Here is a 57,671-nt window from a genome sequence, read left to right on the forward strand (position 1 = left end):
AAGTGCCAGCTTCCACCATTTTTTCTAGACGTTTATTCGTGGCAGCAATAATTTGAACATTTATTTTTGTAGGTATCGTGCTTCCAATTGGAATTACTTCTTGCTCTTGCAGGACTCTAAGTAATTTCACTTGTAAATGTAATGGCATTTCTCCAATCTCATCCAAAAATAAAATTCCTTGATCTGCCCGCTTAAAGTATCCTTCTTTTCCGTTTTTATCAGCACCAGTAAAAGCGCCTTTCGTATAGCCGAACAGCTCACTTTCTAACAGTGTCTCTGGAATCGCACCACAATTTAATTTTAAGAATGGATTTGAAGATCTGTTTCCAAGTTGATGAATTGCTTGTGCAATCACTTCCTTTCCAACGCCCGATTCTCCAGAAATCAAAACATTGGAAGAAAAGTCAGCTATTTTTTTTGCTTGATTAATAATTTGTTCCATTTTTGGACTACAATAAATGAGCTTCTTAAGAAAACGATCTTTATTTTTAAAGCTATCCAACTCTTTCTTATATTGTTCAGAGATTTTTTTTATCTCATGCAGTTCCGTCTTTAATCTTGTTGCCTCTGTAATATCTCTTGAGGCAATAATAATACGATGAATCTCTCCACTTTCATTAAATACAGGATTTCCAACTGCTAATATCTTTCTACCACTTTTTGTTTCTTGTACAATGGATACCTTTTTTTGTTGTTCTAGCACTAATCTTGTAACAGATGGACTAAATAATCCTTTCTTTTCTAAGTCTAAAAGGTTTTTTCCTAAAAGATCTTTCAAATCTCTTCCCCAAAAATCATTGATAACGGTTTCACTATAACGGATTAATTCCCCTTTATGATTAACAACTAATATTTCATCATAAATACTAGATAAGATTGCATGTAAATCTTTATTTAAATCCTTTATATATTCAATTTCCATAGCCATATCCTCAACCATCGGTAAATCTTGTACAATAATGACCATTCCCTCGATTCTTTGATCAAAGTTTGGAATAGGACTGTAGTCAACTAATACCCCCATCTCATTTGTTATTTGTAGTTGGTTTAAAATCGTTTTTCCCGTTGTAAATACAGTATTAATATGTTCTCCATTAAAAATCTGTTCTGCTGCTACATTCATAACTTTTTCAGGAGTAGATTTAATCATCTTCAAACCAGATTCATTACAATTTACAATTTTCTTCTCACGGTCTACTACAAAAATCCCCATTGGAATAGACGTTAAAATGATTTTTAGTATATCTACACTTTTATTTTCTTGTTTAAATAGTTCTGCAAAAACATCCTCTCTTCGTATGTATCCCGTTAATTCTCCTATTTCATTTTTCACTATGGCAATGGGTGCCCCAATAATTTGAAAGAGCGCTGTTAAGGAAATATTTTTGCTAAGGTGACAGATTGTATCTAGTGAAACAGCATTTGAAAGCAATGCTTGGCGAGTTAATTCCTTACTGTTTGATAGCAGATCCTTAACATGAACGTATGCAAATAATCGATCTTCTCTTTTTAAAAACAGAAAAGATTCTTTCATATTTTTAACATCTATATTCCATTCCTTTTCAGATTGATCGATAGCTAGAGAGACAATAGGTCTAATTTTTTTATGAGCAATGGAAAACATTCTGCTATTCCTCCTTTAAACTGCTTAACTTGTATTGTATCATTAAAATCGGATTTTTTTAATTAATCTGACAATATACATTTTTTACTTACTTTAATAAAAAAAGGAAGATGAATAGTTCCATCTCCCTTCCTAAAAATCAATCACTCCCACTAACTAGAATATCTTCTTGAATATAAGCTAATACCATACCTGGAATGACTTTATCTCCTGCTTCTACCTCTAAAGATTGTACCTCTCCGCTACATCCCATTTTGATTACTTCTAACTTACCATCCATATTTTTAATAGCAAACAATGGTTCCCATTCATAAATGCGAGAGTCTTTATCAATAGACACCTTTTCAACTGTTCCATAGCATGGACTTGTAACAATCTCATAATACAAAATAAATCATTCCCTTCTTTTATTCTATTAATATTGTTCTGCCAACATTTGTGACTGAAGAATCATATGAAAAAAACTTTGAAAATCTTCTATATCTTCTACTTCAATCCCTAACTTAGGTGCCCAATATTGATCCTGTTCAATATCTTCTTGACTTAATAAAATCATTCTTCCATTTTGAATAGAGGTAACCATTGCTTTTCCAAAAAATTGCTGCGAATAAGCAACTGCTAGATCATATCGATGATGATTCGATACAATACAGTAATAACCAATGGGTTGTTTTTCAATTTGTTCTAGTAAAATATCTAGTTTCATATGTTCCCTCCCTTTATACTAAAAATGCAACCAACCTCGAAGACGTGATGCTTCTACAATCTTACGAACTCCTGCTATATATGCCGCAATTTTCATATTTACCCCAAAACGTTTTGAAGTGTTGAACACATCGAAAAAGCTAGATGTAATTTTCTCTTTTAAACATTGATCAACATATTGCTCTGTCCAATAATACCCTTGGTTATTTTGGCACCATTCAAAATAAGAAACAATAACTCCTCCAGAATTCGCCAAAATATCTGGTACAACTAAAATGTCTTTTTCTTCTAGCATTGTTATTGCTTCTTTTGTTGTCGGACCATTTGCAGCTTCAATTACAATCTTACATCCAAGCTTTTTCGCATTATGTTTCGTAATCACTCCTCCAATTGCTGCTGGAATGAGTACATCACATTCCTTTTCTAACAGCTCTTGGTTTGAGATTGTTTTACTAAAAAGGTTCGATACGACACCAAAAGAATCTCGATTTTCAAGTAAATAAGGAACATCTAAACCGTCTGGATTATAAATGCCACCTAAAGCATCAGATACGCCTACTACTTTTACACCAATATCATATAAATATTTTGCCAAATAACTTCCAACATTTCCAAACCCTTGAATGATTACTCGCATATTTTGAAGCGGAATATTCTTTAACTCACTAACTAATTGAAGGGTGTAAAATACTCCTTTAGACGTAGCTGTTTCCCGTCCTTGTGATCCTCCTAGCATTAATGGCTTTCCAGTAATAAAACCTGGGGAATCAAACTCTCTAATATGATCATATTCATCCAGCATCCAAGCCATAATTTGCGCATTTGTATACATATCGGGTGCCGGAATATCTTTAGTAGGTCCAACGATTTGACTGACTGCTCTTACATAACCACGGCTCAGTAACTCTAGTTCTCTAAAACTCATTTCCTGCGGATTACAAATAATCCCGCCCTTTGCACCTCCATAAGGAAGTCCCGTCACGCCACATTTCAAACTCATCCAACCAGCAAGCGCCTTTACTTCCTCTGGTGTAACATCTGGATGAAACCGAATGCCACCTTTTGTCGGTCCTGCTGCATCATTATGCTGGGCACGATACCCTTGAAATACCTTTGTTCTTCCATCATCCATTCGAACAGGAATACTTACTTCTAAAAAACGCATCGGTTTTTTAAGAAAATCGAATACTTCCTCTGGATAACGCAAAGCCTGTAGCGCTTCTTTTAGTATGGCCTGAAACTCCTCTAAAGGATTTTCTTCCTCAACTTTTTCTTGAATAGATTGTGTTACAACTTCTTTTTCTGATTGCATTGCCACGATAACACCTCATTTATTTATTTTTTACTAGTATTAGAAAGCAATAATCGTGCCAAGTAGTAAAATTAAGTTAATCATATCGCTTCAGCCTTCTCACTTACATTTTTTCTTCTCCCTCCTTATGAACAGTTGAATGATTTATGCAAACATGCATGAATTTACAATCTCCAAAATAAAAAACACCGGATATATCCCGATGTTTTTGTCATTTTACATTTCCTGCACTTCTTCAAAATGCATTTGCGGGGGAGCTGAACGAAACATGTTCGTAATATATAGAAGATAGCCAATTCCAAGAACAGCCCAGCTAAGTCCAAGAATAAGTGAGTGAATATTGAGGTTAAACCATAGTACAGCTACTGTACCAGCTCCCAAAATAGGCATAACTAAGAAATGAAAAAAGTCTTTTACTGTTTTATATCGTTTTTGCTTAATCACATAGTAAGAAATGACTGATAAATTAACAAATGTAAATGCAATAAGCGCTCCGAAGTTAATCAGAGAGGCCGCTGTTTCTAAATCTATGAACATAGCGGAGAGCGCAATAATGCCTACAAAAATAATGTTATATACTGGCGTTCGCCAGCGAGGATGAATGTATCCAAATATTTTTTGTGGAATTACATTATCTCTTCCCATTACATATAATAACCGCGATACACTTGTATGAGAAGCTAAGCCGGATGCCATTGTCCCCATAAAAGTTCCGACTAAAAAGAAGGTTTGAAATAATTTCCCGCCAACGTATAGTGCAATTTCTGGAGCTGCTGATTCTTGATCTTTAAATACAGATGCATCCGGAAAAAAGGATTGTGTAAAATACGTCGTAACGATGAACAAAATACCGCCAATTAAAGCGGTAAGAAAAATAGCTCGAGGAATTGTTTTCTTTGCGTTTGGTGTTTCTTCTGCAAATGTCGTTACCGCATCAAAACCTAAAAATGAAAAACAAAGAATTGTCGCTCCTGCAACTAACGGTGATATTTGTATATCTGACTCAAAAAACGGCTGAATGGAAAAGACTTCTCCAGTTCCTTCTCCTGCTATCAATCCCTTTATAACAAGAACTACAAATACAATCATTACTAACACTTGGAATGTTACTAAGAACGTGTTGAAATTAGCAGTAACATTCACACTAATAATATTTATAAGTGTAATCAGTAGAACGAAACCAACGACCCACGCCCAATCTGGAACACTTGGAAAAAGTGCTGACATATAAATCCTCGTTAATAGTGCGTTCACCATTGGTAGGAACAAATAATCCAATAATGCTGACCATCCAACAAAAAATCCAAGTCTTGCACTAATTGTCTTCTGTGTATACGTATAAGCAGATCCTGCAGTCGGAAAAACCTTTACCATTTTGCCGTAGCTTGCTGCTGTAAATAACATTCCCGCTAATGCAATAAGATAAGCCCCAGGAACATGCCCGCCCGTTTTTTCAGAAACGATTCCAAATGTATCAAACCCCACCATCGGCGTCATATACCCGACACCTAGCATAACAATTGACCAAAGCCCTAATGACCGTTTTAAACCAACTACTTTTCCCACCTATCATTCCTCCTACTTTCTCTATCTAATTTCCATATAAAGATTGATAACTAACCAGAAAACGCTTTCAACGAACTGCAAATGTTTTACTGCACATTATAAACTCTCCCCCTTTATTTTTTAAATATTCATGCAATTTTCGAGCCAAAATTTCTTGAATGAAAAAATTTATTAAATAGCCCTATTTATTCACGCTCCAATGAAACGATAGGTGGGATTATTTTTCTAATCGTTCCTTTCATTTTCTATTCATTTCGACATAACTTATTCAACTTCTCATACTACTAACTTTCATAGATCAAGGAAGAAAAACTTATTAAGAAATAATAACATTATGTAAACTATTCACACACAAAAAAGCTGCCTTCACATGAGAGACAGCTTTTTTCAATCTTATTTATTAAAAATCAAATACGAAATCATCATCTGATAACTTTTCAACATTTGTTGCTTTTACATACCCGTTTCCTTTTACAGAGAAGAAATCATGATTTTTCGTATCTGTACGTAAACCATTTAATACGATTGGGTTAATTTCTTCCTCTTCAAAGCGTGGTTCTAATCCTAAGTTCATAAGTCCCTTATTCGCATTGTAACGAACAAAGCGGTTTACATCTTCAACAAGACCAATGGATGTATAAATTTCTTCTGTGTATGCCATTTCAATTTCATACAATTCCATTAATAGTTCTTGTGTTTCTTTTTGTACTTCTTGTTGCTCTTCTGCAGAAAGTTCTGCAAAGATTTGTTGTGCTAAAATACCGACGAATACGCCGTGAATGCTTTCGTCGCGAATTATTAAGTTAATAATTTCACCACTTGCAGTCAATTTTCCTTGTCCTGCTAAGTATAGCGGATAGAAGAATCCACTATAGAACAAGTAACTTTCTAAGAACACACTCGCTACCATAGCCATATATAATTCTTTTTTCGTTACTTGTGGCTTTAATAAACGGCGATAGTAACCTGTAATAATACCTGCTTTTTTCTCAAGCAATGGATGGTTATCTACCCAATCAAAGATTTCATCAATTTCTTCTTCTGTTGCGAGTGTCGTGAAGATATGACTATAGCTCTTCGCATGTACTTCTTCCATAGCACCCATGAAAGCCAGTACACTTTTCGCTTGTAAATTCTCAAGATGAACAAGTACAAGAGGCATCCCTTCGCCGCCTTGTTTTGTATCTAGAAGTGTTAATCCTCCTAGTACTCGCTTATAAGCAATTTGCTCTTCTTTTGATAATTGCACCCAAGTATTTTTGTCAGAAGATACAGCGATCTCTTCTTCTGTCCAAAACTGAGCGATGTTTTGCTTCCAAAACATTAAACTAAAATCATCTTCTTTTTTGTTCCAGTTTACCGCGCGCATTGAATCGCCCCTTCTCTATCAATAAGCTCTTCTAACATGCGGTAAAGCTTTCACTTAGTAATGAAAACTTAACCGCATGTTAGACGTCTTAAATTTTATAACTAAGCATGAGCAGGGTCAGAAAAACCCTGCTCATGCTGTCTTACTCTATCAGTCAATTAGAATTTGCATCAAACTGTACAAGCAACACACTCTTCGACGCTTAACTTACGAGTTCTTGTATAATACAAGCTCTTCAAGCCTTTTTTATGTGCATAGATATAATAACGTGCTAATTCACGAGTAGAAATATCACTATTTACATACAGAATTGTACTAATTCCTTGGTCAATATGCTCTTGAATTTCTGCAATTAAATCAATTAATTTAAACTGATTCATATCATAAGACGATTTATAATACCAGAATGTATCTTTTGATAAATATGGCATCGGATAATATGTTGTCGCATTTGCATACGTTCTTGATTCAATTTGACTTACGATTGGCATTACACTTGAAGTCGCATTTTGCACGTAACTGATTGATTGTGTCGGAGCGATGGCTAATCTATACGAGTTATATAAACCGTGCTTCTGCACTTCTTCTTTTAGACTTGTCCAATCTTCTTTTGTTGGAATATGGATTCCTTCAAATAACTGCTGTACTTTCTCAGTTACCGGACTATAATCTGTTGTCTCATACTTTTCAAAGTATGTTCCATTTGCATAATCCGACTTATCGAAGTCTTTAAATGTTTCGCCTTTTTCTTTCGCAATACCCATACTCTTTTCAATCGAGTAATAGTTTAACATCATAAAGAATGTGCGAACAAATTCTTTCGCTTCTGCACTTTCATAAGCAATTTTATTTTTTGCTAAATACCCATGTAAGTTCATTGCACCAAGTCCAACTGAATGAAGCTCGTCATTTGCTTTTTTCACAGTTGGTGCGTTCGGAATAACAGTCATATCAGAAACAGCTGTTAAAGCTTCCATTCCTGCATGAACTGCTTCACGAATTTCTTTATTCTCCATTACGTTTACAATGTTTAATGATCCTAAGTTACAGTTAATATCACGACGGATAATATCATCTGTACCGTAGTCGTTAATTTCAGATGTTTCTTGCAGTTGGAAAATTTCTGTGCAGAGATTCGACATCTTCACAGTTCCAATATCCTTTAACGGATGCTGCTTATTCGCATTTGATTTAAACATTAAGTATGGATAACCAGACTCAAGTTGAATCATCGCAATTTTAATGAGCATATCACGTGCACTAATATCAAGTGGCTTCTTCTTCACCTTTGGATTGCTCATTAATTCATCGTACATTTCATCGATATCTATATCATCTAAATGTTTTCCGTACTCTTTATACACTGTATATGGTGCGAAAACATGGAATGGTTCGTTTTTCTCAGCAAGCTCAAAGAACTTAGTTGGAACGATAATACCGATTGATAGAGACTGAATACGGCTCTTCTCGTCGGCATTTATTTTTTTGGTATCAAGGAATTCAATAATATCCCAATGGAAGATATTTAAATACACTGCCCCGGCACCTTTTCTTTGCATATTGTTACTCCATACCCTTAAAACGTATGGGGGATAGTCATTTCTGCTATCCTCTCTATATCGCTATAGAGTTCAGACCATATCTTCTTCTCACCTACAACCTTGATTTGAGAAGCCAGGTTCGAACTATATAGTCACCTACATAGCCACTTGGTCGTTGAACCTTCTCCCTATCTAATAGACTTAGGAGCTCGGCTGCTGATTTCCTGCAATCTTGGATTTTTAGGGGGCGCTACGTAATTTCTTCGTAGTATCCTACCTCGATATACTCAGGCGTTCCAGCAATTGACCCGGTTTTATAGTTGAGCCATAAGTTAACCCAACTGATTCGCATACGAAAACGAATCTTCAAGCAATTTCATAACTGGTACAACACCGCTTGCTGCGTTATCGATGCCTTTAATTTGCTCACCGCGTGCGCGTAATTTACTCAAGTTGAGCGCCACGCCTCCACCAATTTTCGATAGCTGCATCGCCGTATTAATATTAAATCCGATTGAATTTAAGCTATCATCCATCTCTAACAAGAAACAAGACACCATTTCTCCTCTTCTGCTTCTTCCCGCATTCAAAAAGGTTGGTGTCGCTGGTTGGTAGTTTTGTTTTACGATCATACTTGCAAATTGTTTTGCTTTGTTAACATCACCGCGTCCTAAATATAATGACACAATTGATACACGATCTTCGTAGCTTTCTAAGTATTGTTTTTGATCATTCGTTTTTAACGCATAATCTTTGTAAAACTTAGATGCCGCCATATAAGATTGGAATTCGAAGTTTTCACTATATGCAACGTTGTATACTTCCTCTACCTCCTCCAACTTATACTCGTCCAGAACGTTGTAATAGTAATCGTGTTCATTCATATACTCAATTCGCTCTGCCACGCTATCAAAATGAACGGTATTCGCTCTTGCTTCTTCCATAAAGACTTCTAATGCTTCTTTATCTTTATGAAGCTGATAGAAACCGTCTTGCATTTGCGTGATTTCATTATTCAGTTCAATGTGTCGCAATCTCCCGCACCCTTTCTTTAAAATATTCTACATCTTTATTTGTTCCAGATAACTCGAATTTTGATACAATAGGTACTTCGTATCTGGTTGAGATTTTATCTGCACTTGCTCCGAACATATCTCCCCAGTTGCGATTGCCACTCGCAGATACGCCTTTTAAATTTGCATTATTGCGCTCTAAAAATTCTAAAACACGTTCCGGCACATTTCCAAAACCTGTTGTATACGTAATAAGAACAAAATCTTCGTCTAATACTAGATCTTCATTAATTTGAACGGCCGGCATATTTAATTTGTGGATGAAACGCTTCACGTTTCCTGTCATAGAATCATATGCAACCAACATTTCCGACCCTCCTCTTCTTTCTTTAATATCTAGATGCCGTTTCATGATTTCCCTATATATTGTATTACGTTTCAAAACAAGACACAAGATATATGTATAAATTCTTTCTTTTTTTAACTTTTACTTTTCGACATAGCATGTCGTTTTTTTCAATACAAAGACTATGAAACAACATTCTAAAACTCATGTCAATAAAGTGCTTTTCAAAAAAGTTGTCAACGAATTTAACCATTTTCACGAAATTGTTAGCAATATTTTTTGTAAAAAAACGATAAATGCTGGAGAATTTTATTTCTCCAGCATCACACAAAAAAGAACAGACTTTAAGTTGTAATCTGTTCGAAACCGGTTACACATTATTTAGATCATACAAGTAAGACATTCTCTCTTATGGATGAAACATTTATTACATCATAATACATATACTTTCTTTTTTGTTACACAATAACAAATATCATTATAATGAAAAGGACGCTTATGATGGCACACCACTTTATTCGTTAGTGTGATGAGAAATTTAAAAAGACTGTAAACTCATTCGCAATGTTCAATACGTAAAATATCTTTTATAAATAAATGATGGAAATTCTCATCTTTATCTTGCATTGTAAACACTGGCGCTTCTTCATCAAAATATACAACCATTCCCTCTACATATTGATTCATATGTTGAAATTTCACAGTTGCTCGAATTAGGGTTTCCTGCTCATATGCTACTTTTAATTTTTGTATCACTTCTTTCGTACGTTTCCGTTTCTCGGGAAACATAACCATTCCTACAAGTCGATTTCCTGCCTCATCTTTCCACATGTAGTCCCAATGCGGTAAAATACCTTGTTTAAATTCTCCCATCATTCTCCTCTCCTTTTCCTTCTATTAAGAACGCGGTGTTTCTGTATATGTATAAATAATTTCCCCGCCACGTTGTGCATTCCCACTGAAATGTTTAAAATCTTCTCGATTTACTAGAACCTCACGAAACGTATAAAATACATCCTTAGTTACAACATACTCTTTTATCTCTCCATTTTTCAGTTGATCTAAAATTGTATTTGCTAATTGTTTATCCATGTATTTCACCTCTCTGCAATATTTTATCCTATCTTTCACAAGTCGACAATGTTTAATTTCTTACATTCACAGCAAATATCGTATACTAACATAGCTGTTTATCTATACTAAATCAATTCGAGATTCAAGTTTCTCTTATAAAATTGAAGAAATTAATGAATCACTGATTGAGGCTTTATTTTATGTTACAATAAGAATGCAACTAGGAGGGATAATATGATTCGGAAAGCAAAAAAAACAGATGCGAAGGCAATAGCTCCTTTATTGTATAACGCTCTGCATGAAATTGCTGAAAAAATCACAGGTGGAAAAACCGAAACAGAAGTCTTGACAGGGCTTGAAACTTGGTTTTCAAAAAAAGGAAATCGACTTAGCTTTGAGAACTGTTTCGTTGAAGAACAAGATGGACAAGCAGTTGGAATCATCGTCGCCTATCATGGCAGTCACGCAAAACAACTAGATACTCCCATTGTAAAACACTTACGAAAAATCCATCAAGATTCATCTATTACGCTAGAAAAAGAAGCTGAACTCGATGAATACTATATTGACACATTATCCGTTTCAAGCGCTTATGGCGGACGAGGGATCGGCTCAAAATTGATTCAAGTAGCAGAAAATAACGCCTATGAAAAAGGCTATGAGAAAATTGCATTACTTGTAAATTTAGAAAATAAGCGAGCTTTCTCTTTATATAAAAAACTTGGCTACCAAGAGGATAAAACGGTTATGCTTGTCGGAGAGCCCTATGCTCATTTAGCGAAACCACTCTATAAAAAAGCTTTCGTTTCCTAAAAAAAGCACACGATTCTTCATTGTAATCGTGTGCTTTTATGTTAAATTGGTATTCAGTATATTTCCATTCATCGCTTCATGAAACGTGTATTCTGTACACCCCCATGGCTTTCTATGAAAGATAGGAGGTCCAGACCAACCCCTTGCACGTAACTCTGCTCCAATCATCGTATTAAAATAACTATCACCTACGAGTGCAATGCGCCCATGTACAAGAGCATAACCAATTAACGTATCAGCTGCTTGCTTTGCTCTTTCCCCTGCTTCTCGGTAGGACTCAACATCTTTAGAATATCCAATCGTCCATAATACGCGCCCGATAAACATCCATACTTCTGGTTTACACTTCACCCATTTTGGGACAAGAAAGCAAGATGGCACTTGCGCCTCTCGAAATAGAGCACTTTGAACAAAAGAAAGAGAACCTGTTAATTCTGCTGCTGACTGTACTGCACGTTTTTGATCACTCGTTACAATAAGCTTCGCCGATTCAATCGCTTCAATTGTTTCGATTGGTATGTCCTTACTTTTTTCCATACCTTCTAAATCGTATCGTTCCATCCATTCGCGAAACGATGATGCTGTCATTGATTCTGTAACATTGTTTAAGCGACCGTGACGAATAAAAGAAATTCGCATCTTCTCCACTCTCCATTCATCGCTCATCACCTATATTATTATGCACTGTTTCTTATTGCCATCATACCATGGAGAAAGGGAAAGTCATACTTCCTTACATATCCGCACTACTCTCATGAGTGACAGAAGCATGCACACCATCCACTCCATCAAAATATGTCCCTGTTTCATGGCTACGAATTATTTTTAATTGTTTATATGAAAATAAGAATAAAAGAATCACTATACAGCTTCCAATAATCTCAAATAACATTTTTACCGCCCCCATTTTATTATACCCCTATATACTGATATAAACACTTTTTTATCTATTCCCTCTTCAAAAATAGAAAAATATCTAATACATATCTTACAAAAAAATGACTATTTTTTGAATTTTTCTCATGGAAACATTTACAAACAGGGGAATATAGTTCAAAATAAAGGGAAATAAAAAAGAACGAACTTGTTCTTTTTTGGCAAAACTGTAACAAGGAGAGTTGCTTATGAAAATCGCAGAAACTGGAGATATTATCGAATTTAAAGGTGGAATGCAAGGTCGTGTTCAAAAAGTAAATAAAAACTCCGTTATTGTCGATATAACAATTATGGAGAATTTTAGAGAACTAGATATGGAACCTCTTACAGTTGTAAATCACAAAAACTATACCGTTATTAATCAACATGCATAATATAATAGAGAAAAAGGATCTGTATCCTACATACAGATCCTTTTTTCATTAACGATTATCAATTGTTTCAGGATATAGATCGTGATTCATCATACGATATTCAGCCATCTGCTCATATTTCGTGCCAGGGCGACCATAGTTACAATATGGATCAATTGAGATACCACCACGTGGTGTAAATTTCCCCCACACTTCAATATAACGTGGGTCCATTAATTTAATTAAGTCGTTCATAATCACATTCATACAATCTTCATGAAAATCTCCATGATTACGGAAACTAAATAAATATAACTTTAATGATTTACTCTCGACCATTTTTTGCTCTGGAATATAACTAATATAAATCGTTGCAAAATCTGGTTGTCCTGTTTTTGGACATAAACTTGTAAATTCAGGACAGTTGAATTTTACAAAATAATCACGGTTTGGATGATTATTATCAAATGTCTCTAAAATTCCCGGACTATATTCAAATAAATATTTTGTATTTTGATTTCCAAGTAACGTTACATCTTTTAAATCTTCGTCTAATCTTCCTGCCATTCTGTATACATCCCTTCCATTCGATTCTTCAGAGTTTATTCTTATACGCCTCGTTTGTTTCCCCACACTAACGCATGGAGCTGAGGTAATACTTTTGCATCATTCATCTCTTTGCACTGAACAGCTTTTTCAATAAGCCATTCATATTTTTGTAATAAATTCCTAATAAGCATTGCATCATCCACTGTTTTTGTATCATCATTTCCAACTTGTAAGAAAAATGGTACGTGCGGGTAACGCTCATGCACCTTTATCGCATATTCAAAATCGTGATCATCAAACACGACAACTTTTAAACTAAAATCTTTTCCTGCCAATCTTTCAATAACAGAATCTAACATGATAAAATCTGTTTTCATCTGTGAGCTTGGTGGCTTCGGTGAGATAGTTATTTCATCAATACGAAGTAACCATTCCTGCCACTTGCTCCCTTGCGTTTCAATAGCGGTGCGAATTTTCTTTTCTTGTAATAAAGACAGAAAACCTTCTAAATTTTTCAATAGTACTGGGTTCCCACCTGAAATTGTTACATGTGAAAAATTTTCTCCACCAATTTCAACAAGTTCACTCCAAATTTCTTCTGGAGTCATTTGCCGAATTTGTTCTTTCGCCGACCCATCCCATGTAAAGGACGAATCACACCATGCGCAACTATAGTCACAACCTGCTGTACGAATGAACATCGTCTTTTGCCCAACAACCATTCCTTCTCCTTGAATGGTCGGTCCGAAAATTTCCAAAACAGGAATTTTACTCACCGATCATCCACTCCCGTCTTACTTCCGCATAACTTGTTGGTGTTTCAAATAGACGAACAAATTCAACACGTGCTCCTTTATATTCATGAACGCGATTCTCTTTTGTAAGTGCTTCAGCCATCTTTTCGTAAATCCAAACGACCATGTTTTCAGCCGTCGTATTCATTGCTGGCAACGTTTCATTTAAATAACGATGATCTAAATAAATTTCAATTTCATTTTTCCAAATTTCTTTTATATCGCCAAAGTCAATTGCAAGTCCAATCTCATTTACATATCCACTAATACCAAAAACAACTTTGTATGTGTGACCATGTAAATTTTTACATTTCCCTTCGTAACAATGCAAATGATGCGCTGCATCAAATGTAAATTCCTTACTTACCATCACTCGTTTATTATGATATTTCAGTTGTTCACGTTGAATATCCTTGTCCACTTTTTGTAAATTTTCTACAATGCGAAATCCAAAAAAATTCTGTTCCATTATGCGTTCGCTCCTTCGCGTTCTTGTAAATACGTATCTAAACCTGCTTTACGAAGTTTACAAGCTGGACATTCACCGCAACCATCACCGATTATTCCGTTATAGCATGTTAATGTTTTTTCTCTAACAAACTCGAATGCACCAAGTTCATCTGATAACTTCCATGTTTCTGCTTTATCGATCCACATAAGTGGTGTATGAATAACAAATGGATAATCCATAGATAAATTTAACGTAACGTTTAACGATTTCACAAATACATCACGGCAATCAGGATAACCGCTAAAATCTGTTTCACATACGCCCGTTACAATATGACGTGCTCCAACTTGTTTTGCTAGCACAGCTGCAAATGATAAGAACAGTAAATTTCGTCCATCTACAAATGTCGATGGCAGTTCACCTTCTTCATGTGTAATCTCCATATCCGTTCTTGTTAACGCATTTGGAGCAAGTTGATTTAATAAGCTCATATCAAGTACTGTATGTTTAATTCCTAGCTCTTTCGCAATATCAGCTGCACAATCGATTTCTAACTTATGACGTTGATTATAATTAAACGTCACTGCTTCCACCTCTGCAAACTGCTGCATCGCCCAAAATAAACATGTTGTACTATCTTGTCCACCACTAAAAACGACAACTGCTTTTTCTTTTTTCATCTCACTCATTCTCCTTCTCTACTACGAATAAGAAGAAAGAACGTTCTTGAACTGTCACAATAAAAAAACAAAACAATACCTAAGGATATTGTTGTTTCCATAGTTTTTTATAGAGGGAGTTCGCGAACCTCTCCCATGTTATACATGGAATTTCTTCTTTCATTGACAACACATATTGTAACATACTGTTTCTCCCTCAGGGAAACTTCTGATTTTTCTTTTTTTTAACGAAATTCAGATTCATTTTCTTGTATTTTAATAGTATGATTGTACTTAATTAATACTATACATGTGAGAATAGCAAGGGGGCATAAAACTGAAACTCTTTATCATTCACCTCTTTTTAAACATATTATTGATTCTCGTTATAATGCTAGTGTATCACCTATTTTGGAATCAAAAAGGCAAGCATTCACCTAAACTAAATTCAACTATATTTATATTACTTTGTAGTATTACCACAATGCTTTGCATTTTTTTTGCAGCAAAAACAGATACTGGGTTTCAATTTGATATGCGTCATATTGTATTAATTGTTGGCACATTAACAGGAGGGCCTATTGCCGGTGGATCTATTTTAGTTGTATTAAACGTATACCGTTTCTTATTAGGAGGAGTAGGAATCATTCCATCCGCTATTGGCTCGATTCTCTTATATATCGTTTTACTTTCTACATACAAATTTTTCAATAAAGGGTCCAATCATATAAAACTTATACTTGCCATTTTATATAGTCTTACATACGGACTCGTTTGGGTTCCTGTTTTCCTTATCAAAGTGCCTAATTCTGAAGACTATCTTCTTCATATTATTGCGTATCAACTATGCACAATAATAGGTACAATTCTTATTCTTTATTTATTAAACATACTTCGATTGCAAATTCGTTTACAGGAAGAACTTATTAACGCTGAGAAATTTCATCTTATTGGAGAAATGGCCGCTTCCATTTCCCATGAAATTCGTAATCCTTTGACTTCAACAAAAGGTTTTTTACAACTTTTACAATCTGAAAAATGCTCTGAAAAAGATCGAAAATTATACACAGAAATAGCTATACATGGGATTGAACAAGCAAATCACGTTCTCACAGATTATTTAACATTTGCAAAACCAAGTATTGAGAAAGAACAAATGTTACAACTAGAAGATGAATTACTTCATGCACTATCTCTTATTACGCCATTAGCGAATTTATCAAATGTTCGCATACATTACATAAAACAAAGTAGCTCTTTTTTTATTACTGGCGAAAAGCAAAAATTTAATCAATGTTTGTTAAATATTCTAAAAAACTGTATTGAAGCCATGCCTAAAGGTGGCGATCTTATCCTCACACTAGTTCCCGACCATAAACATATTCAATTGTATATAAAAGACAATGGAATCGGTATGGACACAGAACAGATAAAGCGCCTTGGCTCTCCATTCTATTCTACAAAAGAGAAAGGAACTGGGCTTGGGATGATGGTCGTATTCAGCGTCATCAAAGCAATGGATGGAAAAATCGATATTACAAGTGAAAAAGATATTGGTACAACCTTCCTATTAACCTTTCCACTCATACAAAAAACGTGATGAAGATTTCATCACGTTTTTTCTGTTTCATCAACAAGTTCAGCAAAAGTCTTTACTTTCCCATGCGGTTTTTGATTTTCTTTTCGTGCTTTCCAACTACGCTCTTGCTCTTTTTTCTTATGTGACATGCTTTCAACTCCTTCATATGCTCTCTATGTATTATTCCAAAATAAGAGATAAAAATATGCATCCATCCAAGTGAAACTTCCATTACCTAGCTCTCTTAGTTTTCTCTGAATATTAAAGTAGGGCTTACTTCCCACGAATAGCTGGATAAAATAAAAGAAGCGAGATAACTACTAATTCGCTTCTTCTATTTATTACATATAGTTCCCATAGAAATGAGAATTTTTCTTTATCTTTGCAAAATCGCATATTTTGCTTCTTTTAACTGTGTAAGGTGGCGCTGTTCATGTAAATCAAGGAATTGAACCCATTGATATAAATTAAGTTCATGAAACATAGGATGTTTTAATGAATTTTCAAATAATTCACTTTCATCTATAATACTATGCAGCGTATGCAATAATTCTGCTCGTGAATGTTCGAGTAATTGAATTCCTTGTTGTTTTTTCATTAATGTTTCTGTTGGTTGCATTTGTTGAGGAGCTTCTCGTTTGTATGTTCGATCAAGAGTAAGTTGGAGATCTTTGAGCGGGACTACTTTTCTTTCTTTTTTCTGCAAAGCATACACAAGAGCTGATGTAACAGATTGTTCAACTAGGTGTAGGTGATGCAAAATTTGAATGATACTCCATTTATCACGGCGCGGTTTTACATTTACTTCCGTATCATTTAACATCTCAATTTCTGATAATAATGTATTTCTTGTAGATTGTAACGATTGCAGCAAAGTTTCCAAACTAACATTCATATTAGATTGAAGCATAATTCTCCCCCCTCTTTTTTGGTAAAAAAAGGCGCTTCTAATTTAGAAACACCCTTTAAATAAATCTGAATTTTCTTATATTATCTCATTATTTTGCAAATGTGTCGATTGTAAAATGTGAAAAAAACAAGGTTGATTTTTACAATTTTGTGTCATCCACTGCACGTAACCATGCTTGAATCTCATTGATTACACCTTGCACACAACCATTAGCAAACGGTGATGTTAAATTTGCTACCTCTACTAAATCTAGGAAAGATTTGCTTCCTCCTTGCTGACAAAGATTCACATAGTCTTCCCAAGCTTCTTGTCTATTGTCTCTTGCTCGCTTCCAAAATTGCAGTGCACAAATTTGCGCCAATGTATAATCAATATAATAGAAAGGAGAGCTGTAAATATGGCCTTGACGTTGCCAGAAAGCACCACGTTCTAAATAATCATTGTCTTCATAATCTCGGTGCGGCAAGTACTTTCTTTCAATATTACGCCATGCTGCTTTCCGTTCGTCTGGAGATGCCTCTGGATTTTCATATACATAGTGTTGATACTCATCAACAGATACACCGTACGGCAAAAATAGAAGTGCTGAACTTAAATGAGAGAAATAATATTTATCCGCATCTTCCTCAAAGAATAATTTCATCCATGGCCATGTGAAAAATTCCATACTCATGGAATGAATTTCACAGGCTTCATACGTTGGCCAATTATACTCTGGAATTTCAAACTTGCGGCTTTCATATACTTGAAATGCATGACCTGCTTCGTGCGTCAACACATCAATATCACCCGATGTTCCATTAAAGTTCGAGAAAATAAACGGAGCCTTATAATTTTCAATGTATGTACAATAACCGCCGCCAGCTTTTCCTTTTTTCGCAACTAGATCTAATAATTCATTATCTAGCATAAAGTTAAAGAACTCATCTGTTTCTTTTGATAATTCTTTATACATCGTCTTTCCATGATTAATAATCCACTCTGCATCTCCTTTTGGAGTCGGATTACCTGTTGCATATTCAAAGCTCTCATCATAGTAAGCTAATTTTTCTACACCGATGCGCGCCTTTTGTCTATTTCGTAATTCTGTTGCAACTGGAACAATGTAATCTAATACTTGTTTACGATAATTTGCCACCATTTCCGCATTATAATCTGTGCGGTACATTCTTGCATATCCAAGTTCAACAAAGTTTTGAAAACCAAGTGTTGTAGCAATTTTCGTTCTTACTTTTACAAGGTCATCGTAAATACGGTCTAACTCTTCTTCATGCTCTGCTAAAAATCCGTAATAAGCTTCACTTGCTCTTTTTCGCATATCTCTATCCTTATGTTGCATAAAAGGTCCAAGCTGTGATAATGTTCTTTCTTCACCTTCAAAGTCAATTTTGGCAGCCGCTAAAAGTTGTGTATATTGGGAAGATAATTTATTTTCCAATTGCAAATCTTTTACAATTTCATCTGAATATGTTTTTAAATCACATTCCGCTAAAGCAAATAACTGTTTCCCATAATAAGCTTCTAGCTCCTCACGAAATGGAGAATTCATCAATGCTTTATAATATTTCGTTGTATAGCCTTGTACAATAGGAGAATATTCATCAAAGAAATCTTGTTCTTCCTTGTAAAATACATCTGTTGTATCAACAGAATGGCGAATGTAACAAATATTTCCCATCGTGCCAAAATCATTGCGAATTTCATTAATTACACCAATGACTTGCTTTTGCTCTTCTATCGTCTTCGCATTCTCAAATTGTTCTAAAGCTGCAGTAAATTTTCCTTGTAACTCCTCTGTATTCGGACGTTTATATTCATAGTTCTGAAATGACATGAATGTGCCTCCTCTCAATTATATGTACCATTACTATAATTCCATTTCCTTTTCTGAATTTCCTTTTATTCTTCAGCAAAATTCGTCAGAAGCTGTAACATTCCTTTACCTATATTCCTTCTTTTAATGAATTTTGGAGTAAGGGTGCCACTTCCGCAAATAGCAGGATAAACAAAAAAGCCTTTGGTTATTTTACATCGAAAGCTTTTTACACATGTTATATAAATTCATTTTGATTTTTTAGCACATAATTTCCTACTACGCATGGCCGGACGCTCTCTCCCATCAAAAAAGAAAGTTTTTTCAATTTCTATTTATGTATATATCATTTTTCATACTTTCCGACTTTTTTAAGTAAAGATAACAATTCATTTTTCTCATCTTTTGTTAACATTTCAAAGGAATCATGTATAATTTTTTCATGATTTGGAAAAATAGAAGCGATGAAGGTCTCTCCTTCTCCTGTTAACTGTGCATATATAACACGACGATCATTTGGACATGGAATTCGTTTTACAAGCCCTTTTTTTTCTAACTTATCAACAACATACGTAATACTTCCACTTGCAATTAAAATACGCTCTCCAATTTGTTGAAGCGGCTGACTACCTTTATGATATAGCAATTCTAACACAGCAAACTCAGTTGGATTCAGCCCGTTACTTTGTATTGATTTATTTGTAGTATCCATAACAAAGCGGTGCACACGCGATAGTGCAATAAAAACTTTTAAAGATTGAGAAATACCTTCTCGCTCATCATTCAATTTCATAAGATTTCAACCCTTCACTTAAATTCACAAAGATTCAAGACAACCTACTGAATAAAAAGGTTATTCATAACTGCCAATGGTTCATCTGTGTCTCCGAGTGATTGCTCAATCACTTCTCAGTTTTACTCTTTCCTCATATTAAAAATATACTAACAATTACATATTAAATAAAAGCATGACAATTTTAACACAGTTTATATATAATGATAATAAAAAAAGAAGGAGTAGCAACCTTGAACGGGAAATTACGGAGCGTAACTATATATATATTGCTTGTTATATTACCAATGATAGGAATCGGTGCAATTTTCTATTCCTATCATACCTACCAAATGCAACAGGAAAACAAACAAGCTGCTCATACTGTTTTATTTTTATATAGAGACTATTTAGATCATCATATCGGCGAAGCTATTTCCGCTTTAGAAATGCTTGCTATGATCGTAAATACAGAAACAGAAAATACAAACGGAATTCAACAAATATTACACGATACCGATGAAAAAAGTGAGCATTTTTCCGGTTTATATTATACAAATAAAAATGGCTTAATCACTGTAACATCACAAGGCTTAACATCGCCAATTCATGTTGCAGATCGAAACTATATAATAGAAGCCTTTAAATCAAAAAAAACAACTGTATCATCTGTCATTATAGATCGAGTTCTCGGACACCAAGCTATCATGATTGCCACACCCATTTTTACAAAAAACAAACAAATTTCTGGCTTATTGTTGGCCAGTTTACGATTTGATTATATATCATCTGCTCTGAATGCTATTAAACCCCAATATCACTTTGAAGTAACAGATCAGCATGATGTAGTTTTTTTAATGGATGATAATAAAGAATCGATCAGGCAACATACAAACAAAATTTCTACTCCATTACAAAAATTAAACTGGAAAGTTTCTGTTTCTCCATTACCTATTCATAAAACAACTTTATACCAAACGGTTGTGGTAGAATGTCTCGTTACTTTATTTTTATTGACAATTTTATTTTTACTTGTTCAATATATTTTACTGAAACGACAAACGAAATTGGAGAGACAACAAAATGAAATACAAAAAATTGAATTAGTTGGTACTTTTGCAGCTAGCACAGCTCATGAAATCCGGAATCCACTTACCGGAATTAAAGGTCTCGTAACACTCTTAAAAGAAAAGCACACACAAGAGCAAGACCAATTTTATTTTTCTGTTATTGAACAAGAAATAGAACGTATTAATGAAATTGTTAGCGAATTTCTTATTCTCGGCAAACCAACAGCGATTATTGAGAAAAGGTATGATGTAAGAGATATTATTAAAGAGGTAGCATTAATTATTCAATCGGAAGCACATTTGTATAATATTATATTTACCTTGCAGTTACCAGACCATCCTGTTCATATCCGTTGTTCAAAAGATCATATGAAACAAGTGGTTTTAAATATTACAAAAAACGCAATTGAAGCTATGTCATCTGGTGATATATTAACAATTCAGGTAACCAGCAACAAAGAACATGCGCAATTACACATTGTTGACACAGGAAAAGGTATTCCAAAGCATATTCAAAAACACCTCTTTCATCCGTTCTTTACCAATAAAGATACCGGAACAGGTCTTGGCCTTGTCATATGCAAACGAATTATAGAAATGTATGATGGACAAATTGTGATTGATAGTAAAGAGAATAAAGGAACCACTGTCCATATAAAACTTCCATTAGATCCCGCATAATTATCCTTCTCTACGAAGGGTAATTATGTTTATTTCATAAAAGCAGTCACAAACATTTTCCAGAAAGCACTTGATTTCCCTTCATATTCTATTTGAAAAAAAGGTACTTTCATAAATGTTAACCATCTTGGTGTTTGCTGTTCTTTATAGCGTTGATACTGTAAAATAAGCTTGTCCAACTCTTGACTCACTTGAATTGTTTCTGTACTGTTTAATCCATTTGTTAAACCTAAATGAATCATTTCTTCACGTTTCATATGAATATCACGCGAAAGCTTTTCCATTGTGTTGTACCTCCGTTTTGCTGTAAACATCCATATCCCCCTCATTATTCTTCCATACTCTTTACTTCATTTTCACCCTATACATTCAAACTGTACATGTATACTTCACTTGAATTGGAATACTCAGAATTTTTAACATTTTCCCCCTGTAATTTACAAATCTTTATCCTCACTTTGAGAATTATTACAAATTATTCTATCTTTGTAAATACATTCGCAATAATAGACATTTTTTTTATGTTATTTTTTGTAAAAGACAAATAAACTCCACTTTTAAAATTTTTTATTCACATTACTTCGACATTTTTCTCGTTTAATTTATGTGAAAAACGCAAATCATAATTACAGATTTGCATTTCCATCTTCACAAATAAAGTAGTCTATCGTATTTCATTGAAAAAATAACTTTTCCATACAGACAAACTTCCTTCACAAATTGGACTTTTACTACCAGTTTGTGCGGGTTACATATCAAATTTATTTCACGATTTATAAAGTGAAACTTCCATCAGTAGGAGTCTTACTACCTCCGAATAGCCGGCTAAACTTGATGGGCTATCCTTACAACAAATCACTCAATTAGAAAGGAACTTCTTATATGCGGAAACATATCGTTATTTTTTTCATTGCATTATCTATTGGCATTTTCCCTCTTCAAACATATGCTCATACAAATAAGGTCACCATTGTAATCGATGACTTTGGAAATAATATGAAGGGAACAGAAAGGATGTTATCCCTTCCCATTCCACTTACTGTAGCCGTTATGCCCTTTCTTCCATCGACAAAACAAGACGCTATAGCTGCGCATGAAAAAGGCCATGAAGTCATTATTCATATGCCAATGGAGCCTATTAAAGGAAAGAAAGAATGGCTTGGCCCTAAAGCCATTACGACTGATTTAAGTGATCATGAAATTGAAAATCGAATTGAACAAGCGATCCAAGAAGTCCCACATGCAATTGGAATGAACAATCATATGGGTTCTAAAGTAACAGCTGATGAAAGAATTATGCGCATCATACTATCAGTATGTAAAAAACATGGACTATTTTATTTAGACAGTAAAACAAATCCTAATAGCGTAGTACCGAAACTCGGAAAAGAATTAGGAGTTCCTATTGTAGAAAATCAATTATTCTTTGACGATGTTTATACATCATCTCATATTACAAAACAAGCACAGATACTCTTGCAAAGAATTAAAGAAAAACCTGTCGTAGTTGCAATTGGTCATGTCGGTCCTCCTGGGGAAATTACTTCTCGTGTTATTGAGTCCACCATTCCTAAAGTACGTGAACATGCAGACTTTATTTTCTTATCCGATCTCGCCCTCTCGCCACCACCTGTTTCCAAACAAAAATAGAGAACAGCTATATGCTGTTCTCTATTTCTATACTATCTTTATATATGATCTACATGGCTAACGCGAAACCCTTTTTTCTCTATTTTTGCAATTAAGGTTTCTAATGCTTTTTCATCTAAGTCATCTGTAAGATTTACAATAACACGACGCATATATCGATCACCATTGTCTAGTGTAAATAATCCCCCAATATGATAAGACTTAAGCAGCGTTCCTAACTCCTTAATTGTTCCCTTACAATCTTGCGTTGCAATCGTTATTATATAGCCACCTGTTTGCATCCCAAACGAATCTTCAATGACATCAAATATGTTAGAATGTGTTAAAATCCCAACAAATTCATTATACTCATTCAGTACAGCTAAAAATGGAAGACGTCTAATTACATAAAAAGCTCGAAAAAATGAATCCTTTTCAAAAATAAATGCAGATTTATTTTCCACAATATCTTTTACATATATATCGTCTAATCCTTCATTACATTTCCGTTCTAAAATATCTACTTTATAAATGATTCCTTTAAATTTCTTCTCATCTTCTGCAAGTACAGGAATCGCTCTATATCCCTTCTCATTCATCATTTTTAACGCCTGTTCCCCCGAATCATTATCCTTACAAAATGTCACCTGTTGTTTCGGCAGAAAATGATATTTAACTCGCAAAATACGTTCCTCCTCACATGACGACATGTAATCTATATATAATAAGGAGATCCATATTTTATGAGTGAAATCACTTTTTTAAAACGCTTTCATTTATTGGTTTGCACGTAATGCATGATTCTCTTTATATAACTGAAGAACTCTTAGTCCCTTTGATCATCAATAATTTCACATGATAATTCATTAAATACTCTAACCCTTCTAACCATTTTTTCGTCTCTTCCGGCGTTTTTCCCCATACAAGCATTCCATAATTATGAACAAGTACAGCTCCGCCACCTTCTATAAAATTAGGAACATGGTTCTCTAATAAATCAGCAAACTTCTTTTCATTTTCTACAATTGGAATTGTAATCTCTGTAATACCTTCATTTCCAAAAACACGTTCTACAGTACGTTTTTCAAATGTAACTTTCCCTTCTTTTCCATATAACTCTGACATTAAATGACTATCTACAGTTTGAACTTGCAAAATACAATCTGCGTTTCCTTTTTTATAAATATCAGCATGCATAAACGACTCAGATGCAGGTTTTTCATCATTTTCAAATACAGGCTCACACATACTATTTACTACAATAAAATCTTCTTCTGCAAATAACCCTTTGTCTCTCCCTTCAATATTTACCAAAAATGTTAATGGTTCTTGCGATGTCCGCATAGATAGACTAATTTTTGTACCATAAAACCAATCACGAAGAGCTAATTCCATCTTTATATCTCTCAACTCTTGCCATTTCTTTAAAAAAAATAACATTTCGTCACCCCCATGAGAATATCACTATAATGATTTCACCATTTCTATGTAAAAGAAGTATTTTTTGATTATTCTAAAAATTTAATTGAATTATCACATGAGAATCCCTTTTTGTCAATACGATTTCTGCATCCACTTGAAAATTAGGCAAATGTTACACGACAAAAAGACTCTTTTACAGAGCCTTTTTGTTCATCATTTGAAGTATTTCACTCTTTTCTCTTTCATTAATAATGCCGACCTTTTGTAATATATTCGCGTACAATATAAGTTTATTATATAAGCGTTCCGACATTGCTTTCCCTTCTTTCCTCCAGGCAACTTTTTTTCTATTGGTAAATTATATGAAGTAAACCGAAAAATGTGTCCACTTTTTGCACCAACACAAAACTTTTTAACGTATTTTCAATAGAAGTCCCCGATTGTACTTCTCTCATCACGACATAGGAAACAACAAATTGATAATTTCTATATAAAGTGAAACTTTAATCAGTGGGGGTTTTCCCCATCCCCCCACTGATTATTAGCCCTCACCAATCGAGTCTTTACGGACAGTTCATCTTCCACCTAACTTCTTTAGAAAAGCGGAAGCGGCTCGCCCAGAATCGCAGGACGTTGGAGCTTCCGACAGAGAGGCGCTTTTTGCCTCGTCCGAGGGGGGCGAAACGACCGGAGATTCTAGCCGCTAGAGCTGGACATTGCTTTCGCTGAATTTTAAGGTGGGAATGTTACTGTCCGTTAATGCGGGATAAATTCATTTTAATTTTTCAACATATACGTTGGTCACACAAATAAGAAAAGCTAACTCGCACTCGTTTTCTCTTTCTGTTTTTACTTGACATGGGTCTGGAAAAGGATCTGATCGCTTCTTTTTAGTTAGATCCCCTCTGCCAACTAAAAAGAAGCGGTTTATATTTAACTAATCGTCCAGCGAATATTATTTTTTGTAATGAATTCTTCAAAACTATGCGGCATTTTTTTATCACAAATAACGTGCTCAATATTAGACAAACCGGCAATTCGATAATTTCCTTTTAGCCCAATCTTTGTATGATCGCATAAAACAAATGTTTTTTCCGCTAACTGAATCATCGCTTCTGATAACTTAGCTTTTTCCAATTCAAAACTAGAAATCCCAAAACTCGGTAACAATCCATCAATTGAAATAAATGCCTTATGAAAATGAAACTGACGAATGACTTGCTGTGAGATAGATCCTGAGACACGACAGTGCTTAGGAGACACCTTTCCTCCAATAAACAATACTTCACCATCAAACATTTTTTTATTTATAGAAGAAATCAATTGGGTTGCAACAGGAAATGAACTCGTCACGACAGTTAAGTTTTTCCGATGTACGAGATAAGGGACCATTTGAAGTGGTGTGCTTCCATCATCGATAACAATGACATCTCCATCTTCTACAAAAGTTGCTGCTTTATAGCCGATCCTTTTCTTTTCTTCAATATATAACATTTCTCTTTCTAACATAGGGGGCTCTATACCTGCTCCCGGAAGTTGAACCGCTCCCCCATATACTTTCTTCAACTTCTTTTCCCGATCAAGCTCTTCTAAATATCTGCGAATGGTTTCTGTTGATACTGAAAACTCACTTGCTAACTCTGAAACTTTCACTTTCCCCTTAAACTCTACTTTTTCAAGAATACTACGCTTTCTTTCTTCTCCAACAACAGACATCACTTCACCTCATTTATCTCGCTTATATAGGCAACCTAATCCCATCTCAAGATATTGAGATGGGATCCATATGGGAATTTCACTTACTTATACAAAATCATAGTTTTCTTCAACGATACAAACTTCTTCATGAATATGAATGCCTCGTTTTTCTAACTCATCAAAAATGATTTGTGGATTTTGAAAAGCTTCTTCAGGTGTTACAACGCCCATTTCTTTCACTTCACCTTTTGCAATTAACTCCGTTGCAATTCCAAATGGAATTCCTACATTTCTTGTATAAGCTCGCAAGTTTTCCCATCCTTCTACAGATCCGTCTGAAGTAGGATGCGTATGATATAAAACATGCTGCACTTTTTGACCATCTTTTTCTCCAATTACTTCAACATGAAGTGCATATCCATAAACCGCTGTTTCTCGTCCTTCTTTTGATTGCAGTAAATAGCTTGAAATACAATCCATAATACCAATCTCTTTACCATTCACTTCAATTGTGTCGTTACGTAATATACCGTAATTGTACAAAGCACGAACAAGCTGCATATTTCGCTGCGGCCAAGTTCCACGTGTTTCAATAAGCTGTACTCCTTTATCTTTTAACGCTTTAGCTAACGTAATTGTTTCAGAGTGAGGAATAATATACTGAACCGCTTTACCATATGGTGCAGGTAATTCAATTTCCCTTGGACGTGCAAATGGAGGTACTTGTTTAAATTCACCACCCTCAAATACTGTACGCGTCGGTAATTTCGGATCATATTCGTATGTTGTCGTCTCCGTAATCGAAGCTGAAAAAGCAATCGGACGATAGGATCCATGACTTACACGTACAGATTCCACTGTATCTAATTGATTCGCTGCATACATCGCCATCATCTGTGTCACACCTGGCGTCATACCAAATCCCGGCAAACAAGTCTTTCCATTTTGAACAAATACATCATGTGACTCATTTTCCTCGCCAAATCCATTTAAATTCACCCCATGGCACCCAGCCTCAGCAATACAACGAGTAGATAGCCCATTTAATTTAATCGTTGTGCCATCCATAACAATATCATAGCCTCTCATCTTCGCTACCGTGTCCGCATGATTTGTAACATCTACCTTCACAAAATCAACACGTGGATCGTTCAGCCATGCTACTACTTTCCGACCTTCTTCTTCATTAAAATCAGCAACCGTAATCGTTTTAAAAGATGAAAATTGAACTAAGTCTAAAATTGCTTCGCGACAAATTTTACCGGCTCCACCTAAACAAAATACTTTCATCCTATAACAGCTCCTTTTACAATGCTATCTACTAACCGATGAATATCATCTTCATGCACATCACCAATATTGCCAATTCGGAACGTATCTACTTTCGAAATTTTCCCTGGATAAATAACAAAACCTTGCTGTTTGAGCTCATTATATAATCTATTAAATTCAAAACTTTCTTCCGGATAAATAAAAGATGTAATGATAGGAGATTGATATCCTTCCTCTACTAACGATTGCAAACCAACTTCTCTCATTCTCTTTACTAATACTTGTTGGTTATTACGATAGCGAGCATTTCGAGCTTTAACTCCGCCCTCTTCTTCTAGTTCAAGTAATGCTTGATAAAAAGCTCGTACAATATGTGTTGGTGATGTAAAACGCCATTTTCCATTTTGCACTTCCATCGTTTCCCATTGATCATAAAGATCTAATGATAATGAACGAGCTTGTCCTTTACATTTTTCTAATTCATCACGCTTTGCAACTACAAATCCAAACCCGGGAACACCTTGAATACATTTATTTGCACTACTAATCATAAAATCAATTTGCAAATCTGAAACATCCATTTCAATGCCCCCAAAGCTACTCATTGCATCAACAATTGTAACTTTTCCATACTGTTTCCCTAAATTACATACATCTGCAATTGGATTTATAATCCCTGTCGTTGTTTCACAATGTACGACAGCAACATGTGTAATTGCTGGATCTTTTTGCAATCGTTCTTCTACTTCTACAAGATTTGTGGGCTCCCATTCTTCTGTTTGGCTCACAACAACATCAATGTGTAACATTTCTGCCATTTGTACAATGCGCTTTCCGTACGCACCATTCGTACAAACAAGAAGTTTCCCCTCTTTCGGAATAACCGAACCGATAACTGATTCAACAGAAAAAGTACCGCTCCCTTGCATTAAAACTGTTGTATAACGTTCTTCGTCCTTTGTCGCTAATGCTACAAGGCGGCTTCGCACTTCTTGTACCATTGTGTTATATTCAGTGTCCCATGTGCACCAATCGTATAGCATAACTTCTTTTACAGTTTTTGTTGTCGTTAATGGACCTGGCGTTAATAGTAAATAATGATTGTTATTCATGACTCCTACCCCTTTTATGAAATAATAAGTTCTTCTTTTTCGATATTTTCAATTACTTTCGGTAATTCTTGCATTGTTTCAATCGTAAAATGAGCCCCATTATCTACAAAACGCTTACGGACCACTTCCATTTTCCCCTGGAGTTCTACTGGATCCATCTTTGCAACTTCCTCTTCTGTCAGGCCAAGCTCACTACTACCAAGGATGACACCGACAGTCCACATCCCCGCATTTTTTCCTTCTTTCATATCCGAAACTGTGTCTCCAATCTTTAACATATGATTCATCGGATATACACCTAGATGCATAGCATTTTTATAACACATCCATGGATATGGTCGACCAGCCGGAACATCATCTGGTGTAACAAGAAAATCTGGTTCATATCCTTGCTCTTTTGCTTCTTTTGCAACAATATCCATCATTTCGCTTGTATAACCTGTTGTGGAACCAATTTTAATACCTTGGTTACGTAAATGTGCAATCACATCTTTCACTCCGCGAATCGGCGTTGCATATCGCGGTAGGATAGAAAAAAGAATTTCTTCAAACTCTTCATACATTTCCTGTATATCTGCCTCTGTTGGTAATTGTCCAAAAACTTGCTTCCATTCTTCTCTAATACGAGGCATTTCTGTTAATGCGCGAACATGATCAATTTTTAGTAATCCCATTGGTTTACGTGCTTCTTCGGCTGTGATGACAACACCTCGTTTATTAAAGATTTCCATAAACACTTCTAATGGTGCAAAACATCCATAATCAACTGTCGTACCAGCCCAATCAAAAATAACCGCTTCAATTTTCATCCTACCCATCACCCTTCTTATCTTTTTTGCCATAATGATGTTCGATTACGGATCGCTTTCGTTCCCCATTCATATAGGGCTCTAACTACAATATTCGTTACAACAATAAGCACGCTCATTGCTGCTGCAGATGCAACGTTTCCGGCGTCATCCATATTCACAATTGAAACAGCTGCCAACTTAAAATCAGCTGCATATAAGAAAACGACCGCCGATACAGTTACCATTGAATTCACAAAATAGTACATCACCATTTCTAAAATTGCTGGTAAACACATTGGTACCGTTACCCGAAAGAATGTTTTATAAAATGGGATTCCCATTGATTGTGAAACAAGCTCAAACTCTCGATCTAGTTTCTTTAGCGCAGTTGTTGCTGTAACAAAGGTTACAGAATAGAAGTGAATGATATTCACAAGCACAAGAACCGCAATCGTACCATACAAAGGATGAAACGGATTTGTTACTTCCCATCCCAAAAATTGAATGGTCGGTTGACTAAAGAAAAAGACATATCCTAGTCCCAGTACTAATCCAGGAATAGCAAGCGGTACAATCGAGAAAAAATATCCCACTTTTCTAAAGAATGCTAACTGCTGAATTTTTTCAATCGCATATGCAAACGCAAATGTTAGAATTGCTCCAATAACCGCTGTAACCGCTGAAACAATGACACTATTTTTAAAAGCTTCAATTCCGTCTCCCGTTAAACTTGAGAAGTTGAAGTGTTCGAGTGTAAATGTCATATTATATGGCCATACTTTTACACTTGCTGCAACACCAACTGCAACAAATAAAAGAATGATCATAAGTGTAATGATAGTGCAATATATGAACGAAATTATATCTCTTTTTTTATTAGTAGAAATTCGATATGGCACTGCTTTTGAAGATAAAAAATTCGCTTGTTTTCTTTGGGTAATTCGGTCTACTACAAATGCAAATATAGCTGGGATTAACAAAATCATTCCGACCGTCGCACCCATTGGCATGTTTTGTTGGCCGATTACTTGTTTGTAAACATCCGTTGCAAGCACATTATATTGACCGCCTACGATTTTTGGCGCCCCAAAATCAGTAAAACTAAGTGTAAACACGACAAACATTGCGCTAATTAGTCCATATTTCACACCCGGTAATGTAACGGTGAAAAATTGTTTTACCTTTCCTGCCCCTAGCATATTTGACGCCTCATATAGACGATAATCTGAACCTTGAAAAGCAATTAACAAAATAAGAAATGCTTGCGGAAAGGTATAAATAACCTCAGCAATTGTAATTCCAACAGGTCCGTATAATGGAATTTGCAGTCCTTCAAATAAGCCAAATAGCCCTTTTGTTATTAACCCTTGGTTACCAAATAAATATGTAAGTGCGATCCCATGCATCATCGTTGGCGCAAATAATGGCAATAGGGCAATATACTGGAACAGGCGCTTACCAAAAACATTCGTACGCGCAATTGCATATGCATACGCAAATGCTAATGTAACTGAGATAATGGTCGTAAGTCCTGAAACCCATACAGTATTCTGCAACGATTGAACAAGAGTTGGTGTTGTGAAATATTTGCTAAAGTTTGCAATACCAACGAAAGCACCGTCTTTATCGTAAAAAGCTTGTGTAAACAGTTGCAGTAGTGGCAATACAAGCATGACAAGAAATGCAAGAAGCATACTGACAACTAACAACCTTTGTATCCACTCTTCTTTCCCAATACTTCTCTTGATTGTTTTTCTAGAAGCTTCTGTTTCATAGTTTTCTAACATTTCCATCTATACAATGACCTTCTTTCCATATGACAGCATATGATTTTCCGAAAATGAAATTTGAAGTGGTTTTCCTTTTCGAATACAGTTTTGCTCTGCCACTGATGCTAATACATCCACAACAATTCGCTCATTATAAAGATGTGCCTTCTCGTCTACTACACGTACTTCCGTTCGATATACAGAGCCACGAAACTCCATATTTTCTACAACTGTTTTAATCCCATCATTTTGTACAATTACAACATGCTCTGGACGAATTGCTTGTTTCCTGTCATTTTCCGAAAAGAAATTAATAGAACCAATAAAATCTGCAACAAACGGATTCGCTGGCTTTTGATAAATCTCCTCTGGTGTTCCAATCTGCATAATCTCCGCATGATTCATAACAACAATTTTATCAGCCATCGTTAATGCCTCTTCTTGATCATGCGTCACCATAATTGTTGTAACTCCTACTTTTTCTTGTAACTCACGCATCTCTCTACGTAATTTCTCACGCACTTTTGCATCAAGTGCCGAAAGTGGCTCATCAAGCAATAAAATATCAGGAGACAGGGCGAGCGCACGCGCAAGTGCAACTCGCTGCTGTTGTCCCCCAGACATTTGAGCAGGATATTTATCTTTCACATTCAACAAATCAACAAGCTCTAATGCTTCTATCGCTTTCTCTTTTACTTCCGCTTTGGAATACCGCTTCGTTTTCAATCCATATTCAATATTTTCAAGTGCTGTTAAATTTGGAAATAACGCATATGATTGAAACACCATCCCTAAATTTCGCTTTCCAGGTGGTAATGCTGTAATATCTTTTCCATTAACAGCTATACTCCCTGCTGTCGGCTCTTCTAAACCGGCCAAAATACGAAGTAACGTCGTTTTACCACAGCCACTTGGCCCAAGCAAACAAATAAACTCATTTTTTTGTACTGTAAAAGAAATATCTTTTAACGCTGTAAACGCATCAAACTGTTTTTGAATATGTTGAATTGATAAATATTCGCTCATTTTTCTCTCTCCCACTTACTTTTTCGGTTCTGCTTTTTGACCAAATTCTTTTTCCCAACGTTCTAAAATTTTATCGCGGTTTTCAGCTGCCCATTTGAAATCATTATTTTTATATAACTTGTCTGTTACATCTTTTGGGAAACCTTCTGGAAGTTTATAATCATTTTTAATCGTTGCAAATCCATTTTTCTCAAAATATAACTTCATCACATCATCTGTAATTGCCCAATCTAAGAATGCTTTTGCAAGCTTATCATTTTTCGCATTATCTTTCTTAATTAATGCATTGGCTTCTACTTCCCAGCCCAATCCTTCTTTTGGAAGAGCAACTTCAATTGGTGCACCTTTTTGTTTTTCTTTTAAACCGCTATAAATCATAGATACTCCGACAGGATATTCGCCAGCACCTGCTAATTTTGCTGGTTTTGATCCTGAGTGCGTGTAAGTTGCAATATTGTCATGAAGTTTCTTCATGTAATCCCAACCTTTATCTTCACCCATAATTTGTAGCCATGCAGATACTGTTAAAAATCCTGTTCCAGATGAAGCTGGATGCGGCATAACAACCGTTCCTTTATATTCCGGTTTTGTTAAGTCTTCATATGATGTTGGCATCGGTAAGTTTTTCTTTTTGAGCTCTTCTTTATTAACAGCAATCCCTGTCATAAATGCCGTATTTCCAACCCATTTCTCTGGCTTTTTATCATCTTTAAATTGCGGAAGTACACGATCTACACCTTTTGGAGAATATTCTTTTAACATTTCTTTCTTTTCTAGAGCTAGAAGACTAGAAGCTGCTGTTCCCCATACAACATCTGCCTGTGTATTTTTTCCTTCCGCTAACAATTTTGCTGTAATAACCCCAGTTGAATCACGAACGATATTTAATTTCACATCTGGGTATTTCTTTTTAAAGGAATCAAGATAAATAGGTACAAGTTCTTCTTCAATCGCTGTGTAAACTGTTAATGATCCGGATAATTTGTCACCTTTCGCTTCCGCACCCACAGTTTCTTCTTTCTTAGCACCACACCCCATTAATAAAGAAAATACTACTCCGGTTGCTACAGCTTTAAAGAATGTTTTTTTCACTGTTTCTCTCTCCTTTTATTTTTCTTATGTACAACTCCAATATAAACGCCCAGTGTAAAAGCAGTATTAAACCAACATTAATGTTTTGTTTGTTGTTTGTTTTTGTGTAATACGTTGTTACTTCAATGTTTTTACATGTTTTTCTCGCACTAAAAAACAGAAAATTTACAAATAATTAAAAAAAGATTAAAAATCCCACAAAAAAATGAGGCGTTTGTAAAAACGCCTCATTTTTGCTTACCCTTTTTTGAATTACGATTTGCATATTTCGCTGGATTTTCACTTTCATACTCTACCGCAAATTCTGCATCTGGCAGACTTTCTTTTGGGGTTTTATTATGATTCATTGCCGCATGTTGCTTTACTTTTCGTTTTACCATTTACAATACCTTCCCTCACTGTAATGACATATCACTTTCTATATTAGTTTGGGGAAACATTCGAAAATTATTGATGGGAAGTGTTAACAAGTGCAAAGTAACATAATAGGGGAACATTATATATGAACAAGGAATTTACATTTCCTACTATAATAAAGAAGGAACGATTATTTTGAAGAAAAAACAACAAATTGATTCACCCATTTTAGATGAGACACTTCCGCATCAGATGAATTTTCCTTCCTTTAAAGGTACAGGAAAACAAATGCAACAACCTTTTATCAATCAATATGATGTTGTAATTGGAGATAGTAAATACAATTCAGAAAATAGCCCACTTAACAATTGGAGTGACGAAGTTGATCCGGCTATCATGGCTGGAAAGCAATGGGTTCACCCAACAAATGATATCGGATGGATTTCAGAAGAAAATCAAGAATTGTTACAAAATAAAGCAGATAGAGCTGAAGATGCATTTATGCACCCTCAATTTGGTATTAACGATTAAAAAACCATTCTACCTTCATAGGTAGAATGGTTTCATGTTATCCCGCATTAACGGGCAGTAAGAACTCCACTGATTAAAGTTTCACTTTATCCAATGATAATTCTCTCTTTCGGATATTTATAGCGCGGTGGTTGTTCTCTTCCACCACTAGCCAAAATAAATGTTAAGATGCCAACACGACCAATAAACATAAGAATAATTAATACAAGTTTTCCGATTGTAGTTAAATCAGAAGTGATACCTGTCGATAGTCCCGTCGTTCCAAATGCAGAACATACTTCAACAATTAAACTCATTAATGGTACGTTTTCAGTCATTGATAAAATAAATAGCGCCGAAGCACATAATACAATCCCCATCGTCATAACAACAGATGCCTTTAAAATATCTTCTTCATGTAATTGCCGTTTAAAGACACGTACCGTTCTACCGCCTTTTGCAAACGTATATAGGGAAAGAATATTTACAGCAAACGTCGTTGTACGTATCCCTCCTCCAACTGAACTTGGAGAAGCACCAATAAACATTAAAACACTCATAAATAAAAGCGTCGGCTGTGACAAGTCCCGTATATCCATTGTCGCTAACCCGCCACTTCTCGTTGTAACGGATTGAAACAGTGTATAAAACACCGTTTCATGCCACGTTTTCCCTAATAAAAATTGATTTCGCTCCAATAAAAAAATAACGATTGTTCCAACAATAACAAGAGAAAAGAATGTCGTTGTCGTCAGTTTTGTAAATAGTGAGAAACGAAACAATTGATGTTTTTTCTTACTTAAGTACTGCTTGACCTCCATTAATACAGGAAATCCGATTGCTCCTAAAATAATAAGTAGCATATGAATAATTTGTACAATATAGTCATTTTTATATGGAATAAGCGACTGACCTGTTAAATCAAACCCACCATTCGTCGTCGCACTAACAGCGGCAAAAAAACCGTGAAAATACGCTTCTTGCCAAGTTGGAAAATAGAGTAAAAACCTTGTGCCCAAGAGGAGTGCTCCAACCGCTTCTATTGAAACAATTAAAATTAAAATAGACCGCATGAGCTCAACAAGACCTGACAAATTCCCCTGGTTATGGTCTGCCATAATTAATCTTCTTCGCTGCAGACCAATTTTTTTCCCTGTTAACATCCACACAAATGTACCAAGTGCCATAATTCCTAAACCGCCTAATTGTAATACAAGCGCTAAAATAATAATGCCTGCCGTATTAAACGTATCCGGAATAGAAACCACTGAAAGTCCTGTAACACTTACGGCACTAACGGATGTAAATAACGCATCTATAAATGTCCACTTTACACCTGGTTTAATGAAAAATGGTAAACTTAATAAAATTACCGAAACAATTACTGCTATAAAATAAAATAAAACAATAAGCTGCACCGGACGTAACTTTTGTAAAAATTTCTTTATATTTCTCATTCCATCACTTCGCTACCTTTTTTCTATCGATTAAACAAAGAAAAATCACCATTTTCTTTATTTGTAAATAACTGCTGAAATAGTTTTGCAAATACCATTCCATATACAGTTCCATTTCCCCCATACGGTAATGCATAATACAAATTAGAGATTTTCCTATCTTCTTTACATATAGGAAGGCCGTCATGACTTCCCCCAAATGCAGCAGCCCAATAATATTCGGCTCTTACATTTGAAAGATTTGGAAACATCTCTTGTATAATTTTAGTAAGTACCTCTCGTTTATACAATAACTTTGTATCACCAAGTTTCTGAAGTTGCATGGATTCATCCAATCCGCCTATAATCATTCGATTCTTATACGTACGGAAATATAAATACGGACGAGCAGTCTCCCAAATTAATGATTGTTCGTACCATCCATTAAAATGCTCTTGTTCATTTGTAATAATAGCATAAGAAGTTTCTACTGTTGCATTCGCTTCTTTTTTGCCAAATAGCATTTCATATCCCGTAGCCATAATCACTGCTTTCGCTACAATTTTCTTACCCGTTTTTATATAGGAAACTACATCTTTTTGAACTGACTTAATATGAATAACCTCTGTGTTTTCGAAAATAGAAGCTCCTAATTGATTTGCTTTATGTATAAGACCATGTGCTAACATATACGGGTTCACTTCTGCATCTCCCCCTGTATATAATGCCGCCGGTTTTGTAAATGAATATCGTTTCTTAATATCAGATTCTGTAAAATACGTAACAGGGAATCCGTAACGTTGTAATGTACGATACTCTTCTTGAAGGAATAAAACATCTTCATTCTGACTCGCATAATATAAACTGCTTTTTGGAATGAAACAAGGGTCCATATCTAACTTTGGAACAATCCGTTCTAATGTCTGTAGTGCCTCATAACAAAGCTGATAAGTACGCACCCCTTTTTCTTCACCAAACGTATGAATCATAGAAGTTAATGATTTATCATGAGCAACTTGGAGTATTCCTGTATTTGCAAGTGTACTCCCATTTGCAACTTTTCGCTTATCAATCAATATAACCTTCATGCCTAACAACGTTAAAAAATATGCAATATGAGCACCTGTTTCACCGCTCCCTACAATCAACACATCACATATCATATCATTTTCTAATAGTGGATAACAAGGCATACAAGCTTCTTCATTCCAGTATAACTTCCCTAATGTTAATTTCATAACTATGCTCCTAAATTTTAATTTCCTTTCTTTTATTTTTTGTTACTTTACATAAAAAAATCCAGCTAGCCTATACTAGCTGGATTTTCCATTCCATTCGTATGAACAAACAAAATATTTGTTCAAGCCACCACTACTTTACCTCAATTAGAGCGTTCCTCAAGCCAGTTTCCAACTGTAGGATACGTTTGTTTTACAGCAGTTCCGCCATATACAATTGACATATGTCCTGTCGGCAAGCATACATACTGTTTATCTGTACTAGAAATATGATCTAAGAGCGCCTCTACTTGGCATGGCAATGCAATATGATCACGTTTTGCAGAAATATTTAAGACATTTGCCTTAATGTTTTCAAGTTTTACTTTTTGACCTCGAATTACGAGCTCACCTTTAACCAATTTATTATTTTGATAAAAATCGCGAATCCATTGTCGATACGATTCACCTGGGAATGGAATACCATCTCCAACCCATTTTTGAACGAGCCTCCAGCTTTCAACAAAACGCTCATTTTCTGAACGGTCAAGTAAAGCAACATACGGACCAACGAAGTTCGTAATTGGCTTTAACATTTTATTCCCGAAATCAATCATTTCTGGCGGAATATTCCCAAATGTATCTACCGCTTTATCTAAGTTAAAATACTTTTCATCTAATAATGGACCATATAATCCTGTTTCAGAGAAATCAAATGGACTTGTCATAAAAATTAAATTACGAATTGGCATATGTGGGTGAAGTGCTGCATAAATGGAGGTTAGCGTTCCTCCCATGCAGTAACCAAGTAAAGAAATCTCGTCCGATTTTGCAGTTCGCATGACCTTTTTAACTGCTTTTGCAATATAATCGAACACGAAATCATCAAATTTCAAATGACTGTCTTCTAACCCAAATGTACCCCAATCAAGCATATATACATCAAAACCACGGTCCACTAAATATTCCACCAAACTATTTCCTGGTGTCAAATCCATAATATATGGCTTATTAATTAGCGCATAAATTAATAAAATTGGAACCGAATGTGTTTTTTCCTGCTTTGGAACGTAGCGATACAGCTTCGTTTTATTTTTTGTCCAAATGACCTCTTTTGGAGTTAAACCAACTTGCGGCTCTGGTTCACGCAGTAAAACCTCACTCGCTCTTTTAAAACGACGATATGCTTTTCGGTATTCTTCTGGGTATAGTTCTAATTGCTTTTCCCATTCTGTTACGAATGTAGTCATTTTCCTATCTCCTTTTTGATGGATTTCCTTCTTCAAGAAAGAAGTGCACTCCTGCTATGGATATGCACTTTCTCCGTCCTTCATTACATATATAATCCGCCGTTAATATTTAACTGTTGACCAGTGATATACGCTCCATCACGGCATAGGTATACAACACCTTTTGCAATTTCATCAGCTTGTCCAAAACGTTTCTTTGGAATCTTAGAAACGATTTTTTGACGAACGTCTTCTGGTACTTCTGCTACCATTTCTGTATCAATGAATCCTGGGCAAATCGCATTCACTGTTACATTTGTTTTCGCAAGTTCTAACGCTAATGATTTCGTAAACCCTAACATACCAGCTTTTGCTGCCGAATAGTTTGTTTGGCCAAATCCACCAGCTTGTCCAATAATAGAAGAAATGCTAATGATTCTACCTTCTTCTGATTCTGTTATGTAAGGAAGTGCCGCACTCGTTGTATTAAATACACTACTTAAATTCACATCGATTACGCGATCCCAGTCTTCACGATTTAACTTTTTGAATGTACGATCTCTTGTAATACCGGCATTATTCACAAGAATATCTACCTTACCAAAATGATTTACCGCTTCATCTACAAGGCGCTTTGCATCTTCTAGCTTAGAAACATCTGCTTGTACTGCATATACATCATGACCTTCTAACCCTAATTCATTCACTAGATTTTCAGCTGCTTCTTTACTGCTATTATAGTTAATAACAACCTTTGCACCCTCTTTTGCTAATGCTATTGTAATCGCTTTTCCAATTCCTTTTGCTCCACCTGTTACGATTGCTACTTTACCATTTAATTGAGTCATTTCTTTTCCCCCTTTAATGAATTTATGAACGATAATGAATGAATCGAATTAGCACTTATATAAAAAGCACCATATATAATATTTTTTCGCCGTTATACTGCCTGCAAAAAGGATTCTCCCTTCCCTTTTTGAAACGAGTAAACAAGGCGCTTCATAACTATTTTTTATTTTCTGGTTTCACAGGTGCTTTCGCCGCTTCTTTCACGGGTTCCTGTAATTTTGCTAACACTTCATTTTGTTTTTCAAGTAATTCTAAAATCTTGTCTACCTTATTTTCTAATGTACGAATATCTTGTTTCACTTTTGTTACATCACGCTTTAGCGTAGGAGATTGTCCTAGAGATTCTGCTTTTTCTTCCAAAAATTCTTCAATGTTATCAACTTTATTTTCTAAGTTGATAACAAGCGTAGCTACCCTTGCAATATCTTCTTGAGTTGGTATATTCACTTTTTCTAAATAGCCCTTTGTTGCATCATTTAACATCTTCTGATAAAACAAGTTCAAATCTAGAACGCTTCCCATCCAAGCAGAATACTCTTCTGTTTTGATTGTTTCATTGAGCGCTTTTCCCCAAAATGTTTCAGTCTGTTCATAAGCTTCTTTCCATGCTTGTAGTGGATCGAATTTTTGATCAATCACTTCTCCTACACTCCCTTATTCGTTTTTGAAACAATTCAACCTATTCACTATTTTCTAATATTCTGAATAAAACTTCAAGTCTGTATTTTATTTTTTTCTATATTCTAACAAATGTATTGACATTGAAAACAGATAGGTGTAAATTGCACTTATAAGCAAAAAATTCCATCTGACTGATTCATGAGGTGATGCACAATCATGCTACATAATGAACCAGAACAACAAGAAAGTTTGGAAAAAAACCAATCCAAACAACCAAACTCCATGCCAAAAAACTTCTTAGTTCCCTTCTTACTTCTATGTCTAAAAGACTGGAGTCTTCACGGTTACAAACTGATTCAAATGCTAATGGATATCGGCTTTTCTTCTGTTGACCAGGGTAATGTGTATAGAACATTACGCAAGTTAGAAAAAGAAAACCTTATTTCTTCTACTTGGGATACAAGTGAAGGCGGACCAGCAAAGCGAATTTATTCTTTAACAGAATATGGAGAGCAATATTTAGCAACATGCGCGACCTCTTTTGAACATTATCAAAATATGCTGCGGACGTTTTTCACGTTATATACCAACGCATTCTTTCCATTTTCTACTTCTCCAGAAAAGGATGAGAAAAACTCTTCATCTTCACCTGGTGGTACAGCAGAATAATCTGCGTTCACAATATGCAAAAAAACATTTGGAGGTCAAACCATGGAAACTAAACCATACGAACTTGTCGATGCATTTTGGAAAAATTGGTCACATTCTCTTTCCCTTTTCTCTTCAGCAGGGAAACAATTAGAACAACTTACTTTAGAAACATTAAAACAACAACAAGATGCTTTGCATAAATTAACAGCAGGGGTAGATGAACTCGAAAAAGAACTACAACAATTCACTACTCAATTGAATAGTCAATATACAGAATACGTGAAGCAATTTACAGGAAATTCCTTAAACGAACAAATTAACGAATGGCAAGAAAAATGGAATGAACTTTCTAATCATATTCGTCAACTAACTGTGTCTCCAACAAAAACATCTTTATCAATTCTTACTCAAACGAGTGGCCAGTTTGAAGAAACAACAAAACAATTCATTGAACAACAACAACTTCAACGGGACGAGGTTCAAAAACAACTAGAAAGTTTTTTGGAAGAATTCAAATCTACGCAGTTGGAACTCGTACAAAAGTTCGAGGAAAACTCAAAAAATCTATTTACTTCCATCAAGTAAGAAAAATGTGGCAGCTTACCGCAGAACAAACTAAACTCTTTCTTCCTCCCATTACATCAAGATGGCTTACATTTTTCGATATGGAAAAGAAGGAGGAAAAAATGAATCCATTTCAAGAAGCACAGTCTGTTCAAGAGCTTCATTATGATGAGATTCAAGTTGGCGATCAAGCATCCTTAACAACAACGATTACGAATGAGGACATTATCACTTTTGCAAAACTGACTGGGGATGTAAATCCAATTCATATTCTAGACTCTTTTGCAAAAACAACAATGTTTAAAGAAAGAATTGCACACGGTATGCTTGTTTCAGGATTTATTTCTACCGTTCTTGGAACAAAATTACCAGGGAAAAATACAATTTATTTATCACAAAATGTATCATTTCGGGCACCTGTAAAAATTGGTGACACTTTACGCGTAGTTGCAGAAGTGATCAAAAAACGTGATGATAAAAAAATTATTACATTGCAAACAAATGTATATAATCAGTTGAATAACCTCGTTGTCGAAGGGACGGCAACAATACTGAAAAAAGAGTAGCAAATGTGCTACTCTTTTTTCATATCCAATAACTTCTAATCTCACCGATTACTTCCGTGTATGGTCAAACATATAACACATACACTAACGATACCAGTTTATACAGTGAATACATCTCTTCACTGTTCATTAAAAACAAATAAACTGGAATATAAATTAGGATGTGTGATCAATGGTAAAAACAAATAAATTACTTGTTCCTGGCGCTGAGCAAGCATTGGAACAATTTAAATATGAAATTGCTCAAGAATTCGGTGTAAGCTTAGGTTCTAATACAGCATCTCGTTCTAACGGATCTGTCGGTGGCGAAGTAACAAAACGTCTCGTTTCCTTAGCACAACAGCAATTACGTGGATAACCCTATAAACAATGGATTCAAGAGGCAGACACATTCTGCCTCCTTTCTTTTGCACAACATACATTGTAATCCTTCTTCACATACTACAAAGAGCAAACCGAAAGGAAAGATGTATGCTATGAAAAGGATTAATATCAGAATGAGCCCACCTCATGTACTTACATTATCTTTTATTGCACTATCCATTATCGGAACATGCCTATTAAAACTACCTATCTCCACTACAACTTCTATTTCTTGGCTAGATGCCCTCTTTACAACTGTTTCTGCATGTACAGTTACAGGACTCGGCGTTGTTGACACCGGGAAAATATTCACCTTATTTGGGCAACTTGTCATTTTAACACTCATACAAGTTGGCGGTCTTGGGATTATGAGCTTTGCCATATTAATTGCGATTATGCTCGGAAGAAAAATCGGTCTTCAAAATCGAATTTTACTACAACAAGCGTTAAACCAAACAAATATCGGCGGAGTGATCCGTCTTGCAAAATCATTATTTCTATTTTCTTTTACTATTGAATGTTTTGCTACCCTTCTTCTTGCTTTTGAATGGATTCCAAAATACGGTTTTTCCAATGGACTATATTACAGTTTTTTTCATGCTATTTCAGCATTTAACAACGCCGGATTTTCCATTTGGACTGATAATTTAATGTCACAATCTCATAGTATACTCGTCAACATAGTCATTTCTTCTCTCATCATTTTAGGTGGAATTGGTTTCACAGTCATAGTGGATATAAAAAGAAAACGAAACTTTAAGAACCTTACGTTACACTCTAAACTTATGCTCTCTTCTACTCTTATTATAAACATAGCTGCTACAATTTTAATTTTTATATTTGAATTCCATAATCCACTTTCCATGAAAGGATTTACACCGTTTGAAGAAGGACTAGCAGCCTATTTCCAAGCTGTTTCCACACGTACCGCTGGATTTAATACTGTAGACATGGCACAACTAACAAAACCATCACTTTTACTCATGATGTTACTTATGTTCATTGGAGCTGGTAGTGCTTCAACAGGCGGAGGCATTAAATTAACAACCTTTTTAATTATGTTATTAGGAGTACTTAAATTTTTGCAAGAACAAAATGATATTGTCATCTTTAAAAAATCAATCAAAGATGGTTTGATTGTAAAATCACTTGCCATTGTAGTCATTTCAATCTCATTTATTTTCTTCGCTATATTAATTTTAAGTATCACCGAACAAGTTCCACTCTTAATGAGTGCCTTTGAAGTATTCTCAGCATTTGGGACTGTTGGTCTGAGTATGGGACTTACCCCTAAGCTTACAATAATCGGAAAGCTAACGATTATATTTATGATGTTTTTTGGAAAAATGGGCCCTTTAACATTAGCATTTGCTTTTGCACGTAAAAAACAAAGAAAGATAAAATATCCGAACGAAGACATTTTAACGGGTTGACAAACATTTACATTACTTATATAATGAAAATACAATAGCATATCTCCAAAGGGGAGTAGCGTCCAAGAATTTATTCTTGGAAACAAAGTCGTCATTACGTAGAACCTAGTTCTTCCGGCTTTGTTGGCATTTTCATTACATATGTCTAGCAAGACCTTTGCCTATCAACGGCAGAGGTCTTTTTTGTATTTTCTAGCTTATTCCACCGTTGATAGGCTGGAGTATGGGGAAACTAAACAGTGGGGAACCTCTTCACTTGTTTAATATTTATACAAATGAGAGGAGAATGTACATGGATGTATCATTATTATTGGAGTATGGTTGGGTATTATTAATTTTAGTTGCATTAGAAGGAATTTTGGCAGCTGATAATGCGCTAGTTCTTGCTATCATGGTAAAACATTTACCAGAAGAAAAACGAAAAAAAGCATTGTTTTACGGTTTAGCAGGAGCTTTCGTCTTCCGCTTTGGGTCATTGTTTATGATTTCTTTCTTAGTCGACGTATGGCAAGTGCAAGCAATCGGTGCGATTTACTTAATGTTTATCGCTGGTAACCACTTATTCAAAACATACGTTAAGAAGAATTCACATGAGGAAAATGAAGAGAAAGAATCAAAAAAGAAAAAAGAAAATTTTTGGTGGACAGTATTTAAAGTTGAAGTTGCTGACATTGCGTTTGCTGTTGATTCTATTTTAGCGGCAGTTGCATTAGCAATGACTTTACCAAAAACAGGCCTTGGTACAATTGGTAGCCTTGATACAGGACAATTCCTAGTTATTTTTGCAGGCGGAATGATCGGATTAATTATTATGCGATTTGCTGCAACTGCTTTCGTACAACTATTAAAACGCAAACCTGGATTAGAAACTGCTGCTTTCTTAATCGTTGGTTGGGTTGGTGTTAAATTAGCTGTTTACACATTAGCTCACCCTGCTTTAGGTGTTATTCCACACAGTTTCCCAGAGTCTACTCCATGGAAATTAGGATTCTGGATTGTATTAATCGGAATTGCAGCTGGCGGTTGGTTCTTCTCAAAAGATACAACTGTCGAAACTTCACAAAAGAATTTGGATGAAAAAGCGCTGTAACAACAGCGCTTTTTCATTTACTCCACATTAACTAATCCATTAGGTTTCACTTTACTACATAAAACTACCCCTCTGCTTTTACAAACATATGATATTATACTACATTTTGTTAACGCTTTCATTTTCAAGGTATGTCCTTTTTGTGAAATATTGCACAAACTTATTGAATCTAGGAGTAAATACGTGTACTTTATTCATATAAGGAGTATTTACAGACAATGCACTAAAGGAGCGTATTACTTATGCTAGAACAAGGATTAGCTTACGTTGTACAACTTGCGCAGAAGAAGAAAAAAATGCTGGATGCAAATCCAACGCAATACTTCATTCGCGCTGCACTAGCTGGCATCTATATCGGCTTTATTATTGTATTATGTTTTAAACTAGGTAACTTTTTTCATATCGCAAATTCACCCGGAACATATTTAGCAGCTTCTATGTTTTTTGGAATTGCACTTATCTTAATTATATATGGTGGAGCTGAATTATTTACAGGAAATACAATGTATTTTACAGTTGCAACTCTGCGAAAAGAAACTACAATTATCGATACACTTCGTAATTGGGGTGCTTGTTATGCGGGTAATTTAGCAGGTGCAGTATTTTTCGCATTCCTATTTTATGCAACTGGTATTTTCGAAGCAATTGATCATGAACATTTAATGAGCAAAGTCGTTGAAGTAAAAATGGGAACACCTACAATGCAATTATTTTTCAAAGCGATTTTATGTAACTGGCTGGTGTGCCTGGCATGTTTCCTTCCTTCTCAAGTAAAAGGCGATACTGCAAAAATACTGATCATGATGTTTCTTGTCTTCACTTTCTTCTTATCTGGTTATGAACATAGCATTGCAAACTTATCACTATTTGCATTATCTTTAGTATCACCGCATCCTGATACAATTTCTTTCGCTGGTGCTATCCATAACTTAATTCCGGTTACACTTGGTAACATTATTGGTGGATCCGTATTTGTTGGTATGGTATATCATTATTTAACTATAAAAAATCCAGAGCCTAAGTTGGCAGAAGGTAACTTAGAAGCAATTCAACAAGAAGAAATTATACCTTTACAAGCACATGTGAAACACTAAAAAGTTCCAAGGATCCCTTGGAGCTTTTTAACTTCCTGTACATTTCACTTGTATATTTCGGGAAATATCTCCCGCTTCCTTTCCCTTATTTACCCCGCATTAACGTGCAGTAAGACCTCCACCTCAAAATTCAATGAGAGCAAAGAAGTTAGGTGGAGGATCAACTGCACGTAAAAGCCCGATTGGTGAGGGCTAATAATCAGTAGGGGATGAAGCTCCCTACTGATTAAAGTTTCACTTTATCCGCTCTAACATGTACTGCATACCAATTGAATCATTTGTATGTAAATGAATTTCCTGTACGTAAAGACCTTCCGTACAAAAAACTTCCAAAAAATTCAAACCATTTTTCTGACGTCATCCCATATTATAGTCGAGAGATAGAATACTCACATCATGGTCTCTAACAATTTTGACAGCCTCTTCTACCGTTGTTACTAAAACATAACCGGATGGACAAGGCCTTTGATCATCCATATACACTTTCATCCTCTATCTCTCCTTTTACTCCAAAGATACCATAACCAAATAACAGACGGTTCCCAGTGCAATAAACGGCCCGAATGGTAAAGCTTGTTTTCGATTCATCCGTCTTAATAAAATAGCAATTCCGAAAAAACAAAGGCTCACGCTAGAAGCGAAGCAAAGCACAATAAAAATTGCTTTCGCCCCTATTATAAATCCGAGCAGTGAAAGAAATTTCACATCGCCTCCTCCAAGTCCATATGGAAATATGATTTGAACGAGATATAATGCACTAAATATCGTTCCTCCACCTATCAAGCTATCCCACAAAGGAACGAACGAAATAAAAATACGCTCTATTAAAAATAAACAAGCAAAATAAACTAAAACGACATCTGGAATTAACATATAGAACAAATCTGTCATCGTAATAATAATGAGTAAAGAAAGTAACGTCCATATAAAAATGAGTTCTTTCTCCATTCCAATCACACACGTAAAAAAAAGAAAAATGCCCCCTGTTATCACTTCAAACAATGTGTAAATAAAAGGTATTTTCATTTTACAATGAATGCAGCGACCTCTTTGCAAACAAAACGAGACAATTGGAATAAGTTCTTTCGGACTTAGCGTATGATGACAGCCATGACAATAAGAACGCGGAGTAATAATAGATTGTCCCACTGGAATACGTACTGCTACAACTGTATAAAAAGAACCAAGCACCGTTCCTATTAAAAAAGCATATAAATAAAATGTCACACCACCCTCTCCTTTCCCCCAAAAATATAACAAAAAGAGTGCGGTACTTCCATTTCGCATTATCTGTATTCTAATAAAAAAAGCAGGCCATTTCTTAGCCTGCTTTTCTCCATTTTACACTACGAAATAATATGCTTTTAATGGTCCGTGTACACCTACAACAAGATTCATTTCAATATCAGCTGAATTACTTGGTCCCGTAATGAAATTAATACAAGATGCTACTCCTTCTCCATTCTCTACACGCGTATTCATATCATGAACCGCTTGTGTGATACGTGGTACGATTGTTTCACGTGGAATGATTGCACAATAAATTGTAGGCAAGAAATGTAAAGAACGACCTTGTCCTTTATGACTTTGCACGACAATTGTACCAGATTCTGCTAATGTGTAATCACTAAAGGCAATACCGATATTTGCTTTTTCAGCCAAGCGAATATTTTCTTCTTTTTTCTCTGGATCCCAAGTGTTTACTTCAACATTTTGACTTGGAAGCTCTTTAGAAAATAACGAATTCAAACCGTACGAAGTAAAACGCTCATCTTCTGATAATAAAATAGGTCCGCCACCGTTTTCAAGAATTACCTTTTGCATCGCTATACTTAGTTCATCTTTTGACGTTTCAATTACAGTCGTATGAATGTTCGTACACTGTTTTTTGAATACTTCCAGCAATTCTTCCTGTGAATAATCTTTCAGCGTTTCTACGTTTACATTATTTTTCCACGCTGGACGCTGCACACCTTCTGTTTTACGTGCACGTCCAAGTTCTTTGGCAATGTTCTCTAAAAAAGAATCACGGTTTTGAATTGTCCCTGTCATCGGTCGTTCCCGCCTTTCTTATGATCTTTATACCAATCACGGAATCTTTCCTTACTTGGAGCTGGAAACTCACGAATATCCGTCCAGTTTTTCAACGGCCCTACGCCTTTCGTTACACGATTACCAGACGTAAATGGACTCATTGCTGCTGGAGCCATTTTCGATCCCATTTTGTATAACGCCGCTGAAGAAGCACCCATACTAAACATCTTCATTGCTAGTTTTTCTGCAAGTGGTGCTCGTCCTTCTTTTTCAACAATAACTTGACGATGTTTTAATAATAAATCATGTAGTGGAATTTTTACCGGACAAGCTTCTGTACAAGCCCCACATAAACTAGATGCATATGGTAATTCTTTATAATCATCATATCCCCCTAAAAGCGGTGTTAATACAGCACCAATTGGTCCTGAATAAATGGAACCGTAAGAATGTCCACCCACATGACGATACACAGGACATACGTTTACACAAGCTGCACAGCGAATACATTGTAAAACTTGACGGAATTCAGAGCCAAGAATTTGAGAACGCCCATTATCTACGACAACTAAATGGAACTCCTCTGGTCCATCTACTTCCTCTTCTTGAATTGGCCCTGCTACTGTTACATAACTTGTTAGTTTTTGCCCAACCGCACTACGGCACAGTAAACCAACAAGAACATCTAGTTCTTCCATCGTTGGAACCATACGTTCCATACCCATTACTGCAATTTGTGTTTTTGGAATCGACATAACAAGGTCAGCATTCCCTTCGTTTGTTACTAAACAAAGAGAGCCTGTATTCGCAACTGCGAAGTTACATCCCGTTACCCCAATTTCAGCATCCATAAATTTTTCACGAAGTTGTTTACGAACAAACTTTGTCATTTCATATGGATCATCAGAATTTTCATATCCAAGTTTTTCTTTAAATACATCACGAATTTGCGTTCTGTTTTTATGAAGTGCTGGTGCAATGATATGAGATGGTGGATCGTTATCCACTTGCAGGATGTACTCACCTAGGTCACTCTCTAACACTTCACAACCAATTTCTTCAAGCGCATGGTTCATACTAATTTCTTCCGTTACCATCGACTTTGATTTCACGACTTTTTTCGCTTGCTTCTTTTTCGCTACTTCTTGAATGTACTGTGCTGCTTCTTCTTTCGTTTTCGCAAAGAAAACATGTCCGCCTCTTTTAGATACATTTTCACTCAGTTGCATTAAATAGTAATCTAGATTTTCTAACGTATGCTGACGAATTTGTTCACCAAGTTCACGCCACTCTTCCCAATTTCCTAATTCATCGGCTGCTTTTAATCTATTTGTATACAAACGCGTTTGTGCAGAAGATACTGCACCGCGCATAAATGAATCTTGAATTCCATCGCCAACGCGATCATTAAATTTTTTCTCACTGATTTTCATAGACATAGCTTATGTTCCCCCTTCATGAGCGACTATTCAATACCTCAGCAATATGCATTACTTTTACTTCTTTACCTAAGCGCTCAATACGTCCGCCAATGTTTAACAAACACCCACAGTCAGCACCAATTAAATAATCAGCACCTGTTTCCATTACACTATCAACTTTCTCATCTACCATTTGCTCAGAAATTGGTGTCATCTTAACTGAAAACGTTCCTCCAAAACCGCAACAATTTTGTACGTTTGGCAGTTCTTTTACAGTTAATCCTTTCACATTTGATAGTAAAATTCCTGGTGCTTCTTTTACTCCAAGCATGCGTGTCATATGACAAGATTTATGAACAGTTGCTGTACCTTCTAAGTTAGCTCCCACATCTGTAACTTTTAATACATCTACAATAAATTGTGTTAATTCAAATGTTTTATCTGCCACTTTTTGTGCACGTGCTGCCCACTTTGGATCATCTTTAAAAACGTGTGGATACTCGTGAAACATTGTCGCACAAGAACCAGATGGCGTAACGATGTATTCTGCATCTTCAAAAGTTTCAATCATATGTTTCATCGCTTCTTTCGCTGCCTCTACATGTCCGCTATTATAAGCTGGTTGACCACAACAAACTTGCGCTTCTGGAAATTCAATTTCACAACCTAAACGCTCCAACAATTCAACTGTTGCTTTCCCGACATTCGTTTCAAACATATCGACTAAGCAAGTAACAAACAAAGTAACTTTCATAATTATAATTCCCCCTCATTACAACTTCGCCAACAATCATATGGTCATCAGATGACTAGATAGAAAGAAGAAGTTAGGAATATTTTCCTACCTGATCCTCTCCCTAAAAGAAAACGCTTACTTAACCTTTCTTCTATTTTATCAAAAAAATAAAATTTCGAAAGACTAAATCACGAATTTATACCTCTTCTACCTGTGACAATATGCTCTACATTTGTTAAATGATTTAGCATTGCTTGCTGTGCAGATTCTACATCTTGCTCCAATACCGCATCATATATAGCTTGATGCTCTTCTAAAAGTCGTTCTGCTGTTGTTTGTTCACCATATAAAATAATGCGTCTTGATTCTCCTATCGTTTCAGCAATCATTTCTGAAACATGATTCATAAGTTCAAGTAAGATGTTATTATGCGAAGACTCTGCGATCCCCATATGAAAATGAAAATCCGCTTTTTCACCAGCTTTTTCATTCCCAATGCTTTTTGCCATTTCATCTAACCAGTGTTTCATATTTTGTAAATTATCTTCTGTACGCTTCGCTGCAGCTGCTCGAACTGCCCCCACTTCAAGCACTTTACGAACTTCTAATAAATCCAAAATATCTTCTTTCTTCATTAACAACGTATGATTTAACGACTTTGTTAATGCTGAAGAATCGAAGTTTTTCACATATGTCCCTTCCCCTTGTTTCATTTCAATTAAGCCCATTGCCCGCAAAGCACTCAGCGCTTCACGAACTGCAGATCTGCCAACTTGAAACTGCTCAGCTAATTGATGAACAGGAAGAAGTTTGTCACCAGGTTTTAACGTACCATTTTTAATCATTGTTAAAATGGCTTCAGATACCTCTTCGTAAATTTTTTTCGGTTTAATAGATTTGTATTCCAGTTAAATCACCTCAGTATCATCCAAACAACAATTAAAACGATTTATAAGAACATAGCATCCATACCTATTTTAGAACGAATTGGTAAGAAGTACAAATGTTTTGTTCATAAAATCGTCAAATTCTTGCTATATGCAGTAAAATAATGGTTATTATACCCATAATTGATTTCTATTTTTTCTATGTCAATACCAGTTAAAAAACGCTAAAATTTTTCTTTTTAGTTTGAAAAGAGCATATAGCCATGCATAGAAGCAGTTAGATCTTTTTTTAATCCCTTGCCAAGTGTAAACAAAAGAAGAAAACGGGTGCGGGTCAGCCTTTATTCTTTGTAACCGCAACTTGTATATTGAAAAAGCATGTTCTAACCAAGCTAGAACATGCTTTTTTCCTCATTTCTCTCACATTAACGGGCAGTAAGACCCCACTGATTAAAGTTTCACTTCATCTTTAATTGTATAATAACTGTTGTGCCCTTTCCTTTTTTGCTTTCAACCTGCCACTCTCCATCATGGATATGCACAATTTGTTTTACAATGGCAAGCCCTAAACCGGTTCCTCCATGCTGACGACTTCTCGCTTTATCTACCCGGTAGAACCTTTCTCCCAGTTGCCCTAGATGTTCCAAATCAATTCCAATTCCCGTATCTTTTATTCTCAGTTCACAATACTTATCTTGTTTCTCCAAATGTATGGCAATACTACCATTTTGATTTGTAAAACGTATCGCATTATCTAACAAGTTATGAAGCACTTGTTGCATCCGATCCTCATCAATCATAACAATAATATCTGGATCAAGATTCGTTGAAATATGCAGTTGTTTCTCTGTACTTTTCAATTCATACGTTTCAAGTACATCTTCAATGAGCTGTGCGAATACGATTGGTTGTTTCTTTAATGGAAAGTGCTCTCCTTCTAGCTGCGCTAAGTCTAACAAATCGTGCACAAGCCGCTGCATGCGCCCCGCTTCTTTATGGATAAGTTGTGTAAATTTCGATTGCTGTTCTCCCTTTGCAACGCCATCTAAAATTGCTTCACTATACCCTTTAATATAACTAAGTGGCGTCCGAAGTTCATGCGAAACGTTCGCTAAAAACTCCTTGCGTTTTGCATCTTCAGTCTCCAATGAAGTTGCCATTTTGTTAAATGCTTTACCTAGGCGACCAATTTCATCTTCAGATGAAATTGTAATACGCTCAGAAAAATCTCCTGTTGCCATATGATTGGCAACTTGTTCCATTTGTGAGAGCGGCTTTGTAATTGCGATAATAATTTTTCTACCAATCCATACTGTAAGTAAAATCATAACTAGAGCTAACGGAGCCAAAATAAGTCCCATATCATAAATTAGATCTTTAATACTCTTTAATGGGATATATGAGTACACAATTCCAACTAACTTCTTACCATCTAAGACAGGAATGACAACTCCCATAATATTACGATCGAAATGCTCTTCATATCCAACTTTTGTAACCGTCTTTCCATCCAATAATGTTTGTCTATCATTCTCACTAATAAGAGAATGATGATGTACATCAAAAGGTAAACAAGCACTTAAATCACGCGGATTACTCACAAAAAGGACATCCGCAATCGAGATGCTATCAAACGCCCGGACTTTCTCTTCAAATACCGACACATCTTTATGTTTGTTATATTGGGATACGAGTTGTTTTCCTTCCATTACTAGTGAATCTTCGATATTTTGAACATATAACTTTTCATATGAATATAAGGACACGAAATAGAGAAAAGAAACTGTTACACATACTGCACATACTACCGTAAGCCAAAGCTTTTGTACCATCGTAAACATGTTACACCTCAAATTTATAACCTACACCCCATACCGTTTGAATGTAGTTTCCACTTTCTCCAAGTTTTAAACGCATCGTTTTGACATGTGTATCTACCGTTCTTGTACTTCCTGCATAGTCATATCCCCATACTTTTTCAAGCAATTGCTCCCGGCTGAATACTTGTCCATTATGCACACAAAGAAAATACAGTAAATCAAACTCTTTTACCGTAAGGGAGACTGTCTCACCGTTCGTCTCAATTTTCCTGCTTTTTTCATTAATTCGGATTGGACCAAATTGAAGTTCTTCTTGTTGCTCTTCTTGCTTTGTATATCTTCTTAATACAGCTTCCATACGAGCGATGAGTTCTCCAGGACTAAATGGCTTTACAATATAATCGTCTGCTCCCATCCGTAAGCCATTCACACGGTTCCATTCTTCTCCTTTTGCTGTTAAAAAAATAATCGGTACATCAGAGGTTTTTCGGATTTCTTGACAAACTGAAATCCCATCCATCTCTGGCATCATAATATCTAAAATGACAAAATCGTAATGATCTATATCAAGCATATGAAGGGCATCTTTTCCGTTCTCCGCTTCTCCCCATTCATATCCGAAATTATCTAAATACATGCCAACAAGCTGCCTCATATCACTTTCATCATCTACAAGTAACACTTTATGTTTCTTCATTTCTCTCTCCCCTCACGCTCCGCCAGTTGAAATGGCCCTTTACCAACCGCGATTGTTTGTTTCACTTTCATTTTTTGAATATCAATTACATATACTTCATTACTATCATAGCTAGCTACATAACCTTCTTTCTCGTCTTTCAAAAAAACGAATGGATTGGACCCTACCTCAAGAGATCCTACTTCTTGATATGTTCGTGTATCGAATTTTCGTAATGTATTTGATCCATGACTTAAAGCATACATAAATCTTTCATCACCCGAAATACTAACTGGCATAAATGGTGCATGTAAAGAACGAACCATCTGTCCATCTTCTAAAGAATAGACCAATACTTTCTCATTCACTTGCGTACCATCACCATGCCCGCCAATCCATATTTCCTTTCCATCAGCGCTAACCATGGCCCCAGTTGATGCTGGTGGTACCATAAATGAATGCACAACTTTCTTTTGGTCTAAGTCAATCGTGGATAGCTGTGTATCATAGAAGTTCAATACATGTAATTGTTTATCATGCTGCACCATTGTTAGCGGGCCTTTCCCTACCGAAACACTTCCGGTCTCTTTTCCATTGATCGTAAAAAAGCGTACTTTTTGTTCATTTTGATCAGCCATAAATAATTGTTTTCCATCGTTTGCTACGATGACATTCGTAATCCCTTTTCCTGTCTTCCATTTTTCCACTTGGTTTCCTTCTGTTAACGAATATATATATGCATATTCTAACTGCTTACCATATACAAGCATGTCCTCCCCACTTGGTAACAGTGCGACCCCTGTAATAGGCTCTTTGAATTCCCATGTTGTTACTATCTTTTTCGACTTTTTATCAATAAAACTAACGCTACCTTCTTTAATATTTGTTGTTATGATGATACTTTTATTTTTAGCAATCGGTGTATATGAATTACCTTGACATCCTGCTAACAGAAAGAAAAAACATAGCAGAAAAAAGTATTTCTTCAAAAGATTCCCTCCATCTTTAGATGATTTCGTTATAATTGTAAAATAGCAAATATTTGTGAGGAAAGTGTGAAATCTTCCTGTTTTTTAAAACTCCGTATATAATGGTACAACAAATAGAAATAGAGGTGTACCATTTATGCTTTTTCCTGATTTAGCAAATAAAATTGTCCGCGAAGTTCGAAGGCTAATTGACGAAAATATTATTATTATTGATATAAAAGGCACAATTATTGCTAGTACAGATATAGCGCGAATTGGGCAATTCCACGAAGGTGCTCTTCGCTGTGCGAAAGAAAAGAAAACCGTTATTGTTACAAAAGAAGACGAACAGTATTTACAAGGAGTAAAAGCAGGAATGAATCTCCCACTTCTTTTCCACGATGAAGTAATCGGTGTCATCGGTATTACAGGTGAACCTGAAAACATTTCACAATACGGAGAAATATTACGGAAAATGACTGAGTTATTAATTCATGAAAATTATTTTTTAGAACAATTAGAACTTGAACACCGTTCCTATGAAGCTTTTGTTTTTGACTGGTTACAAAGCAACGATTGGTCTTCGAGTTTTCTCGATCGTGCGAAAACACTCGGCATTGATTTACACACAAAAAAACAACTTATTTTATTTTCATTTGATCAAGATGATACGATGCTGCAACGCAAAATTTGGCAGCACATTCGTAACTTATTAGCGAAAGAGGAACTATTTGTACGCTGGGGAAATGACCGTTTTATACTATTTACAGCAAAGGAAACAAAGAAAAGAACGTTTCAATTTTTAAAGAGATTGAAGCAAGATTGTGAATCTTTATTTCCTATTACACTCTATATCGGTATTGGACAAACTGTCATGCCAAATGAGATGCATCTATCATACGAGCAAGCATTGCGTGCACTTTCAGTAGCCTTTGAAACGAAAGGCATTATATTTAATGAAGATTTACGTTTAGAAATGTGCCTACAAGATATTACAGCTGAAACTCGTGACGAATTTCTTCAACGTACGATTTATCATTTACTTCCTGCAACTGAACTCATGCAAACACTGCGCTTATTTATCGAACATAATCAATCGTATAAACAAACAGCAGAAATGTTACACATTCATATTAATACTTTACATTACAGACTAAAAAAAATAGAAGATTATACCGGGCTTGACCCAAAACAATTTAAAGATTTGATCATTTTATACTTTGCACTTCTTTTATTAGATAATCACACAAAAAAAGACAGTAAAATCAATTAATCTTCAGTTGATTATACATAGAAAGAAATCCCCTACTTTTTTATGATTATAATGAAAACACTGTTAGAACGTGTATAATCTTATTTTCTTACAATCAGTAAATTTTTTATAACACAGTACTGAATAATGAAATGAGTCAAATTTTTATGAATAGGATAAACAAGTTAACAGTTTGAGGGGGATTTTCTAATGTTAGAACAACATATTATTGATTCATTCGTATCTATTGTTGGTAAAGATAATGTAGATACGTCCAACATGGGACGTTTAACGTATAGTTATGATGCAACGCCAAATTTCCAAGCGATGCCTGATGCAGTTGTCGCACCGCGCAATACGCAAGAAGTAGCTGATATATTAAAGGTATGTAATGACCATAAAGTCCCAGTTTATGTTCGCGGGTCTGGAACAAACCTTTGTGCGGGAACATGCCCACTTGAAGGAGGGGTTGTTCTGATCTTCCGACATATGAATAACATTTTAGAAATAGATGAAGAAAATTTAACAATTACTGTGCAAGCTGGTGTCATTACACTTGATATTATTAAAGCTGTAGAAGAAAAAGGGTTATTTTATCCACCAGATCCAAGCTCCATGAAAATCTCTACAATTGGCGGTAATATCAATGAAAATTCCGGCGGCTTACGCGGTTTAAAATACGGTGTAACACGAGATTATGTGATGGGTCTTGAAATTGTCTTGCCAAATGGTGATATTATTCGCACCGGTGGTAAATTAGCAAAGGACGTAGCTGGCTATGATTTAACACGCCTATTCATCGGCTCTGAAGGCACACTTGGTGTTGTAACAGAAGCCATTCTAAAGCTTGTCCCAATGCCTGAAACAAAGAAAACAATGCTTGCATTATATCAAGACATCAATGAAGCAGCTCGTGCTGTATCAGCAATCATTGCCAATAAAATCATTCCAGCAACACTTGAATTTTTAGATCAACCAACAATTGAAGTAGTAGAAGAGTTTGCACAAATCGGTTTACCCACAGATGTAAAAGCTATTCTCCTAATCGAACAAGATGGATCTCCTGAAGTTGTGAACCGTGATATTGAAAAAATGGCTGAAGTTTGTCGTTCTATGCATGCAGTTGACGTTCGCGTTGCCAAGGACGAAACAGAAGCAGATGCACTTCGTACAGCACGCCGCAGTGCTCTCTCTGCTTTAGCAAGGCTGAAACCTACAACCATTTTAGAAGATGCTACTGTACCACGTTCTCAAATTGCTTCTATGGTTGAAGCAATTAATGCCATCGCTAAAAAATATGATATTGCTATTTGTACATTCGGGCATGCTGGTGATGGAAACTTACATCCAACATGCATGACAGATGCTCGTAATAAAGAAGAAATGCATCGCGCTGAACAAGCCTTTGCAGAAATCTTTGAAAAGGCAATTGAACTTGGCGGTACCATTACAGGTGAACACGGCGTTGGTGCCATGAAAGCTCCTTATTTAGAGTTGAAGTTAGGAAAAGAAGGCATCGCTGCTATGAAAGGCATTAAACAAGCTTTCGATCCACATAACATTATGAACCCTGGGAAAATGTTTGCTAAGGACTCTCGTAAAAGAGTGGTGGTAGAAAGATGACTACTCTAAACAAAGAAAAAATTCAAAAAGAATTTAAAGAACGTCTAAATGAAGATGAATTATTAAACTGTATGCGATGCGGATTTTGCCTGCCAACTTGTCCTACTTACATTCAATCTGGATATAAAGAGTCTCATTCTCCGCGCGGTCGTATCGCTTTAATGAAGGGCGTTGTTGACGGCTTAATTGAACCGGATGAAGATGTTGAAAATACATTGAATGTTTGTCTTGGTTGCCGTGCTTGTGAACCCGTTTGTCCATCTGGCGTAAACTACGGACATTTATTAGAAGAAGCACGAGATATTATTAATCAAAATAAAAAATTCTCTATGCCGGTCAAAGCTGTTCGCAAAATGGTATTTGAAGGGTTATTCCCTCATCAAAATCGCATGCGAACATTAACAGGACTCATCGGCTTTTATCAGCGCTCTGGCTTACAAACGTTAACACATAAAACAGGCATTATGAAGTTGTTCCCAGATACAATTGCAACAATGGATCTCGTCTTGCCAAAAGTGCCTAAAATGAAAGAG

General features: G+C 35.5%; 59 protein-coding genes, 3 pseudogenes and 2 riboswitches (2 of these 64 cut by a window edge). Of the genes and pseudogenes, 16 read left to right on the forward strand and 46 right to left on the reverse strand.

The genetic code is table 11. The features are described 5' to 3' along the window. From AC1M36_RS15020 to AC1M36_RS15070, 11 genes and pseudogenes are all read right to left on the reverse strand, one after another. Positions 1 to 1,624 carry the 5' portion of a sigma 54-interacting transcriptional regulator gene (locus AC1M36_RS15020; RefSeq protein ID WP_336452728.1) on the reverse strand. 506 nt of this gene lie to the left of the window's left edge, so the window shows 1,624 of its 2,130 coding nt (coding positions 1-1,624); the start codon lies at positions 1,622 to 1,624; the stop codon falls past the left edge of the window. A gap of 139 nt (positions 1,625 to 1,763) precedes the next feature. Further along, positions 1,764 to 2,012: a biotin/lipoyl attachment domain-containing protein gene (locus AC1M36_RS15025; RefSeq protein ID WP_336452729.1), complete on the reverse strand. Its 249-nt coding sequence runs from the start codon at positions 2,010 to 2,012 to the stop codon at positions 1,764 to 1,766. 27 nt (positions 2,013 to 2,039) lie between these two features. After that, positions 2,040 to 2,330: an SAV0927 family protein gene (locus AC1M36_RS15030; RefSeq protein WP_336452730.1), complete on the reverse strand. Its 291-nt coding sequence runs from the start codon at positions 2,328 to 2,330 to the stop codon at positions 2,040 to 2,042. A gap of 18 nt (positions 2,331 to 2,348) precedes the next feature. Continuing rightward, complete coding sequence (locus AC1M36_RS15035) at positions 2,349 to 3,647, reverse strand: Glu/Leu/Phe/Val family dehydrogenase (protein ID WP_479846002.1); 1,299 nt, start codon at positions 3,645 to 3,647, stop codon at positions 2,349 to 2,351. Between the two features lie 210 nt (positions 3,648 to 3,857). Next, positions 3,858 to 5,207: an APC family permease gene (locus AC1M36_RS15040; protein ID WP_479846003.1), complete on the reverse strand. Its 1,350-nt coding sequence runs from the start codon at positions 5,205 to 5,207 to the stop codon at positions 3,858 to 3,860. A gap of 400 nt (positions 5,208 to 5,607) precedes the next feature. Continuing rightward, positions 5,608 to 6,576 carry a class 1b ribonucleoside-diphosphate reductase subunit beta gene (nrdF, locus tag AC1M36_RS15045; protein WP_336452732.1) on the reverse strand — a complete coding sequence of 323 codons (969 nt, stop codon included), beginning with the start codon at positions 6,574 to 6,576 and terminating at the stop codon, positions 5,608 to 5,610. 170 nt (positions 6,577 to 6,746) lie between these two features. Beyond that, a pseudogene (locus AC1M36_RS15050) lies at positions 6,747 to 8,138 on the reverse strand (ribonucleoside-diphosphate reductase subunit alpha); the annotation flags it as partial. Positions 8,139 to 8,452: 314 nt separating this feature from the next. Then, positions 8,453 to 9,151, reverse strand: a pseudogene (locus AC1M36_RS15055) (ribonucleotide reductase N-terminal alpha domain-containing protein); the annotation flags it as partial. Continuing rightward, positions 9,138 to 9,497, reverse strand: coding sequence for a class Ib ribonucleoside-diphosphate reductase assembly flavoprotein NrdI (gene nrdI / locus AC1M36_RS15060; RefSeq protein ID WP_017152669.1), 360 nt, complete (start codon positions 9,495 to 9,497; stop codon positions 9,138 to 9,140). The pseudogene AC1M36_RS15055 and the gene nrdI, both read right to left, overlap by 14 nt. Before the next feature lie 534 nt (positions 9,498 to 10,031). After that, positions 10,032 to 10,349: a hypothetical protein gene (locus tag AC1M36_RS15065; RefSeq protein WP_336452733.1), complete on the reverse strand. Its 318-nt coding sequence runs from the start codon at positions 10,347 to 10,349 to the stop codon at positions 10,032 to 10,034. 24 nt (positions 10,350 to 10,373) lie between these two features. Continuing rightward, a complete protein-coding gene (locus AC1M36_RS15070) occupies positions 10,374 to 10,568 on the reverse strand; it encodes an abortive phage infection protein (protein ID WP_336452734.1) in 195 nt (64 codons plus the stop codon). A gap of 216 nt (positions 10,569 to 10,784) precedes the next feature. Here AC1M36_RS15070 and AC1M36_RS15075 point away from each other — a divergent pair, with 216 nt between their 5' ends. Further along, positions 10,785 to 11,363 carry a GNAT family N-acetyltransferase gene (locus AC1M36_RS15075; RefSeq protein WP_336452735.1) on the forward strand — a complete coding sequence of 193 codons (579 nt, stop codon included), beginning with the start codon at positions 10,785 to 10,787 and terminating at the stop codon, positions 11,361 to 11,363. 36 nt (positions 11,364 to 11,399) lie between these two features. Here AC1M36_RS15075 and AC1M36_RS15080 read toward each other — a convergent pair whose 3' ends face one another. Both AC1M36_RS15080 and AC1M36_RS15085 read right to left on the reverse strand, forming a co-directional pair. Beyond that, positions 11,400 to 12,002, reverse strand: a complete 603-nt coding sequence (locus AC1M36_RS15080; protein WP_336452736.1) for a histidine phosphatase family protein — start codon at positions 12,000 to 12,002, stop codon at positions 11,400 to 11,402. A gap of 94 nt (positions 12,003 to 12,096) precedes the next feature. Continuing rightward, positions 12,097 to 12,270, reverse strand: a complete 174-nt coding sequence (locus tag AC1M36_RS15085; protein WP_336452863.1) for a hypothetical protein — start codon at positions 12,268 to 12,270, stop codon at positions 12,097 to 12,099. Positions 12,271 to 12,487: 217 nt separating this feature from the next. On the opposite strand from AC1M36_RS15085, the gene AC1M36_RS15090 reads away from it, so the two are divergent. Continuing rightward, complete coding sequence (locus AC1M36_RS15090; protein ID WP_000683952.1) at positions 12,488 to 12,673, forward strand: YkvS family protein; 186 nt, start codon at positions 12,488 to 12,490, stop codon at positions 12,671 to 12,673. A gap of 48 nt (positions 12,674 to 12,721) precedes the next feature. Here AC1M36_RS15090 and queF read toward each other — a convergent pair whose 3' ends face one another. The 4 genes from queF to queC are packed head-to-tail and all read right to left on the reverse strand — an operon-like array spanning position 12,722 to position 15,126. Continuing rightward, entirely contained in the window at positions 12,722 to 13,219 is a 498-nt protein-coding gene (gene queF, locus AC1M36_RS15095) for a preQ(1) synthase (protein WP_336452737.1), read from the reverse strand. A 41-nt stretch (positions 13,220 to 13,260) separates the two neighbouring features. Then, positions 13,261 to 13,977: a 7-carboxy-7-deazaguanine synthase QueE gene (gene queE / locus AC1M36_RS15100; protein WP_336452738.1), complete on the reverse strand. Its 717-nt coding sequence runs from the start codon at positions 13,975 to 13,977 to the stop codon at positions 13,261 to 13,263. After that, complete coding sequence (gene queD / locus AC1M36_RS15105) at positions 13,970 to 14,464, reverse strand: 6-carboxytetrahydropterin synthase QueD (protein WP_336452739.1); 495 nt, start codon at positions 14,462 to 14,464, stop codon at positions 13,970 to 13,972. The genes queE and queD overlap by 8 nt, the downstream gene beginning before the upstream one ends. Next, positions 14,464 to 15,126, reverse strand: coding sequence for a 7-cyano-7-deazaguanine synthase QueC (queC, locus tag AC1M36_RS15110; RefSeq protein ID WP_018764167.1), 663 nt, complete (start codon positions 15,124 to 15,126; stop codon positions 14,464 to 14,466). The genes queD and queC overlap by 1 nt, the downstream gene beginning before the upstream one ends. A gap of 93 nt (positions 15,127 to 15,219) precedes the next feature. Beyond that, positions 15,220 to 15,263, reverse strand: a riboswitch (PreQ1 riboswitch). 233 nt (positions 15,264 to 15,496) lie between these two features. On the opposite strand from queC, the gene AC1M36_RS15115 reads away from it, so the two are divergent. Next, positions 15,497 to 16,705 carry an ATP-binding protein gene (locus AC1M36_RS15115; protein ID WP_336452740.1) on the forward strand — a complete coding sequence of 403 codons (1,209 nt, stop codon included), beginning with the start codon at positions 15,497 to 15,499 and terminating at the stop codon, positions 16,703 to 16,705. Positions 16,706 to 16,716: 11 nt separating this feature from the next. Here the strand turns inward: AC1M36_RS15115 and AC1M36_RS15120 are convergent, their stop codons facing one another. The 4 genes from AC1M36_RS15120 to AC1M36_RS15135 form a co-directional block, all read right to left on the reverse strand. Continuing rightward, entirely contained in the window at positions 16,717 to 16,833 is a 117-nt protein-coding gene (locus AC1M36_RS15120; RefSeq protein WP_000018497.1) for a DUF6254 family protein, read from the reverse strand. Between the two features lie 227 nt (positions 16,834 to 17,060). Continuing rightward, positions 17,061 to 17,594 carry a DinB family protein gene (locus AC1M36_RS15125; RefSeq protein ID WP_479846004.1) on the reverse strand — a complete coding sequence of 178 codons (534 nt, stop codon included), beginning with the start codon at positions 17,592 to 17,594 and terminating at the stop codon, positions 17,061 to 17,063. A gap of 139 nt (positions 17,595 to 17,733) precedes the next feature. After that, a complete protein-coding gene (locus tag AC1M36_RS15130; protein ID WP_479846005.1) occupies positions 17,734 to 19,428 on the reverse strand; it encodes a M3 family oligoendopeptidase in 1,695 nt (564 codons plus the stop codon). Positions 19,429 to 19,753: 325 nt separating this feature from the next. Then, positions 19,754 to 20,200, reverse strand: coding sequence for a MarR family winged helix-turn-helix transcriptional regulator (locus AC1M36_RS15135; RefSeq protein ID WP_336452743.1), 447 nt, complete (start codon positions 20,198 to 20,200; stop codon positions 19,754 to 19,756). Between the two features lie 203 nt (positions 20,201 to 20,403). On the opposite strand from AC1M36_RS15135, the gene AC1M36_RS15140 reads away from it, so the two are divergent. Continuing rightward, positions 20,404 to 21,930, forward strand: a complete 1,527-nt coding sequence (locus AC1M36_RS15140; RefSeq protein ID WP_420792359.1) for a DUF3149 domain-containing protein — start codon at positions 20,404 to 20,406, stop codon at positions 21,928 to 21,930. A 29-nt stretch (positions 21,931 to 21,959) separates the two neighbouring features. Here AC1M36_RS15140 and AC1M36_RS15145 read toward each other — a convergent pair whose 3' ends face one another. Beyond that, complete coding sequence (locus tag AC1M36_RS15145; protein ID WP_336452745.1) at positions 21,960 to 22,244, reverse strand: aspartyl-phosphate phosphatase Spo0E family protein; 285 nt, start codon at positions 22,242 to 22,244, stop codon at positions 21,960 to 21,962. A gap of 568 nt (positions 22,245 to 22,812) precedes the next feature. Between AC1M36_RS15145 and AC1M36_RS15150 the strand changes: the two genes are divergently transcribed. Next, positions 22,813 to 23,580 carry a divergent polysaccharide deacetylase family protein gene (locus tag AC1M36_RS15150; protein WP_336452746.1) on the forward strand — a complete coding sequence of 256 codons (768 nt, stop codon included), beginning with the start codon at positions 22,813 to 22,815 and terminating at the stop codon, positions 23,578 to 23,580. 38 nt (positions 23,581 to 23,618) lie between these two features. On the opposite strand, the gene cbpA is transcribed toward AC1M36_RS15150, so the two are convergent. From cbpA to AC1M36_RS15200, 10 genes are all read right to left on the reverse strand, one after another. Next, complete coding sequence (cbpA, locus tag AC1M36_RS15155; RefSeq protein ID WP_336452747.1) at positions 23,619 to 24,242, reverse strand: cyclic di-AMP binding protein CbpA; 624 nt, start codon at positions 24,240 to 24,242, stop codon at positions 23,619 to 23,621. A 124-nt stretch (positions 24,243 to 24,366) separates the two neighbouring features. Beyond that, positions 24,367 to 24,999: a class II aldolase/adducin family protein gene (locus tag AC1M36_RS15160; protein WP_336452748.1), complete on the reverse strand. Its 633-nt coding sequence runs from the start codon at positions 24,997 to 24,999 to the stop codon at positions 24,367 to 24,369. A 915-nt stretch (positions 25,000 to 25,914) separates the two neighbouring features. After that, positions 25,915 to 26,697 (reverse strand): DeoR/GlpR family DNA-binding transcription regulator, encoded by a 783-nt coding sequence (locus AC1M36_RS15165; protein WP_336452749.1) that lies wholly within the window; start codon positions 26,695 to 26,697, stop codon positions 25,915 to 25,917. An 87-nt stretch (positions 26,698 to 26,784) separates the two neighbouring features. Next, entirely contained in the window at positions 26,785 to 27,969 is a 1,185-nt protein-coding gene (locus tag AC1M36_RS15170) for a saccharopine dehydrogenase family protein (protein ID WP_336452750.1), read from the reverse strand. Beyond that, entirely contained in the window at positions 27,966 to 29,063 is a 1,098-nt protein-coding gene (gene phnW / locus AC1M36_RS15175; RefSeq protein WP_479846006.1) for a 2-aminoethylphosphonate--pyruvate transaminase, read from the reverse strand. Before phnW ends, AC1M36_RS15170 begins: the two co-directional genes overlap by 4 nt. A gap of 14 nt (positions 29,064 to 29,077) precedes the next feature. Further along, entirely contained in the window at positions 29,078 to 29,872 is a 795-nt protein-coding gene (gene phnX / locus AC1M36_RS15180) for a phosphonoacetaldehyde hydrolase (protein ID WP_336452752.1), read from the reverse strand. A 17-nt stretch (positions 29,873 to 29,889) separates the two neighbouring features. Further along, positions 29,890 to 31,647, reverse strand: coding sequence for a putative 2-aminoethylphosphonate ABC transporter permease subunit (locus AC1M36_RS15185; RefSeq protein ID WP_479846007.1), 1,758 nt, complete (start codon positions 31,645 to 31,647; stop codon positions 29,890 to 29,892). Continuing rightward, the gene (locus AC1M36_RS15190; protein ID WP_336452754.1) at positions 31,648 to 32,649 is read right to left on the reverse strand and encodes a putative 2-aminoethylphosphonate ABC transporter ATP-binding protein; all 1,002 of its coding nucleotides are present in this window, start codon (positions 32,647 to 32,649) and stop codon (positions 31,648 to 31,650) included. 15 nt (positions 32,650 to 32,664) lie between these two features. Next, positions 32,665 to 33,741, reverse strand: coding sequence for a putative 2-aminoethylphosphonate ABC transporter substrate-binding protein (locus AC1M36_RS15195; protein WP_336452755.1), 1,077 nt, complete (start codon positions 33,739 to 33,741; stop codon positions 32,665 to 32,667). Between the two features lie 227 nt (positions 33,742 to 33,968). Next, positions 33,969 to 34,121, reverse strand: a complete 153-nt coding sequence (locus tag AC1M36_RS15200) for a hypothetical protein (RefSeq protein ID WP_336452756.1) — start codon at positions 34,119 to 34,121, stop codon at positions 33,969 to 33,971. Positions 34,122 to 34,293: 172 nt separating this feature from the next. On the opposite strand from AC1M36_RS15200, the gene AC1M36_RS15205 reads away from it, so the two are divergent. Next, the gene (locus AC1M36_RS15205; protein WP_336452757.1) at positions 34,294 to 34,629 is read left to right on the forward strand and encodes a DUF3905 domain-containing protein; all 336 of its coding nucleotides are present in this window, start codon (positions 34,294 to 34,296) and stop codon (positions 34,627 to 34,629) included. Positions 34,630 to 34,715: 86 nt separating this feature from the next. Here AC1M36_RS15205 and AC1M36_RS15210 read toward each other — a convergent pair whose 3' ends face one another. From AC1M36_RS15210 to phaR, 5 genes are all read right to left on the reverse strand, one after another. After that, positions 34,716 to 36,065: a TrkH family potassium uptake protein gene (locus tag AC1M36_RS15210; RefSeq protein WP_336452758.1), complete on the reverse strand. Its 1,350-nt coding sequence runs from the start codon at positions 36,063 to 36,065 to the stop codon at positions 34,716 to 34,718. 23 nt (positions 36,066 to 36,088) lie between these two features. Then, positions 36,089 to 37,282: an NAD(P)/FAD-dependent oxidoreductase gene (locus AC1M36_RS15215; protein WP_479846008.1), complete on the reverse strand. Its 1,194-nt coding sequence runs from the start codon at positions 37,280 to 37,282 to the stop codon at positions 36,089 to 36,091. Positions 37,283 to 37,425: 143 nt separating this feature from the next. Further along, complete coding sequence (phaC, locus tag AC1M36_RS15220) at positions 37,426 to 38,511, reverse strand: class III poly(R)-hydroxyalkanoic acid synthase subunit PhaC (RefSeq protein WP_336452759.1); 1,086 nt, start codon at positions 38,509 to 38,511, stop codon at positions 37,426 to 37,428. An 83-nt stretch (positions 38,512 to 38,594) separates the two neighbouring features. Continuing rightward, positions 38,595 to 39,338 carry an acetoacetyl-CoA reductase gene (locus tag AC1M36_RS15225; RefSeq protein ID WP_336452760.1) on the reverse strand — a complete coding sequence of 248 codons (744 nt, stop codon included), beginning with the start codon at positions 39,336 to 39,338 and terminating at the stop codon, positions 38,595 to 38,597. A gap of 157 nt (positions 39,339 to 39,495) precedes the next feature. Further along, entirely contained in the window at positions 39,496 to 39,978 is a 483-nt protein-coding gene (phaR, locus tag AC1M36_RS15230) for a polyhydroxyalkanoic acid synthase subunit PhaR (protein WP_336452761.1), read from the reverse strand. A gap of 198 nt (positions 39,979 to 40,176) precedes the next feature. Between phaR and phaQ the strand changes: the two genes are divergently transcribed. From phaQ to AC1M36_RS15265, 7 genes are all read left to right on the forward strand, one after another. Continuing rightward, positions 40,177 to 40,629 (forward strand): poly-beta-hydroxybutyrate-responsive repressor, encoded by a 453-nt coding sequence (gene phaQ, locus AC1M36_RS15235; RefSeq protein WP_336452762.1) that lies wholly within the window; start codon positions 40,177 to 40,179, stop codon positions 40,627 to 40,629. Between the two features lie 42 nt (positions 40,630 to 40,671). Beyond that, positions 40,672 to 41,196, forward strand: a complete 525-nt coding sequence (gene phaP / locus AC1M36_RS15240; RefSeq protein WP_336452763.1) for a polyhydroxyalkanoic acid inclusion protein PhaP — start codon at positions 40,672 to 40,674, stop codon at positions 41,194 to 41,196. A gap of 101 nt (positions 41,197 to 41,297) precedes the next feature. Then, complete coding sequence (locus AC1M36_RS15245; protein ID WP_241816043.1) at positions 41,298 to 41,741, forward strand: MaoC family dehydratase; 444 nt, start codon at positions 41,298 to 41,300, stop codon at positions 41,739 to 41,741. A gap of 172 nt (positions 41,742 to 41,913) precedes the next feature. Then, entirely contained in the window at positions 41,914 to 42,099 is a 186-nt protein-coding gene (locus AC1M36_RS15250) for an alpha/beta-type small acid-soluble spore protein (RefSeq protein ID WP_000241213.1), read from the forward strand. A 118-nt stretch (positions 42,100 to 42,217) separates the two neighbouring features. Continuing rightward, complete coding sequence (locus tag AC1M36_RS15255) at positions 42,218 to 43,537, forward strand: TrkH family potassium uptake protein (RefSeq protein ID WP_336452764.1); 1,320 nt, start codon at positions 42,218 to 42,220, stop codon at positions 43,535 to 43,537. A gap of 38 nt (positions 43,538 to 43,575) precedes the next feature. After that, positions 43,576 to 43,750, forward strand: a riboswitch (yybP-ykoY riboswitch). Between the two features lie 79 nt (positions 43,751 to 43,829). Beyond that, positions 43,830 to 44,627: a TerC family protein gene (locus AC1M36_RS15260; RefSeq protein WP_336452765.1), complete on the forward strand. Its 798-nt coding sequence runs from the start codon at positions 43,830 to 43,832 to the stop codon at positions 44,625 to 44,627. Between the two features lie 242 nt (positions 44,628 to 44,869). Further along, positions 44,870 to 45,721, forward strand: a complete 852-nt coding sequence (locus AC1M36_RS15265; protein WP_336452766.1) for a formate/nitrite transporter family protein — start codon at positions 44,870 to 44,872, stop codon at positions 45,719 to 45,721. Positions 45,722 to 45,955: 234 nt separating this feature from the next. Here AC1M36_RS15265 and AC1M36_RS15270 read toward each other — a convergent pair. The 9 genes and pseudogenes from AC1M36_RS15270 to AC1M36_RS15310 all read right to left on the reverse strand — a co-directional run bounded on the left by AC1M36_RS15270 (position 45,956) and on the right by AC1M36_RS15310 (position 54,284). Next, positions 45,956 to 46,210: pseudogene (locus AC1M36_RS15270) on the reverse strand (cyclic-phosphate processing receiver domain-containing protein). Between the two features lie 15 nt (positions 46,211 to 46,225). Next, a complete protein-coding gene (locus AC1M36_RS15275; RefSeq protein ID WP_479846009.1) occupies positions 46,226 to 47,008 on the reverse strand; it encodes a prepilin peptidase in 783 nt (260 codons plus the stop codon). Between the two features lie 54 nt (positions 47,009 to 47,062). Continuing rightward, positions 47,063 to 47,773 carry a LutC/YkgG family protein gene (locus AC1M36_RS15280; RefSeq protein ID WP_336452767.1) on the reverse strand — a complete coding sequence of 237 codons (711 nt, stop codon included), beginning with the start codon at positions 47,771 to 47,773 and terminating at the stop codon, positions 47,063 to 47,065. Then, positions 47,770 to 49,194, reverse strand: a complete 1,425-nt coding sequence (locus AC1M36_RS15285; RefSeq protein WP_336452768.1) for a LutB/LldF family L-lactate oxidation iron-sulfur protein — start codon at positions 49,192 to 49,194, stop codon at positions 47,770 to 47,772. Before AC1M36_RS15285 ends, AC1M36_RS15280 begins: the two co-directional genes overlap by 4 nt. A gap of 16 nt (positions 49,195 to 49,210) precedes the next feature. After that, positions 49,211 to 49,930 carry a (Fe-S)-binding protein gene (locus AC1M36_RS15290; protein WP_336452769.1) on the reverse strand — a complete coding sequence of 240 codons (720 nt, stop codon included), beginning with the start codon at positions 49,928 to 49,930 and terminating at the stop codon, positions 49,211 to 49,213. A 170-nt stretch (positions 49,931 to 50,100) separates the two neighbouring features. Further along, positions 50,101 to 50,790, reverse strand: coding sequence for a FadR/GntR family transcriptional regulator (locus tag AC1M36_RS15295; protein WP_336452861.1), 690 nt, complete (start codon positions 50,788 to 50,790; stop codon positions 50,101 to 50,103). A gap of 467 nt (positions 50,791 to 51,257) precedes the next feature. Further along, positions 51,258 to 52,640, reverse strand: coding sequence for a sensor histidine kinase (locus tag AC1M36_RS15300; protein WP_336452770.1), 1,383 nt, complete (start codon positions 52,638 to 52,640; stop codon positions 51,258 to 51,260). 1 nt (position 52,641) lies between these two features. Next, the gene (locus tag AC1M36_RS15305; RefSeq protein WP_336452771.1) at positions 52,642 to 53,316 is read right to left on the reverse strand and encodes a response regulator transcription factor; all 675 of its coding nucleotides are present in this window, start codon (positions 53,314 to 53,316) and stop codon (positions 52,642 to 52,644) included. After that, on the reverse strand, positions 53,313 to 54,284 hold the full coding sequence (locus AC1M36_RS15310) for a YncE family protein (protein ID WP_336452772.1): 972 nt from the start codon (positions 54,282 to 54,284) through the stop codon (positions 53,313 to 53,315). The genes AC1M36_RS15305 and AC1M36_RS15310 overlap by 4 nt, the downstream gene beginning before the upstream one ends. A 136-nt stretch (positions 54,285 to 54,420) precedes the next feature. On the opposite strand from AC1M36_RS15310, the gene AC1M36_RS15315 reads away from it, so the two are divergent. From AC1M36_RS15315 to AC1M36_RS15325, 3 genes are all read left to right on the forward strand, one after another. After that, complete coding sequence (locus tag AC1M36_RS15315; protein ID WP_479846010.1) at positions 54,421 to 55,536, forward strand: CdaR family transcriptional regulator; 1,116 nt, start codon at positions 54,421 to 54,423, stop codon at positions 55,534 to 55,536. 189 nt (positions 55,537 to 55,725) lie between these two features. Continuing rightward, positions 55,726 to 57,138 carry a glycolate oxidase subunit GlcD gene (gene glcD, locus AC1M36_RS15320; RefSeq protein WP_336452774.1) on the forward strand — a complete coding sequence of 471 codons (1,413 nt, stop codon included), beginning with the start codon at positions 55,726 to 55,728 and terminating at the stop codon, positions 57,136 to 57,138. Further along, positions 57,135 to 57,671, forward strand: partial view of a (Fe-S)-binding protein gene (locus AC1M36_RS15325; protein ID WP_479846011.1) — the beginning only. 792 nt of this gene lie beyond the right edge of the window; the window shows 537 of its 1,329 coding nt (coding positions 1-537); it begins with the start codon at positions 57,135 to 57,137; the stop codon falls past the right edge of the window. The genes glcD and AC1M36_RS15325 overlap by 4 nt, the downstream gene beginning before the upstream one ends.

Source organism: Bacillus sp. Medicinal_06 (assembly GCF_056711665.1).

What these genes read in the sequence shown, in the direction of transcription:
- AC1M36_RS15030 (WP_336452730.1), bottom strand. Translation starts at nt 2,330, where the DNA reads ATGAAACTAGATATTTTACTAGAACAAATTGAAAAACAACCCATTGGT.
- nrdF (WP_336452732.1), bottom strand. Translation starts at nt 6,576, where the DNA reads ATGCGCGCGGTAAACTGGAACAAAAAAGAAGATGATTTTAGTTTAATG.
- nrdI (WP_017152669.1), bottom strand. Translation starts at nt 9,497, where the DNA reads ATGTTGGTTGCATATGATTCTATGACAGGAAACGTGAAGCGTTTCATC.
- AC1M36_RS15065 (WP_336452733.1), bottom strand. Translation starts at nt 10,349, where the DNA reads ATGGGAGAATTTAAACAAGGTATTTTACCGCATTGGGACTACATGTGG.
- AC1M36_RS15070 (WP_336452734.1), bottom strand. Translation starts at nt 10,568, where the DNA reads ATGGATAAACAATTAGCAAATACAATTTTAGATCAACTGAAAAATGGA.
- AC1M36_RS15075 (WP_336452735.1), top strand. Translation starts at nt 10,785, where the DNA reads ATGATTCGGAAAGCAAAAAAAACAGATGCGAAGGCAATAGCTCCTTTA.
- AC1M36_RS15080 (WP_336452736.1), bottom strand. Translation starts at nt 12,002, where the DNA reads ATGCGAATTTCTTTTATTCGTCACGGTCGCTTAAACAATGTTACAGAA.
- AC1M36_RS15085 (WP_336452863.1), bottom strand. Translation starts at nt 12,270, where the DNA reads ATGGGGGCGGTAAAAATGTTATTTGAGATTATTGGAAGCTGTATAGTG.
- AC1M36_RS15090 (WP_000683952.1), top strand. Translation starts at nt 12,488, where the DNA reads ATGAAAATCGCAGAAACTGGAGATATTATCGAATTTAAAGGTGGAATG.
- queF (WP_336452737.1), bottom strand. Translation starts at nt 13,219, where the DNA reads ATGGCAGGAAGATTAGACGAAGATTTAAAAGATGTAACGTTACTTGGA.
- queD (WP_336452739.1), bottom strand. Translation starts at nt 14,464, where the DNA reads ATGGAACAGAATTTTTTTGGATTTCGCATTGTAGAAAATTTACAAAAA.
- queC (WP_018764167.1), bottom strand. Translation starts at nt 15,126, where the DNA reads ATGAAAAAAGAAAAAGCAGTTGTCGTTTTTAGTGGTGGACAAGATAGT.
- AC1M36_RS15115 (WP_336452740.1), top strand. Translation starts at nt 15,497, where the DNA reads ATGCTAGTGTATCACCTATTTTGGAATCAAAAAGGCAAGCATTCACCT.
- AC1M36_RS15120 (WP_000018497.1), bottom strand. Translation starts at nt 16,833, where the DNA reads ATGTCACATAAGAAAAAAGAGCAAGAGCGTAGTTGGAAAGCACGAAAA.
- AC1M36_RS15125 (WP_479846004.1), bottom strand. Translation starts at nt 17,594, where the DNA reads ATGCTTCAATCTAATATGAATGTTAGTTTGGAAACTTTGCTGCAATCG.
- AC1M36_RS15130 (WP_479846005.1), bottom strand. Translation starts at nt 19,428, where the DNA reads ATGTCATTTCAGAACTATGAATATAAACGTCCGAATACAGAGGAGTTA.
- AC1M36_RS15135 (WP_336452743.1), bottom strand. Translation starts at nt 20,200, where the DNA reads ATGAAATTGAATGATGAGCGAGAAGGTATTTCTCAATCTTTAAAAGTT.
- AC1M36_RS15140 (WP_420792359.1), top strand. Translation starts at nt 20,404, where the DNA reads ATGATAATAAAAAAAGAAGGAGTAGCAACCTTGAACGGGAAATTACGG.
- AC1M36_RS15145 (WP_336452745.1), bottom strand. Translation starts at nt 22,244, where the DNA reads ATGTTTACAGCAAAACGGAGGTACAACACAATGGAAAAGCTTTCGCGT.
- AC1M36_RS15150 (WP_336452746.1), top strand. Translation starts at nt 22,813, where the DNA reads ATGCGGAAACATATCGTTATTTTTTTCATTGCATTATCTATTGGCATT.
- AC1M36_RS15160 (WP_336452748.1), bottom strand. Translation starts at nt 24,999, where the DNA reads ATGTTATTTTTTTTAAAGAAATGGCAAGAGTTGAGAGATATAAAGATG.
- AC1M36_RS15165 (WP_336452749.1), bottom strand. Translation starts at nt 26,697, where the DNA reads ATGTCTGTTGTTGGAGAAGAAAGAAAGCGTAGTATTCTTGAAAAAGTA.
- AC1M36_RS15170 (WP_336452750.1), bottom strand. Translation starts at nt 27,969, where the DNA reads ATGAAAGTATTTTGTTTAGGTGGAGCCGGTAAAATTTGTCGCGAAGCA.
- phnW (WP_479846006.1), bottom strand. Translation starts at nt 29,063, where the DNA reads ATGAATAACAATCATTATTTACTATTAACGCCAGGTCCATTAACGACA.
- phnX (WP_336452752.1), bottom strand. Translation starts at nt 29,872, where the DNA reads ATGAAAATTGAAGCGGTTATTTTTGATTGGGCTGGTACGACAGTTGAT.
- AC1M36_RS15185 (WP_479846007.1), bottom strand. Translation starts at nt 31,647, where the DNA reads ATGGAAATGTTAGAAAACTATGAAACAGAAGCTTCTAGAAAAACAATC.
- AC1M36_RS15190 (WP_336452754.1), bottom strand. Translation starts at nt 32,649, where the DNA reads ATGAGCGAATATTTATCAATTCAACATATTCAAAAACAGTTTGATGCG.
- AC1M36_RS15200 (WP_336452756.1), bottom strand. Translation starts at nt 34,121, where the DNA reads ATGGTAAAACGAAAAGTAAAGCAACATGCGGCAATGAATCATAATAAA.
- AC1M36_RS15210 (WP_336452758.1), bottom strand. Translation starts at nt 36,065, where the DNA reads ATGAGAAATATAAAGAAATTTTTACAAAAGTTACGTCCGGTGCAGCTT.
- AC1M36_RS15215 (WP_479846008.1), bottom strand. Translation starts at nt 37,282, where the DNA reads ATGAAATTAACATTAGGGAAGTTATACTGGAATGAAGAAGCTTGTATG.
- phaC (WP_336452759.1), bottom strand. Translation starts at nt 38,511, where the DNA reads ATGACTACATTCGTAACAGAATGGGAAAAGCAATTAGAACTATACCCA.
- AC1M36_RS15225 (WP_336452760.1), bottom strand. Translation starts at nt 39,338, where the DNA reads ATGACTCAATTAAATGGTAAAGTAGCAATCGTAACAGGTGGAGCAAAA.
- phaQ (WP_336452762.1), top strand. Translation starts at nt 40,177, where the DNA reads ATGCTACATAATGAACCAGAACAACAAGAAAGTTTGGAAAAAAACCAA.
- phaP (WP_336452763.1), top strand. Translation starts at nt 40,672, where the DNA reads ATGGAAACTAAACCATACGAACTTGTCGATGCATTTTGGAAAAATTGG.
- AC1M36_RS15245 (WP_241816043.1), top strand. Translation starts at nt 41,298, where the DNA reads ATGAATCCATTTCAAGAAGCACAGTCTGTTCAAGAGCTTCATTATGAT.
- AC1M36_RS15250 (WP_000241213.1), top strand. Translation starts at nt 41,914, where the DNA reads ATGGTAAAAACAAATAAATTACTTGTTCCTGGCGCTGAGCAAGCATTG.
- AC1M36_RS15255 (WP_336452764.1), top strand. Translation starts at nt 42,218, where the DNA reads ATGAAAAGGATTAATATCAGAATGAGCCCACCTCATGTACTTACATTA.
- AC1M36_RS15260 (WP_336452765.1), top strand. Translation starts at nt 43,830, where the DNA reads ATGGATGTATCATTATTATTGGAGTATGGTTGGGTATTATTAATTTTA.
- AC1M36_RS15265 (WP_336452766.1), top strand. Translation starts at nt 44,870, where the DNA reads ATGCTAGAACAAGGATTAGCTTACGTTGTACAACTTGCGCAGAAGAAG.
- AC1M36_RS15275 (WP_479846009.1), bottom strand. Translation starts at nt 47,008, where the DNA reads ATGCGAAATGGAAGTACCGCACTCTTTTTGTTATATTTTTGGGGGAAA.
- AC1M36_RS15280 (WP_336452767.1), bottom strand. Translation starts at nt 47,773, where the DNA reads ATGACAGGGACAATTCAAAACCGTGATTCTTTTTTAGAGAACATTGCC.
- AC1M36_RS15285 (WP_336452768.1), bottom strand. Translation starts at nt 49,194, where the DNA reads ATGTCTATGAAAATCAGTGAGAAAAAATTTAATGATCGCGTTGGCGAT.
- AC1M36_RS15290 (WP_336452769.1), bottom strand. Translation starts at nt 49,930, where the DNA reads ATGAAAGTTACTTTGTTTGTTACTTGCTTAGTCGATATGTTTGAAACG.
- AC1M36_RS15300 (WP_336452770.1), bottom strand. Translation starts at nt 52,640, where the DNA reads ATGTTTACGATGGTACAAAAGCTTTGGCTTACGGTAGTATGTGCAGTA.
- AC1M36_RS15305 (WP_336452771.1), bottom strand. Translation starts at nt 53,316, where the DNA reads ATGAAGAAACATAAAGTGTTACTTGTAGATGATGAAAGTGATATGAGG.
- AC1M36_RS15315 (WP_479846010.1), top strand. Translation starts at nt 54,421, where the DNA reads ATGCTTTTTCCTGATTTAGCAAATAAAATTGTCCGCGAAGTTCGAAGG.
- glcD (WP_336452774.1), top strand. Translation starts at nt 55,726, where the DNA reads ATGTTAGAACAACATATTATTGATTCATTCGTATCTATTGTTGGTAAA.